Here is a 56,449-nt window from a genome sequence, read left to right as displayed (position 1 = left end):
CGATGTCTGCCATCTGCGCTGTCTCTGTCAGGAAATGCTCATGGACGACGGTGAAGAGGTCCTCGCGCGCGAACCCCTGCTTTATCAGGTCCTGCTCCGGTGCCACGGAAACCGGGTTGGTATTCTGAATCAGCATCGCCTTCACCGGCGGACCACCAAGTAACGCCGCTTCGTCGCCCGTGAGAATACGGCCGACAAGGCTCTGGTCGAGGGCGCGCGCAGCCGGGTCCTTCAGCGAGCCGGCTTCGATCATTTCCTTGTTGAGCTGATAGATTGCACCGTTGTTGTGGAAGGCGCCGCCACCCTCTTCCTTCCAGCAGCCGGTGACAGCGGCAATGGAACTGGCAGCATGCATGCCGACTGCGCCATTGCGCGACCGGGTGAAGCCGTAGCCGAGCCGGAAATAGGTCTTCTTGACCGAACCGATCAGCTGCGCCAGCTCCTCGATTCTTGAGACGTCCAGCCCCGTGATCGAGGCAGCCCACTCCGGTGTCTTCGTTTTCAGATGCGCTTCCAGCTCGGCCGGACAATCCGTGTAGGTTTCCAGGTAATCCCGGTCGGCGTGGCCGTCGCGGAAGAGCACATGCATGACAGCGCAGGCAAGCGCGGCATCCGTGCCGGGTTTCAGGATGATGCCGATGTCCGCCTGCTTCATCGTCTCGGTCTCATAGACGTCAACAACGATAATGCGCGCGCCGCGTTTCTTGCGGGCGGCAATGGCATGGGTCATCACGTTGACCTGGGTCGCAACCGGATTTGTGCCCCAGATGACGATCTGGTCGGAAACTGCCATTTCACGCGGATCAGGCCCTGCCAACTTGCCGGTGCCCGCGACATAGCCTGTCCAGGCCATGTTGGTGCAGAAACTGTCGAACTGACGCGAGTAGCCCTTGGTATGACGCAGCCGATGGATACTGTCCCGCTGCACCATCCCCATCGTACCGGCATAGTGATAGGGCCAGACGCTTTCGGCTCCGAATTCGGCTTCCGCAACCAGGAACTTTTCAGCGATCAGATCCAGCGCTGCATCCCAGGAGATTTCCTCGAAACGGCCTTCACCTTTCTTGCCGGTGCGCCGCAGCGGCTTCAACAGCCGGTCCGGGTGGTAAAGCCGTTCGGGATAGCGCGCGACCTTGGCGCAGATAACGCCTGCGGTATAGGCATTGTCCTTGGCACCATTCAGCCGGCGTACGTCGCCATGCGGATAAAAATGCACCTCCAGCGCGCAGGTCGACGGACAATCGTGCGGACAGGCGGAAAAAGTGCTCTTGGGCGGCTGCTGGGTCATGATGCCTTACTGAATTCCTCGAACATGAGCCCGGCAAGGTTCCCCCAGCGCGGCCACCTGTCAAGTCGGATGGCCGCTTTTACCCATTATCCGGGTGGTTCGTTTCACCCGCGTGGACCGAAATCCGCAACTGTTACGACCCCGTCGCCGTTGCGGTCGATCATTTCGATCCAGGAGGATGCGTTGTCGAGAAACTCGGCTTCAGAAACCTTGCCGTCGCCGTCGATATCATTGACTTCAAGGCGCATGCCGTTTGCCGGGTTTCTTGCACCTTTCCCCATTCCCTTGGGCTCATTCTCTGCCTGATCCTGGGCTCTTGCCTCATCGAAGAGGACATATTCCTCTGCATCCAGAAAACCATCGTCGTTGGCGTCGAAACTGGCAAAGACATTGCCGCGCCGTTCCCGCGCCTCTTCAGCGTTCACTGCACCGTCACCATTCAGATCCCAGTTTTCGATGAAATGCACCCCAGGCCCTTCTGCGGCAAAACATGAGCCCACTGTTGCCAGAATGAGGGCGGCTCCGAGCGTGATCGATTTCATGTGATTTCCTTTCTTTCCAAGTTTCGAATTTTTGAATGTTTCATTTCCAAAAAAAGTGCGTGGATGTCACGCACTTTTTCCGTTCAGCTGCCGCTGCAGGGAGACCTCCCCCCACGCCCGGCTTCCGGCCTTGCGCCGGGTGGAGGACCTCCGTTGCGCGAGCCAAAGCCTGGTCCATGGCCAGATCCAAGGCCCGGGGGCGGTGGGCGACCTCCATGCAGAAAACGTGGCGGGTGGCCGCCCTGCGCCTGAACAAGCACGACGGCAGCCTCGCTATTGTCCGACAGCGCCGCAAAATCGACCGTGGGAAGATCGCTCTCGTTCTGGATCTCGCCTCTCATGCCAGCTCGTTTCAAGCGCATGAAGCTGCTGTCGGGGTTACCCATCCAACAGCGTGGAATGAAAGGAAATGCATCCGTCAGCACATAGTGATACGTGCCCTTCGGATATTCCGGCGTAACCGCAAAACGCCCGTTGCACTGGTCAAGATCGCCGGCGCCGGCAACATAGGCCCAATCCTGTGTGAACTTGCCGTTGTAGCGCCCGCCCGGTCCGCCCGGTCCGCCCGGCCGATTGCCTTTCTTCACCCTGTAGCTGCTGTTCAGCTTCTTGAGACCCGAGTTCCGCTTGGGGTCGGAATAGCCGTAAGGGCCGTAGATGGGAAAGCCGTCCGCGGCAAATCCCAACAAGGCAGGCACTGACTTACCATCCTTGGAAGCCATGACGCCGGTCGGAATGCCATGATAATGGTAGGTGCCATCCGGTTGGACATGGGCGTTGTACCGGTCAAGACCCAGCTTGCAAGCACCGCCCAGCGCCTCGTAGTTCCATCCCGAGCGACGGTCGTTTTGCCAGAACTCCGCCGTGCCAGGGTCCATGACCACACCGTTCACCGCAATGCCAAAAACCGCCTCCTGCGCCCTGGTTGCGCTGGAGTTCTTGTGCGGCACCAGAGGGACCTTCAGATTGTAGTTCTTTTTCGAAATGGAATGCGGGTTCCCGCGGTTGGGAAATTTTCCGGGTGGTTTCACTGGATAGCCGTCGGCATGAATATGGCGATAGTTACTGTCGACTGAAATGTCTGCCGACGCTTCGGCCTTCGGCAGCAAGAGGTTCCAGATTTCCTCCATAACATGCGTCTGCTCGACGGCTTGTTCACCTTCCAGTCGCGCCATGCTGTCATGCGCGGCAGCCGGTACTGCAATCAGCACTCCGGCCAGCGCTATCGATATGCGCATCGCTCTCTCCCGATCTCTTCGCCCACGAATTGAGTATGAGGCCTTTGGAAGCAGAACGCTGTCAGACAATCGCATCAAAGTGTAACGCGATGTAACGGCTGAGAGGTGGCACAAACAGAAAAAGCCGGCCCCGACGGGACCGGCTTTTCAGTCAACTCATTGTCCGCAGGTTAGCCGACGAGTTCAACACCGGAGAACCAGAACGCGATTTCTTCAGCAGCGGTTTCAGCTGCATCGGAACCGTGTACGGAGTTTTCGCCGATGGACAGGGCATAGGACTTGCGGATCGTGCCTTCTGCAGCGTCAGCCGGGTTGGTTGCACCCATGACTTCACGGTTCTTGGCAATGGCATTTTCGCCTTCCAGAACCTGAACGACGGTCGGGCCAGAGGACATGAATTCAGTCAGTTCGCCGAAGAACGGACGTTCCTTGTGAACCGCATAGAAAGCTTCAGCTTCGCGCAGGGACATCCAAACGCGCTTGGAAGCAACGACGCGCAGGCCGGCTTCTTCAAGCTTGGCGGTGATGGCACCGGTCAGGTTGCGCTTGGTGGCGTCCGGCTTGATCATGGAAAACGTGCGTTCAATCGCCATGGTTTCATCTTTCTCGTTTCAGCAGCGGGCCGGCGGAGTGCCGGTTCCGGATTTTTAAAAATTTCGCGGCCTTAATAACGGGGTGCCGTCACGCCCGCAAGGGGGCCGGGTCATGACATTTTGATGTCGGTAACCTGTTTGTGGCTCAATATGGTGCTGGCCAACATACGAACGGCTGCCTAGTCTGCGCGCAAATGCAAAGGTCGAGCGGACGGTTTGCGGCGCTCCTCTTCGGGAATGACACCATGGTCGAACTCTTCGCCATCCTGCCGACGCTGCTTTATGCGGCCGTCGCATCGCTCTGGCTCAGCCTTGCCGCACCCTCGGTGGCGGCCAATACACATGGGACCGAAAGCCCGCAAACTTTCCCCACTTTGGCAGGGCAACTTGCCGCCCTTTCGCCCGAACAGCTGGAAGAGCTCTTCGTTTTCGTTGCGGGCAACACGCTGTTCACGCTCTACCACGAGAGCGGACATATGCTTGTCTCGGAACTGGAACTTCCCGTCCTGGCCCAGGAAGAAGATGCCGTCGACAATCTGGCCACCGTTTCCATGCTCGGCGCGGACACTGACGACATGGATCTTTATCTCACACAGGCGATGATCGGTTGGTTCCTGATTGCCGAGGAAGACTACGACGACCTGGTTTTCTACGATGAGCACGATCTGGACCAGCAACGCGGCTACAAAATGCTGTGCCTGATGGTAGGGGCCGACGAAGACGCCTTTCTGGATCTCGCCAGAGACCTGGAGTTGCCGGAGGAGCGGATTGAAAGTTGCGCCTTCGACTATGAACAGGCCTCGGCTTCGTGGGAAATCGTGACCGATCCTTATCTGAGAGACAGCGATACGCCAGGGGGCAAGATCAAGGTCGTCCACGATCCGGCAACAAGAGACCTGGAAGCCATGGCCGTTTTCCTGAAGGAAAGCGGACTGGTGGAGATGGTCGCCAAGGAATTCGACACTTTCTACGAGCTGCCGAAGACAGTCACCTTCCGCTCAACCGCCTGCGGCGAGGAAAACGCCTTCTGGGATCCGGAGACGCGGGAAGTGATCCTCTGCCATGAACTTCTCGCCGGTCTGGCCGAGATCTATCTGAGTGTTCCGGAAGAAAATGAAAAAGCTCAGAGCGAGGACTGAGCATTCTTGCGATAAGCGCCTGGCGCTTCGCCATATGCCTTCTGGAATTCCCTGTAGAAGTTCGAACGGGTCAAAAATCCGGCCCGCTCCTGTATCCGGCCGACAGGCTCATCCGTCGTAACCAGCAGTCGTTCCGCTTCCGCGAGGCGTACCAGATTGACGAACTGGCTGACATTGACGCCTTCAACTGCGTTGACGGCTCTGGATAGATCCCGATCAGGAACCCCGACCCGCCGGGCCAGCCGCGTAAGTGTGAGCGATGGATCCCGGAAGAACTCCTGGTCGATCAGAACCGTTCTAGCAGCTTCAACCAGTTCTGCCTGTCGCGCTTCGCTTGCAGCAAACTCCTTCCCAGTATTCCGGGATCGCCCGAACCGAGTGCCTAGAAATCCAATGGCGGCTCCAACTGCGATCACCAGGAAAAACAGGCTTGCACCGGAAATTGCCAGAGCTGCGTCCTCCTGTCTTTCTTGCGCAAAAAGATATGCGACGAGAGCATCGATCAGGAGCGTGGCCACCATGACCAATATGGAGAAGAGAAGCAGCTTGTGCAGCAGCCCCCCCATGTTTGTCGGCGCTTCAGCAAAGACGTCCTGCCCGTTGATCCAGATCCGCGCGAGAGCCAGCGAATAGACCGCATAGCTTATCCCGATCACCCCATCGACATATCCGGTCACCGGCACCGGCAAATACAACACTATCGTCACAATGGCCGCCGCCCCAAGGTTCCATACAATCAGTCGCCGGGCTCTTTCGACGGTAACCGTGAGGGAAATGAAGGCGAGATAAATAACCGGCGCTATCCACACGGGCAGAATCCGTTGAACCGCAAGAAACTCGAAATGCCCATAGGCAAAACGCATTCCGACCAAGGACGCCTCGACCGCCATCAGGCAAAACACCCCGGCAAACATTCCGCGTGCCTGTCCAGGCAGAGACCGCCAGGCCAGAGTCGCCAGGGCGAGCCCTCCGAACAGTGCGGCTAGCAGGAAAGACACCGGAATGCTGATCATCTTTGGTCCAACGCGCTCGACTGTGGAGACACAACAACCTGTAGGTTCTGTCCTTTGTCACGATTGAGGACAGGACATCGCCTCCGAGGCAATTGTCAACTGGTCTGGCGCAGCGCATCTCCAGGACTTCCTGCTACCCCCCTGGAGGTTCCATGTATCCGTCATCCAACCGCCTCTTTTGGCCCATCCGGCTGTGCTGGTTTGCTGCGTCACTTGCCGGTGTCTTAGGGCTCGCGTCAAGTGCGCTTGCCGAGGACACACTTCGCTACGGGCCGGGTGTCACCAAGATCACCGTCGAAGATGCGCGCAAAGACCGGCCCCTTGAAGGTGACATCTGGTATCCAACCGCAACACCAGACATTCTGCCCCGGGCAGACACGAGCAAAGTCTGGCAAATGGCGCTGGCCGATCCTGACGGCAAAGCCGCCGAAGGCAGATTTCCGCTTGTGGTCGTATCGCACGGCATGTACGGCAACACGTTGAACCAGGCTTGGCTCGGCTCCGAACTTGCCCGACGTGGCTATTACGTTGCCATGGTCAATCATCCGGGCACCAGCTCGTTCCTGCGCGATCCCGACCAGACCCGCAAGCTCTGGGACAGACCCGTCGACCTGTCTCGCCTTATCAGCTTCCTGCTCGAGGACAGCCCTTACAAGGACAGGATAGACCCGGAACGGATCTATGCGGCCGGCCATTCCCTTGGCGGCTTCACAGTCCTGCTGTTAGCTGGCGCTGAATTCGAACCTGACCGGTATGAGCGTGAGTGTTCGGGTGAGGAACTGCCGGTTGCCTGCCAGGTGCTGACCGGTTGGTCCATCGCGAAAACGGAGGCCGACCGGAGCGAGATGGCAAAATCCCGCAAGGACCCACGGCTGACCAAGGTCATCAGCCTGGATCTTGGCGGAACGCCGGTCCTTTCCCGCGACAGCCTGAGCGCCATAGACATCCCGGTTCTCGTTCTGGGTTCGCAGCGTGCCGACATGCTGAACCAAGAGATTGAGTCGCGCGCGCTGGCCACTGCTCTGCCGGCCGACAAGGTCCACCATGTGGAAATGGCTGATGCCGGACATTTCGACTTCATGGGTGTGTGCAAGCCGAAAGGGTTTGCCATCCTGGAAGAATATGAACCGGGCGACGAAATCGTATGCATCAAAGGCGGCAAGGAACGCGAAGAGCAGCATCAACGTATCCTGACGGAAATTCTTGCCTTCCTGGAACCTTGAGACAGGGCGCGGTGGGCTCAAAAGTGCAGCATTGCCACAGCCCGCCGCCCGAACGAGGTTTTGCTCCGGTTTCCACTTGCATCCTTTGGGGCGCTCCGCCAAACATCCGCCTCATGTTGCAGATTACGGACCTTACATATCGGATCGGAGACCGCCTCCTGATCGACAGAGCCAGCGTTACGCTTCCCGGCAAGGCCAAGACAGGTCTTGTCGGTCGAAACGGTGCGGGCAAATCAACGCTGTTCAAGATCATCACCGGGGATCTTTCCACCGAGACAGGCTCAGTGCAGATCCCGAAGCGCGCGCGCATCGGTCAGGTCGCACAGGAAGCCCCGGGGACGGAAGAAACCCTGATGGAAGTGGTGCTGGCCGCGGACAAGGAACGCAGCCAGCTGCTGGCAGAAGCCGAAACACAGACAGACCCGGCCCGGATTGCCGAAATCCACACCCGGCTCGCCGACATCGGCGCCCACACGGCTGAAGCCAGGGCAGGCTCGATCCTGTCCGGCCTTGGCTTTGATGCCGCCGCGCAGCAAAGGCCGTGTTCGTCGTTTTCGGGCGGATGGCGCATGCGCGTTGCCCTGGCTGCGGTTCTTTTTTCCGAACCCGACCTTCTTCTACTCGACGAGCCGACGAACTATCTCGATCTTGAAGGCACGATGTGGCTGGAAAACTATGTTGCCCGCTACCCGCATCAGGTGCTTCTGATCTCCCACGACAGAGACCTTCTGAACAAGGCTGTCGACAGTATCGTCCATCTCGACCGGGGCAAGATGACCTACTACTCCGGTGGCTATGACAGTTTCGACAGGCAACGTCGCGAAGCGATGATCCTTGCCGAAAAGGCAAAGGAAAAGCAGGACGCCCAGCGCAAGCACATGCAAGCGTTTGTCGACCGGTTCCGCTACAAGGCCAGCAAGGCCCGGCAGGCGCAGTCACGCCTGAAAATGCTTGAAAAGATGCAGCCGATTGCCGCCCTCACGGATGAGAGCAGCAAGCCGATCCATTTCCCCGATCCGGACAGCCAGCTGGCGCCGCCCATCCTGAAACTCGAGGGTGTGACAACGGGCTATGGCGATACCAGGATCCTGTCGCGTCTGACGCTGAATATCGACACCGACGACCGGATTGCGCTGCTGGGCGCCAACGGCAACGGCAAGTCGACATTCGCCAAGCTGATTTCCGGACGCCTTGGCGCCATGGATGGTGAGATCACCAAGGCGTCGAAGCTGAAAATCGCCTTCTTCGCGCAGCACCAGCTTGACGAGCTCAAGCCCGCTGAAAGCGCCGTTGCGCATGTTCGTGCCCTCATGCTGGATGCCCCGGAGGCAAAGGTTCGGGCTCGTGTCGCACGCATGGGGCTTCCGACCGACCGGATGGACACGCCCGCGAAAGACCTGTCTGGTGGTGAAAAAGCCCGCCTTCTCCTGGGGCTGGCGACATTTGACGGTCCGCATCTGCTGATCCTCGATGAACCGACCAACCACCTCGACATCGACAGCCGCGAAGCGCTCGTGATGGCGCTGAACGACTTTCAGGGAGCCGTCGTTCTGATCAGCCACGACAGGCATCTCGTCGAGGCTTGCGCCGACCGGCTTTGGCTGGTGGCAGACGGCAAGGTGGAGCCCTATGACGGCGATATGGAAGACTATCGCCGACTGATCCTGCAAGGTCCCGAGGCGGTTCAGAAAGCCCGTGACAAGGCCGCCGCGGAAGCTGACAAGGCAAATGCGCAAGAAAAACGCCGCGATGCTGCCGTCAAACGCGAACTTCTGAAACCGCTCAGACAGAAGATCGATGCCGCTGAAAAGGAAATGAAGCGCCTGCAGGAAAAGATCATCAAGCTGGACGAAGCCCTTGCCGATCCGGAATTCTTCACGAGGGAACCCGAACGGGCTGCGAAATTCGCCAAGGAACGGGCCTTCTGCGAGAAGAAGCTGATCAAAACCGAAGAGGAATGGCTGGAACTTTCCGCCGAATTCGAGGAGGCTTCCTGATGGCCAAGATCACGACACTCGGCTTCGACGCAGACGATACGCTCTGGCACAACGAACGGGTGTTCAGGCTGACGGAAGAACGGTTCGCTTCATTGCTCGGCGACTACACCGACAAGGATCACCTGGCCGAGCGGCTGCTGGCTGCGGAAAAACGCAATGTCCTGCACTATGGCTACGGCGTTAAGGGCTTTACCCTTTCCATGATCGAGACAGCTATCGAGGTCACCGACAGGCAGGTGCCTGCCGATGTCATCGCCGAAATCCTGGAAGCCGGGCGCGAGATGATGTCCCATCCCGTCGAGCCTCTCCCTTACGTCGAAGAAACGCTGAAAAAGGTGAAGGCGTCTTTCAAGCTGGTCCTGATCACCAAGGGGGACCTGTTCGACCAGGAGCGCAAGGTGACGGCCTCCGGCCTCGATGTCTATTTCGACGCAATCGAGATTGTCTCTGAAAAGACCGACGAGACATACCGCTCACTGTTTTCGCGTCACGGCAGCGGCCCGGGTGAAGCGCTCATGATCGGCAATTCACTGAAATCGGACATCCTGCCGGCACTGGACGCAGGAGCATACGGTGCTCACGTGCCCTATGACCTGACCTGGGCACTGGAAGAGGCGGACGAGCCACGTGGCCATGACCGGTTTTACCGATTGGACCACATTGGCAAGGTTCCGCAGCTGCTCGCTCGCCTGAGTTGAATAGCGGTGTTACGGCCGAAAAATTCCTGTCGGAAGTGAAACCAACTAAAGTCTGACGGGTTGTCGTAAGTGAACATTCAGACACTGCGGGCACGTTTGCGGAGTTACCGCGGGCGTTTTCGCAAAGCTCGATTTTTCGCACGCTTCAGACCAGGATGCGTAATGTCTCTCTCCAGAACCGTCACCTTATTTCTCGGCGCAACCGCGCTCGTCGTTGCCCCTTCCCTGTCGCCGGATGTGCCTTCACTTTCCTTCCAAGTGGACAAGGCGTTCGCCAAGAATGGCAACGGAAACGGCAATGGTGGTGGCGGCGGCGGGAATTCCGGCGGCAATGGTGGCGGCAACAAGGGCAATTCCGGCAACAAGGGCAATAGCGGCAACTCCAACCGCGGCGGGAACTCCGCTTCCGACGGCAATGGCAACAAGGGCCTTGGGATCTTCAACCGCGGCAATGGTTCCAAGCAGGCCAAGTCGAACAACGGCAACGGAAATGGAAAAGGCCTTGGTGGCTTTCTGAATTCCGTATTCGGAACCGAAAATTCAAGGAACTCCGGCAAGCGTCAGACCGCCTCCAGAGGCAACAGCGGCACCGCGAGCCACCGGCTTCCAAAGGCTGAACGCGCGACACTGGCAAGCATTGCCGTGACCCCGCAGGCAAGCCCTGCAGGCAAACCGAAGAACTTCAATGCAAAGCTTGGTCGGTTGAATTCCCTCAATCGCAATTACCACGCCTATATCAATTCCAACGACCCGCATCTGGCGGCCATCCAGGCCTACATAAATGACAGCCTTGCCTTCGAGCGGCTTTCCGCAGATCTGCAAGGCCTCGAACAGGACCTCCTGACCGCGCGCACGACGCTGTTCGACGGGTTGCTTCAGGACGTGGACAGCTATGACGGCTTTGCCTATGAAGGTCTGACCTCGCAACAGCTCGAAGACCGGCTTGCCGAACTTGAAAGCCTTGATACGGCTGAATTGTCAGATGACGAGCTGACCGCCCTTGTAACCGAAAGACTGGCGCTTGAAACTGCTCTTCAGAGCGACGCCTATTCGGATTTCAAAACGGCTGAAACCAACTACGAAACGGAAAAGACCGGCCTGGATGGGCTGGCCGCTGATGTTTCTGACGAAGCGCTGGAAGAAGCACTTCTGGCGATGGCAAACGAGAATCGCGTTCGGGAATATGGCGACGACTACGTCGACGAGGAAATGCTCGACTGGGCCAAGCAGGTTCTGGGGGTTGGCGATTACGACGGCAAGATCGATGAGATCCGCGAAGCAACCGAAACCCCGGACGACGGCACGGACCCGATTGACCCCGAAGAAACCGCTGGCAACGACGATGGAACGGACGGTTCGGACGCCGATCCGGATGAACTGCGCCTGATCTCGACGTCCAACTAGCATCAATCCGGCGGGGCGGTCTGCTTCAGTCCTTTTGCTCGACAGGACCGCCCTTCTCGACCCAGTCTGCGAACCCATCTGTCAGATGGGCAGCTTCAAAGCCCATATCCTGAAGCGTCGCGACAGTGAGTGCAGAGCGCCACCCTGCGGCGCAATGGAAGATGAAGCGTTTTTCCTGCGAGAAGACCTCCTTGTGATAGGGGCTCTCCGGATCCACCCAGAACTCGATCATGCCGCGTGGGCAATGAATGCTGCCCGGAATGAACCCGAGCTTCTGACGTTCACGCACGTCTCGCAGGTCTACGAACACCACATCCGGGTTTCCTACCAAGGCAATGGCAGCGTCGGTGTCGACTTCCTCAATCCGCGCCTTGGCTTTGGCGACCATGTCGGCCGATGACATCTTCAGCTTCTTCATGAGGCTTTCCTCCAATATCGGCATCTCACACCGGTGCGCGTCTCACTTTTTAAAAGATTGTTCGCCCATTTCAGGGTCTGTGCCGGCCTAGGCCTTGCGTTCCCAACCGCCGGCTTCGGTCTGCTGCCAGTAAGCGATTTCAAACCCTTCCGCCTTGGCTTCCTTCCAGCGATTGCGCGCTTCCTGAACAGCCTCGGTATCGTTGCCATCAAACATGTAGATCGCCCGCTTGTAGGCGCTCAGCGGTGGCGGCGCTGCCCTGTCCACCAGGAAGCGCACGTCGGCTTCGTTCGGATTATCCTGTTCGGACGTGAGGTATATCGGCTGATGTTCGGCGTAACCGTCTGCCTTGGTGCCATGTGGCAGAAAACCGTCGTCGGTGAAGGTCCACAAATGGGCATCAAGGGCGCTGCATCGCTCCTCGGTTCCCGTTTGCACGACAACTTTCCAATCCCGCTCCAGGCACTTTTGCAAAAGCTGCGGCAAAGCCATCTCCAGCGGCTTGTGCAAAAGGTGATAGAATACAACTTCAACGCTCATGCCGGACCCTGTCTAGACACATCCTTGTACCTTCGCTTTCCGTTATCCACCGCCATGCCGGAATGTGGTGCAGGCCTGCAACACTTGCCTGTTCAAATTCCCCCGACGGCAAACATGACATGGACAGGCCATAAGACTCGTATCATTAACCCTTCGAAAATGTCGATTGGCTAGGGTTCGTCCCCGGGGACGATCCAATGATCATTTGATTTGGCCATGGATCAAAAAATTTGGCCGGTGAACGGTTTTCCCGAGCCGGCGCAAAAGGGGATTTGGTGAATGCTTGCGCGTGTCGTTGTGTTTTTCGCATTGGTTGCTGTCGTTGCAGGCGCGACACTTGGCATGGGTCTTCTGGTTGAACCGGCAACGGCCTGCCAGACCTACAAGACCTGCTGATCCAAGGTCGACAGTCAGATACGAAAAACCCGCCTTCCCGGCGGGTTTTTCTTTGCCCAGCGGCATTGCAGTCCTGGCGCCCTCCACCAGTAGAAAATGCGAAGGACGCCAAGATGGACCTCAGCCTTCGTAGTGATCCGCGACAAGCTGGTTGAGCAGACGCACGCCATAGCCCGAAGCCCAGCTCTGGCAGATATCGTCCTTCGGAGCGCCGAATGCGGTTCCGGCGATGTCCAGATGCGCCCAGGGCACGTCGTTCGTGAAACGCTGCAGGAACTGGGCTGCGGTGATGGACCCAGCCCAGCGGCCACCGGTGTTCTTGACGTCTGCGTTGGGCGTGTCGATGATCTTGTCGTATTCCTTCGACAGCGGCAGGCGCCAAAGCGGCTCACCGCTCGACTTGGCAGATGACAACAGCTTGTCTGCCAGAGCGTCGTTGTTGGAAAAGAGACCGGCATTCAGATTGCCGAGAGCGACAAGCACGGCACCGGTGAGCGTTGCCAGATCGATCATGATCGCCGGTTTGTACTTTTCCTGCGTGTACCAAAGTGCGTCGGCAAGAACCAAACGGCCTTCCGCATCGGTATTCAGGATCTCGATCGTGGTTCCGGACATGGCCGTGACGATGTCACCTGGTCGTTGCGCGTTACCGTCCGGCATGTTTTCCACGAGGCCGATGACACCGATCACGTTTGCCTTGGCCTTGCGCCCCGCGATCGCATGCATGGCGCCGATGACTGCGGCAGCTCCGCCCATGTCGCCTTTCATATCTTCCATGCCCGCGGCCGGCTTGATGGAGATGCCGCCAGTGTCGAACACAACGCCCTTACCGACGAACGCGACCGGGGCGTCACCCTTCTTGCCTCCGTTCCAGCGCATCACGGCCAGCTGCGGTGGGCGGGTCGAGCCTTGGGACACGCCAAGCAAAGCAGCCATCTTAAGCTTCTTCATTTCCTTTTCGCCGAGAACCTCGACTTCGACACCAAGGGCCGTCAGTTCCTTGGCCTTCTCGGCAAACTCCACCGGACCCAGCACATTCGCCGGTTCGTTCACAAGGTCGCGGGCCAGAATAACGCCGTCGGCAATAGCTTCAGCAGAAGACCAGGCCTTTTTTGATGCCTTGGGATCGGCAACGGCCAAGGTCACCTTCATGTTCTTGGGTTTGTCATCGTCTTTTTTGGCAGTCTTGTAGGTGTCGAAGGCATAGGCCCGCAGCTTCACGCCCATTGCGAACTCTGCTGCCAATACACCGGACGGATCTGCATCGCCCGGGACATCCAGGAGCACCGTTGCTGCGTCTGCCTTCGTCTTCTGCAATTCTGCAAACACCGCGCCGCCAAAAGCCCGCCAATCGTCGCCAGTCAACTCGCCGGCATCGCCAACGCCGAATACGATCAGCCGGTCGAGACCCGATCCGGCAGGAGCGACCAGATCAAGACTTGCCTTCTTCTTCCCGGTGAAACCTGCGATACCGGCCGAACGTTGCAAGCCTCCCTCGAGACCCGAGACAACTTCTGCAGCAACCGACCCAAGGCTAAGGTCGCTACCGGCCAGGATTACGGCCACCCCACCCTTCGGCGTTTCGGCCTTGGAGAAGTTCAGTTTTGCAAGCTTGGTCATGCTTCGGTCCCGTTGGTTTTTCTGGTTGGAGCGGTTGGGCAGTGGAAACAAAAGGCGCCCTATCCCGTAGATTGTGATTTTCCTGTCAAATCATGGGGTTTCAACAGCTTTTCGGCAAGGGCGACAAAAATTAATGTATATTTACCATTCTTATTCATGAGCCATTCACCACATTCCGTGTTATTCGGTCTCAGGCCGATTATCGTCATTTTTGCAGGGACATGTACCGGCACCGTTATGAAAACGCTTGAACGTTACATCATCCGCCGGACTGTTTACGCTTTCACCCTCACGATTGCAGCGATGACGGGTGTGGTTTGGGCAACCCAGGCCTTGCGCCAACTGGACCTGGTGACCTCGAAGGGTCAGACCATCGTCCAGTTCATAGGCATAACCATGCTTGCCCTGCCTTTCCTGATCGTCATCGTGGCTCCGTTCGCCCTGATGATCGCGCTGATACTGGTTCTAAACTCCTTGTCGGGCGACAGTGAGCTGATCGTGATCGATGCCAGTGGCGGCTCCAGGTTCCTTGTCTTGAAACCGGTCATGCTCTTTGCCTTCGTGGTCATGTTGCTGACCGCGAGCATGTCACTTTATGTGGCTCCGACAGGACTCGCTCAGCTGCGCACCGAGATTACCCGCGTGCGCGCAGACCTTGTTGCCAACATCGTCAAGCCGGGTCGCTTCATCACTGTCGAGGACGGATTAACGTTCCATATCCGCAACCGTTCAGGCAAAGGCACTCTTGACGGTCTTTTGATGCACGACACCCGTGACCCGGAGACGGCCTTTACCTATCAGGCAGACACCGGGCTGATCGTCGAAGCTGCCGATCGCACGCTTCTTGTCATGCAGAACGGAACAATTCAGAGACGTCCAAAACAGCAGGGCGATATTTCGATCGTTCGCTTCCAGTCCTATGCATTCGATTTGTCGAACCTTATTCCCGAAGCCGGCGAGCCGGTGTTCAAAGCCAGTGAGCGGACCACCCTTAACCTGATGTCACCAGGCAGGAACGACGAATATGCGCTGAAGAATCCGGACAAGTTGGCGCAGGAGCTCCACGAACGCTTCAGCCAGCCGCTTTACTGCCTTTCCTTCGGCCTGATCGTGTTCGCGTTTCTCGGCAAGGCCAGAACGACACGCCAGGGGCGCGGGTTCGCCGTGCTCGGGGCAATCTGTTCCTGTGTCCTGTTGAGGACCACGGGCTTCGGCGTAACCGCCATTTCCGGTGGTTCCACCGCGCTTCTCAGCCTTCTTTACATTGTACCCGTTGCGGGCGCGGTGTTCGCCCTCGTCTCCATCTTCCGCGAACAAGGCGGGTCGCAGCCACGCTGGCTGGTCGATCTGCAACATTCTGTTCAGGACAGGATTGATGCACTGAGTGATCGCTTGAACGGTCGCAAGCCGGGAGGCGTCGCATGATCCTTGGACGGACCCTGTCTCTGTATTTTTCAGGGCGTTTCCTGAAGGCTATCCTCGGTCTCTTCCTGTTTGCCGCCGTCCTGATCTATCTGTTCGACGTCCTGGAACTGGTTAGACGCGGTGGTGACCGCGAAGGATTTTCCGTCCTGCGCGTTGCCATGATCTCGGCCTTGCGGGTGCCTCTGCTGCTGGAACAGGTTATTCCCTTCACCGTCCTGTTCGGTGCAATTGCTGCCTTCGTGACGCTGAGCCGAGGCCTGGAACTGGTCGTGGCACGGGCTTCCGGCATCTCGGTCTGGCAGTTTTCTCTTCCCGCCATCCTTGTCGGGATCGTTCTCGGTATCCTGTCCATCACTGTCTACAATCCTGCGGCTGTCTGGTTTCAGCAGAAATCGGACGAAGCAGCTGCCGGTTTGTTCGGCTCGGAACAAAGTTTCCTTCTGCAGTCCTCGAACGACGTCTGGGTTCGGCAGGACGGCCTGGACGGAGAATCGGTGTTGCTTGCCAAGCAATTGCTGGAAGGCGGCACGCTGCTGCAAGGCGTCACCATTTTCACGTTCGACAAGGACGGTACCTTCCGGGAGCGGATCGAAGCTGACGAAGCGCGGCTCGGAGACCAGATCTGGTACCTGGACAATGCCATCGTCTACACGACCGAACAGGATCCACAGCCTTACGGGCAATATCAGATCAGCACATTCCTGACTGCGACTGAAGTTCGTGAAAGCATCGGATCCCCCGAATCGATTTCGTTCTGGAATTTGCCTCGTTTCATCGAACTGGCCAGAAACGCTGGGTTACCTGCCTATCGCTACAATTTGCAGTATCAGACTCTCCTCGCCCGCCCGCTTCTTTTGGTCGCTATGATTTTGATCGCAGCGGCGGTTTCCCTTAAAGTTTCGAGGTTTGGCGGTTTGGGAAGTATGATTCTGGGTGGAATCCTTTCCGGGTTCGTGCTTTACGTTCTAACCGAACTTGCCAAGGACTTCGGGGGTGCGGGTATTGTCCCTCCCTTGGTGGCGGCTTGGGCGCCGGGAATATTTGGAGTACTCATGGGTTTGACAATTCTCTTGAATCAGGAAGACGGGTAAAGCGATGACTTTTCCGGTTTTTCTGACAACAGAGACTTGGGCCAAAAAAGGCAGACTGTTGGCTGCGGCGAGCTTGTGCGCCATTGCAGCAACCCTTTGCCATGGGTACGGATCACCAGCCGCGGCACAGGACCTGACAGCAGGTCTGGCCGGTCAAGTCGATCCCGATGCCGAACTCCTGCTTGAATCAAGTGAGATCACCTACGATTTCGACCGCGATCTCATCGTCGCGACCGGAGATGTTCAGGTCTATTACGACGGCAGCACCGTGCAGGCGCATCAGGTTGTCTTCGACCGCAAGAGCCAGCAGCTCAAGGCGTCGGGCAATGTGATCTTCATCGAATCCAACGGCAATGTCGTGCGCACGGAAGAAATGGTCCTGTCCGAGGACTTTTCAGAAGGCTTTGCGCGCGCCCTTCAGATCGACACGACGCGGCGCACACGCTTCCTGGCCGAGCAAGCCCGGCGCGAAGGCAACAACATCACGACCATCGATAACGGCGTCTATACGGTCTACACCAAACCGACCAACCCGCCGGACAAGCCGCCGCTCTGGCGCGTGCGGGCCGAGAAGATCATCCACAATCAGCAGGAAAAGATCATCCGGTTCGAGAACGCAGCCTTCGAGGTCTACGGTCAGCCGATTGCCTACCTGCCCTATCTGTCGATGCCGGATCCGTCCGTCACCCGAAAGTCCGGTTTCCTGATGCCCAGCGGCATTGTGTCCGACAAACTCGGGTATGGCGTAAGCGTTCCCTATTACTGGGCGCTCAGCCCCTATTACGATGTGACGACCATTCTGACGCCACTCACCAAGCAGGGCGTGTTCGGCGATGTCGAATATCGTCATCGGTTTGCCGCTGGCGAAGTGAGTGTTTCTGCGGCTGGCCTGTTTCAGGCACAGCCGAGCAATTTCACGACGGACCGCGCTGACGATCGCTGGCGCGGTGCGGTCAATTCGACCGCCTCCTTCAGCATTGCGCGCGACTGGACCCTCGGCTGGAACCTGACCTACAAGAGTGACCGTCAGTTCTTCAAGGACTACTCGTTCACCAGTTTTGGCGACAACGGCGAGACCTCCACGATCTATCTGGAAGGCAAGACCGACCGGAACGCGCTGTCTGTCAAAGCCTATGCGTATCAGATCTCCCAGGAGGACTATACGGATAGCCAGTTCAACGCCAATGGCTTCTCTCCGGTCGGCAGCTCCCTGCAGGACAAGCAGCCGCTCGTTCTGCCCGTGATCGACTATGACTATGTGTTCGCGGATCCGATCCTCGCCGGTGAGTTGGCACTGACTGCCAACTTCACCTCGCTGACACGCGATGAAACGGATGCTTTCTCCATTGATGGCGGCACAACCGCGAAATTCCGTGGTATCGACGGCACCTTCTCGCGCGTGTCCGTCAAGGGGAACTGGCGCCGCACATTCATCGATCCGCTTGGACAGTCGTTCACGCCGTTTGCCTATATGCGCGGTGACCTGTTCTTTCTGGCCTCACCTGATTCTGATGTGACCGCTCTCACCGGCGAAAGTTTCGTCGGCCGTGCGATGCCCGCAATCGGCCTGGAATACCGGTATCCGTTCATTGCAACCTTCAACGGCGGCAACCAGATCCTGGAGCCTGTCGCCCAGGTTGTGGCCCGTCCGAACGAGCAGCGGATCGGCGAACTGCCGAACGACGACGCGCAAAGCATCGTCTTTGATACGACGACCCTGTTCGACTACGACAAGTTCTCGGGCTTTGACCGCGCCGAAGGCGGCACACGTCTTAACGTCGGCCTGAACTACAAGCTGCAACTGGATAGCGGCTACTATGTCAGCGGCCTGTTCGGTCGGTCCTATCAGCTTGCCGGCGACAACTCCTATGCCATTCCGGACATACTCGGTGCGACGCAGGATTCCGGTCTGGAAACTTCCTTGTCCGATTACGTCGGCAGCCTCTATCTGGACACGCAATACGGTGTGAAGGTCGGCGCCCAGGCCCGGCTCGACAAGGAAGATTTCACCGTAAACCGGATACAGGCACAGGCCAGCGGTATCTACGGCCCGGTCGTGTCTTCCCTTGCCTATGCTTTCCTGAACGCTCAGCCGGATGTCGGGATCGATGATCCGCGAGAGGAACTGCTAGGGTCCGCAAGCCTTCGCCTTGAGGAAAACTGGCGCATTTTCGGCTCCATGCGATACGATCTGCAAAACAGCAACATCGTGCAGGACGGTCTCGGGATCGGTTATGACGACGAAGGTTTTTCGCTGTCCGTCACCTATGCTGAAGACCGCAGCCGCAACGATGGCGATGACGTCAACCGGACGCTTTATTTCCGCATCGGGTTGAGGACCATCGGCACGACACAGGTTTCAAGCGGCGCTCTCAACTAGGCCATCTGACTGACCGTAGGTCATCATGCCGCCATGAAAAAAGGCATGATGCGTGGAACCTTTGAAATTTCGGGCATGATATGCGAAACATCATGTCATAAAACAACGAACTTCGGTTTGGCCTCAAGCCAGCACGGATGGTTATTCAATGCGACTTCGTATCGTTCCGGTATTCTTTGGACTAGCTTTGATCCTGGCAGCGCCGCTGGCAACGCCTTCCCATGCAGCGATCAAGATCATCGTCAACGATGTGCCGATTACCGACTACGACATCAGCCAACGCGCTCGGCTGATTACAATGACCCAGCGCAAGTCCGCATCCATCGCCAAAAAGCAGGCGGAAGAGGAACTGGTCGATGACCAGGTCAAACTTGCCGAAGCCGAACGTGTCGGCGTTGACGTCAGCCAGTCGGAAGTCGACAACGCTTTCAACAACATTGCCCGCAATGTGAAGATGTCTCCGGCCCAGCTTTCCAAGGCGCTTCGCAGTGGCGGTGTTCAGCCGGATACCTTGAAGGAACGCCTCAAGGCGCAGCTTGCCTGGAACCAGGTGTTGCGGTCCCGTTTCAGTGGCCGGATCGAAGTGGATGAATCCGACGTGATCGCGGCCTTGAAGAAGACCGACGAGGAAGACCGTCAGAAGTCCGTGGAATATGACCTCAAAAGGGTCATTGTCGTAGTACCGAAGAATTCCTCCGGTGGCTTCAAGTCCAAGCGCAAGAACGAGAGCAACCAGATCCGGGCTGCTTTCAACGGCTGCGATGAATCCGGCGCCATTCTCGGCAAATACAGCGAAGTGGTTGTGCAGCCTATCGGACGCCGGCTCGAAACCGAGCTGCCGGAAAACATGCGCGCCGAAATCGAAAAAATGACACCGGGCAAGTTGACGAAACCGTCCACCACGCCCGTCGGTTACGAAATGATCGCGGTTTGCGGAAAACGCGAAATCGCTTCGGACATAGCCGTTCGCACGGAACTTGAAAACGAGCTGCGACAGAAGGAAGGCGAAAGCCAGTCCCGTCGGTATCTCCTGGAAATCCGCCGTCGTTCCACCATCATTTATCGCTGATCCTACATGCGCTCCAACCAGAAGCCGATCGCCGTCAGTATGGGAGAACCTGCCGGGATCGGCCCGGACCTGGCTCTGATTGCATGGGCTAATCGCAAAGCTCTCGGATTGCCGCCATTCTACATTCGCGGTGACGAATCCCTGCTACACGAACGTGCACAGAAAATGGGCCTGAACGCGCGGCTCAGGCTGGTGGCGCAGGACGAGGCTGTTGCGACTTTCACCAAAGCTTTGCCCGTTGTACAGACCGGGCCGGCCCTACCCGACCAGCCAGGTGTGGAAGCACCTGAAACGGCAGCTTCCGTTGTTGCTGCTATTGAAGGGTGTGTCGACGATATAAAGTCCGGCCATGCCTGCGCCCTCGTGACCAGTCCGATCAACAAGGCTGCGCTTTACCGAACCGGCTTCGCCTTCCCCGGCCATACGGAATATCTGGGCTCCCTTGCAGAGATGCACTGGCCCGGAGAACCGGCAAAACCCGTGATGATGATTGCCGGACCGGAGTTGATGGTGGTTCCGGTCACCATTCACATTCCAATTCGCGATGTTCCGACATCTCTCACGACTGAACTTATCGTTGAGACTGCGGAAATTACCGCACGCGACCTCAAGACCAGGTTTGGCTACACGTCGCCACGATTGGCGATTTGCGGGCTGAACCCTCATGCGGGTGAAAACGGCTCGATGGGAACAGAAGACCGCGACATTATCGAGCCAGCCATTTCTCGCCTGCGAGCGATGGGTATCGAGGCGACAGGTCCGCATCCAGCCGACACTCTGTTCCACCCGCCCGCACGGCAGCATTATGACTGCGTACTTGGCATGTATCACGACCAGGTGTTGATACCGGCGAAGACCATCGGTTTCGATGAGAGCGTCAATGTCACGCTGGGTCTGCCTTTCGTGCGCACCTCTCCCGACCATGGCACGGCATACAACCTGGCAGGAACCGGCACCGCCCGGGTCGACAGTTTCGCTGCGTCCTTGCGCATGGCGGATGTGCTTGCCAACCCCGAGCGGTTCTAGGGCGACAGCGATCAATGGCTCAGATAGACGACCTGCCCCCGTTGCGCGACGTCATCGCCGCTCATGGTCTCAATGCGAAAAAGTCACTGGGACAGAACTTCCTTCTCGATCTCAATCTCACCTCTCGCATCGCCCGATCTGCCGGCAGTCTTGAAGATTGCACCGTTCTGGAAGTCGGCCCTGGTCCCGGTGGGCTGACACGTGCCCTGCTGGCCGCAGGAGCGAAGCGGGTGATCGCGATTGAAAAGGACAGCCGCTGCCTGCCGGCTCTTGCCGAAATTTCGGCACACTATCCGGGGCGCCTGGAAGTCATCGAAGGCGATGCCCTTGAAATCGATCCGGTGGCCCTGACTGGAGGAGACAGGGTCCGCATTGCCGCGAACCTGCCTTACAACGTCGGCACCCAGCTGCTTATCAATTGGATTACGACACCGCAGTGGCCGCCATTCTGGTCGTCGCTGACGCTGATGTTCCAGAAGGAAGTCGGTGAGCGGATCAGCGCGTCCCCCGCGTCCAAGGCCTATGGCAGGCTTGCAGTTCTGGCAGGCTGGCGCTGCAAGGGCGGGATCCTGTTCGACATCAGCCCAAAGGCGTTCACGCCGCCCCCGAAAGTGACGTCGGCTGTGGTTCATCTGACGCCAAATCCTTCGCCCCTGCCTTGCGACCTGAAAGCCCTTGAAAAGATTACCGCTGCGGCCTTTGGCCAGAGACGCAAGATGCTGCGTGCCAGCCTCAAGTCACTGACACCGGACGCAGAAGACCTCGTCACAAAGGCCGGGTTGAAGCCGACGGCCCGTGCCGAAGAAATCGACATCGCAGGGTTCGTTGAACTTGCCAACACGTTCAGGGCCGCTCAGGCAGTTTGACGACTGGCAGGATGATGGAAAGTTCCGGTTTACGGCACTTGCCCGCCTGAACGGCTTTAAGGTTGTCTGGGTTATCCAACCCGAGATCCCGCATCATCCAATCCGGCATTTGGTTTCTTCGGTCAGCCTTGTCCGGACCGGTGTACCAAACGTTTCGTTTTCTTGAAAACAGGACCCTTAAAAAGCTGACCATTGTCTCATCTCCCGTTGATGACGGGCAGAAGATGTCAGAACCTTTTCTGAATGTAATTGAATGATGTTGCATGATATCATTCAAAAATGAATGAAACCGATTTTGACTGGGATGCCGTACGCGTCTTTCTTGCTGTTGCCGAGAATCGGAGCCTCAGCAAGGCCGCCCAGGTTCTTTGCCTGTCCCAACCAACCGTCGGCCGCCATATTGCGCGGTTAGAAGAACAGTTGGACGTACAATTGTTCGATCGACGCCAGACCGGCTACGAACTGACGGGTGGTGGCCGACGTTTGATCAAGATTGCCAGATCCATGGCGCGCGGAGCGGCGGACTTCAGGCGCGCCGTTGATCTGGAAAAGGTCGGCTCAAGAGAGCAGGTCTGCAGGATCACGCTCGGTGAATGGGGGCAGCATTATCTGACACGGCACGTCGACAAGATAACCGATGGTCTTGACGGTGTCCGGATCGAATTTTTCGCGGACGATGCCTTCTGGGATCTCAGCCGGAACTCCGCCGACATCGCCATCGGGAACAGACAGCCCAAACATCCGCACCTGATTGTCCAGAAACTGGGTGAGATCCAGTTTCACGTCTACGCCTCAAAGGACTACTGCCGAAAGCGACCGGACGCTGTTGACCCTTCGACCTGGCAGGAACAGATCTGGGCGGGATATTGCGGCAGCCGGGCGCGGCTCAAGTCCTCGCAGTTGCTCAACGCCATTCTGCTGGGCAAGACATGCCGCTACGCCGTCAACAATTCCGTATCGCTCTGCAATATTCTGAACGCCGGGCACGCCATGGGCGTTCTACCAGACTGGATCGCGGAAACGGAGGGTCTGACACGCCTGACCGCTTCCCCACTCGATCAGGGAGAGTCATGGATGAGCTTTCACGAAAGACTGCGTTTCCACCCGGTGCTGTCGGAGGTCAAGGATCGCGTCGCCAAGCTCTTTCGGCAGAGGTTTTCAGAAACAGCCTCTCGAGCAGAGCAAAGGGATACAGCTCATGTCGCAGGTGCAGGTTCTTCGTCTTCCTAGCTTCTATTGACGCTGAATGGCCAGTTTAGGCAGCGCTTGAGACGTCAGGATTTTTCGGCCAGCTCGTTTTCCAGATCATCGACCATGCCCTGAATGAGCGGACCGATTTTCGGTGAGCGGAACTGCTTCAGTCTTTCTGCTTTCAGGATTGCACGAACGTTTTCGTAAGCGCGTTCCAGATCGTCATTCACCACAACATAATCGTATTTCGACCAGTGGCGCATTTCACCAACAGCAGTCTTCATCCGCTTGAGGATAACAGTGTCCTCATCTTCAGCACGCCGCTTCAGCCGTGATTTCATTTCCGCGATGGACGGCGGCAGAATGAAGATGGAAACGACATCGTCACGCATCTTTTCATAGAGCTGGAAGGTTCCCTGAATATCGATGTCGAACAGGATGTCCTTGCCATTTTCAATAGCATTTTCGACCGGTCCACGCGGTGTGGCGTAGTAGTTGCCATGCACCTCGGCCCACTCCAGCAGCTCATCGTGCTCGCGCATCTGCTCGAACCTGCCGGCATCAATGAAGTGGTAGTGCACGCCGTCAACTTCGCTGGACCTGCGTGGCCGCGTGGTCACGGAGATCGACAGGGCAAGATTGTCTTCGTTCTGCAGCAGGAGGCGCGCGATCGTCGACTTTCCGGCTCCGGACGGTGACGACAGCACCAGCATCAGGCCACGGCGCTGCTGCTCGGCCTGCTCCGCACTGACAGTGGTTCCCGTTGAGGTACCTGCAGGTGCGTCGGTCATGTGGCTCACTCCAGATTCTGTATCTGCTCACGCATTTGATCGATAACGGACTTCAGGTCCAGCCCAATGGCTGTCAGGTCCACGTCGTTGGACTTTGAACACAAAGTGTTGGCTTCCCGGTTAAATTCCTGAGCCAGGAAATCCAGGCGCCTTCCGATTGCTCCACCGGTGTCCATCAATTCACGCACGGCTGCCACATGGGCATGCAGGCGATCCAGCTCCTCACGGATGTCAGCCTTGGTTGCCAGAAAGACAGCTTCCTGATGCACGCGCTGCGGATCCAGTTGACCGTCCGAAGCATCCATCAGCTCTGCGAGCTGTCGCTTCAGCCGTGCCTTTATGGCGTCCGGTTTGCGCGCAGGCAGATCCTCGGCGGCCTGGGTCAGTTCGGCGATCCTGTCGATCTGATCTCGTACCACCTTGCCAATTGCCTGCCCCTCGCTGTGGCGCATGTCGACAAGGTCAATCAGCGCAGCATCCAGGGTCGTCAGAAGAGTGTTGTGAAGCGCTGCCTGAACCGCTTCGTCTTCTTCGGGCTCCTTGAGCTCAAAGACGCCTTTTTGCGCCAGAATGGCGTCAAGCGACGGCGGAGCAAGATCAGGTACCCGGTTCTTGAGGAGATCGATTGTTGCAAGGACAGCTTCAAGAGCCGATTCATTGACCTGGAGCTGCTGTTCGGACTGGTCTCTCTGCATGGAGAGCCCGACGGAAACATTTCCGCGCCGAAGAAGCTTGCCGCAACGCTCGCGGATCTTCGGTTCAAGCGTCTCCAAACCCGTCGGGATGCGGATACGAAGGTCAAGGGACTTGCCGTTGACAGATCTCAGTTCCCAGGTCCAGCGAACCGGTCCGGATTCTCCAAGGGCCCGTGCAAAGCCCGTCATGCTGGCAAGTGCCATGTGCCCCCCTTTGCGAATGTGCCGCCACCGGCCCGCCGCAAAGGCGGGCTCCGGTCAATTGGATGTGGCTGGCTTCGTTTCCTGGTTCTGCTCCGCCTGACGACGGTCTCTTTCCACCTGACGCCACTTGCGGACGTTTGCCTGGTGCTGCTCGTAGGTCTCGGCAAAGATGTGGCCACCGGTTCCGTCGGCCACGAAATAGAGATCCTGCGTGCGGGAAGGATTGGCGACCGCTTCCATAGCCGCGCGGCCCGGATTACCGATCGGTCCTGGCGGCAAGCCGTCGATCTGGTAGGTGTTGTACTTGTTGTCCGCCTTCAGCTCGGATTGCTTGATTGCCGAGCGGTCCTTGAGCCACGCTTCACCGCCATAAAGACCGTAAAGGATCGTAGGGTCGGATTGCAGGCGCATGTTCTTGTTGAGACGGTTCACGAAAACACCGGCGACACGCGGTCGCTCGTCTGCCAGGGCTGTTTCCTTTTCAACGATCGACGCGAGAATAACCAGGTCTTCCGGCGTTTCGACCGGCAGGCCTTCCGTCCGGCGTCCCCAGATTTCGCTCAGCAGCTTGGATTGCGCCGCTTTCATCTGGTTGAGAACTTCCTGGCGCGAGGCACCGCGTGCAAAGGTATAGGTTTCGGGAAGCAGTGCACCTTCTTCCGGAACTTCGGTAATCTCGCCTACAAGCACTGGGTGCTCGCGCACGCGCTCGATGATCTGGGCGGTGGTCCAGCCTTCCGGGATCGTTACCGAATGGGTGACGGCATTGCCTTCCACCAGATCGGTCATGATCTCCTGCATCGAGACGCCGGGCGCAAAAGCGTATTCACCGGCTTTCAGTTTGGTGGCGTTCTTGTAGAAGCGGATGCCCAGGTTGAAGATCCACTCGTCCAGCAGATTGTCGCTGATGACGCCCTGCCCTGAGAGCCTGTCGGTAATACCGGAAAGCCCGGCACCTGAAGAAATCACCACGGTGGCGTCTTTCTGCAGCGGGCCCTTTTCCTCGAATTTCTGTTTGCCGAAATAAAGCGCGCCCCCGAACGCGGCAAGTCCGAACACGGTCAATGTGATGACCATGTTGATCAGAATGACGAAGGGGTTGCGTACGTGCCTGGAGCGTTGCGGAGGCGCAGGCGCCGGTTCCGGCTGCAAGGCTTCACGCGGGCTTTTGGGCTTAATGCGCATATTGGGTCGCACCTCCAAGATTGAGCCCCCAAATCCCTGACTTAGGCTCAAACGGACCAGTTGTCACAATCAAAGTTTCAGGCCGGCCCGAGAGAATCGGACCGGCCTGAAGAACTTGAATGGGTTATGCGGCAACTTTGCGGAAGACAAGCGAGGCATTTGTGCCGCCGAAGCCGAACGAGTTCGAAAGGGCGACATTGATATCCAGCTTCTTCGGCTTGTGCGGCACCAAGTCGATAACCGTCTCGACAGACGGATTATCGAGGTTGATCGTCGGCGGAGCCATACCGTCACGCATGGCCAGAACCGAGAAAATGGCCTCGACCGCACCAGCAGCACCGAGAAGGTGACCGATGGAGGACTTGGTCGATGACATTGTCAGATCGGCAGCATGTTCTCCCGCAAGCCGGGTGACAGCGCCAAGTTCGATCTCGTCGCCAAGCGGCGTCGAGGTTCCATGAGCATTCACATAGTCGATGTCGGCCGGCGTGACCTGGGCGCGCTTCAGCGCAGCTTCCATGCAACGGTAGGCACCATCGCCATCGGAGGACGGAGCGGTGATGTGATAAGCATCGCCGGACAAGCCGTAACCGATTATCTCACCGTAGATCTTTGCGCCGCGGCGAACTGCATGTTCGTATTCTTCCAGCACGACGACACCGGCACCTTCGCCCATCACAAAGCCGTCGCGGGCGACGTCGTAAGGGCGGGAACCTTTTTCGGGAGTGTCGTTGAAAGCCGTGGAAAGCGCACGGCAGGCAGCAAAGCCCGCGAGTGCAAGACGGCAGACCGGAGATTCCGTACCGCCGGCAACCATGACATCCGCATCACCGAAGGCAATCAACCGCGATGCATCGCCAATGGCGTGCGCGCCGGTCGAACACGCGGTCACGACAGCGTGGTTCGGGCCCTTCAGGCTGTGACGGATCGAGACATACCCGCCGGCAAGGTTGATCAGACGGCCGGGAATGAAAAACGGAGAAATGCGGCGCGGGCCTTTTTCGGCCAGCAGATTGGCGCCCTGCTCGATGCCCTGAAGACCACCGATGCCGGAGCCGATCAAAACGCCAGAGCGCACCTGTTGTTCGTAAGTCTCGGCCTTGTAGCCGGAATCGGCCATCGCCTGATCGGCGGCTGCCATCGCGTAGACGATGAAATCATCGACCTTGCGCTGTTCCTTGACGTCCATCCAGTCATCCGGATTGAACGCGCCTTCAACGGACGAGTCACGCGGGATCTGACATGCGATCTGGCAGGCCAGATCGTCAACTTTGAAATTCGTGACCTTGTTGGCCCCGCTCTGTCCTTCAAGGATCTTTTTCCAAGTGACATCGACACCACAGCCAAGCGGCGTCACCATGCCCAACCCAGTTACGACAACTCGCCTCATACACCCGCACTTACGTTGGAAGGGCCAGGCGGGGTTTCGCCCCGCCGGCCCGATCTTCAAACATTCACAAGAAGGGGGTTACCCTTACTTGTTGGCTTCCAGGAATTTGACAGCATCGCCAACGGTCAGGATGGTTTCTGCTGCGGTGTCCGGGATTTCTACGCCGAATTCTTCTTCGAACGCCATGACCAGCTCGACCGTGTCAAGGCTGTCTGCGCCCAGGTCGTCGATGAAGCTTGCACCTTCAACAACTTTGTCAGCATCTACGCCGAGGTGCTCAACGACGATTTTCTTTACCCGATCCGCGATATCGCTCATCTTTCACTTCCTTAGTTTTCATCTATTCGTCACTCGCGAAACTGCCCCCATCCGGTTTGCAAACAAGCGGTGGCGCGAACTCGCGGTCTTTAAGATGTCGCCGCACACCAAGCCAGTTTATTTGGCCAACTGTGCAATTCGAAACAATCGGCGGGTTGGTAACACACTTTGTTGACCTTTACCAGCCGATCCAGACCGCTTGTGAGCGGCCCGGATTCTTTTTGCCTGCTCGGCAAAAATTCCTTTTAAATCATAGCCATGCCGCCATTAACGTGCAGGGTCTGCCCGGTCACGTAAGCGGCTTCATCGCTGGCCAGGTAGACGGCGGCTGCGGCAATCTCTGCGGAAGTGCCCAAACGCCCTGCAGGCACGCTCGTCAAAATCGATTCTTTTTGCTTGTCGTTCAGCGCATCGGTCATTGCCGTTTCGATGAAACCGGGCGCAATCGTATTGACCGTGATGTTGCGGCTGGCGACTTCCCGGGCAAGCGACTTGTACATGCCGATCATGCCGGCCTTGGCCGCCGCATAGTTGACCTGACCGGGGTTTCCGGTGACGCCGACGACGGACGTGATGCCGACGATGCGGCCGGACCGACGCTTCATCATGCCCTTGATTGCTGCGCGGCACAGACGGAAACCAGACGACAGGTTCACTTCCAGAACCTGATCCCACTCTTCATCCTTCATGCGCATGAAGATGTTGTCGCGCGTGATCCCGGCATTGTTCACCAGGATGTCGACAGAGCCCATTTTCTCTTCAGCCGCCGGCAACAAGGCATCAACAGCCGCGCGGTCGGACAGATTGGCCGGCGTCACATAGGCGCGTTCGCCGAGATCAGCAGCAAGCGCTTCCAGCTTTTCAGCCCGCGTGCCGGACAAGGAGACGGTTGCGCCCTGTGCATGGAGCGACCGGGCGATTGCTTCGCCGATCCCACCGGTGGCACCGGTGACAAGCGCGTTTTTCCCTTCCAAGCTGAACATTCGGGATCCTTCCATTGTTCCTGTTTGGGTCCGCGGCGGACCAAATCGTCGCCTCGGCCGATATAAGCCTTATCCGGAGATCTTTTCCATAAGGGCGTCGATGTCTTCCGGAGAATTGACCGCCATGCCGGTGGCTTCCTTGGCGATCCGCTTGACCATGCCGGTCAGCACCTTGCCTGTCCCAACCTCGACAAAGGTGTCGACACCGTTGTCGGCAAGCCAGCTGATGCTTTCGCGCCAACGCACGGTACCGGTCACCTGCTGAACAAGACGATCGCGAATTTCATTTGCGTCAGTGATCGGGCGCGCCAGCACGTTTGCGACCAGCGGCACGACAGGAGAGCGGATTTCGGCATTCGCCAGAGCTTCGGCCATCTTGTCGGCAGCCGGGCCCATCAGGGAACAATGGAACGGTGCGCTGACCGGCAGCATCACCGCACGGCGCGCGCCCCTGGCCTTGGCAATCTCGACGGCGCGCTCGACGGCGGCCAGATGCCCGGAAACAACCACCTGCCCCGGCGCATTGTCGTTCGCGGCCTGGCAGACTTCGCCCTGTGCGGCAGCCTCGGCCACTTCTGCGGCAACATCAAACTCCAGCCCGAGCAACGCAGCCATTGCGCCCTGACCGGCCGGAACCGCATCCTGCATGGCATCTCCGCGCACGCGCAGGAGCTTTGCAGCGGTCGCAATATCCAGGCTGCCGGCAGCAGCCAGCGCGGAATATTCACCAAGAGAATGTCCTGCGACAAAGGAAACACTGCCGGCAAGGTCGAGGCCGCGGGCTTCCAGAACGCGCATGGTCGCAAGGCTGACCGCCATAAGTGCAGGCTGAGCATTTGCTGTCAGCGTCAGCGTTTCTTCCGGACCAGTCCACATGACATCGGACAGCTTCTGGCCAAGCGCCTCGTCGACTTCGTCGAAAACGGCTTTTGCCTCCGGGAACGCATCGGCAAGGGCTTTGCCCATTCCAACGCCCTGACTGCCCTGGCCGGGAAATGTGAATGCAATGGTCATCTGGAAACGCCTCCGTGACTCGTGAGCGGACCTTGTTGTTCTTATAGCGAAAGGTCGACGGCTTATTAGAAAGCGGAGAAGACAGCCCGTGCAGGCTGAAATCGAACTTGGCGCGAGGCTATGATACGGTCTTGACCAAACTGTCAAGGCCCACAGGGCAATCATTTCCGCTTTTCGGGCGGTTTTGCCGGTTTTCCTTTGTCCTGATTATCCCTGAAATGCCCGGCAAGCCGATGGGCGTTGTCTTGCGCGCGAAACCGGTCCTCCCCTTACCTGCTTCGGGAACCCGATATATATAGACAGTCAGGCGATCTTCCAAATCGGCAGCGTTCGTATCTTCTCCCGATTTTCGATCCTTTCGGGCGTATGCTGCTTGCAATTTCCGCAAAACAGAGTATAGAGCGCGCTTCATCCGGGGTTTGGCCGGGGGCTGAACGGAAGGGCATGACGCCAGGATCCTTGATCGGATCCGACTTCCCGTGTTCCCGCTCTCGTTAGAATTCTCGTGCCTTTCCGGGGCTACGAGGAGGCTCTGCGCCGATCCCGCGTTGTCAACACGAAGAAAGGCTATTTCCATGCCTCTTTACGAGCACGTCTTCCTGGCTCGCCAGGACGTTTCGGCCCAGCAGGTCGAACAACTCGTCGAACAGTACAAGGGCCTCATCGAAGGCGCTGGCGGTACTATCGGCAAGGTGGAAAACTGGGGTCTGCGTTCCCTCGCATACCGCATCAAGAAGAACCGCAAGGCTCACTACACCCTCATGAACATCAACGCTCCGCACGCCGCGGTTGCCGAGATGGAGCGTCAGATGGGTCTGAGCGAAGACGTTCTGCGTTTCATGACCTTCAAGGTCGATGAACTCGACGAAGAGCCGTCTGCAATGATGCAGAAGCGCGACCGTGACGACCGCCGTGGTGGCGATCGTGGTGGCCGCTTTGGTGGTGGCGATCGCGGCGGTGACCGCGGTGGACGCGGTGGCGACCGCGGTGAGCGCGCTCCGCGCCGCGCAGAAGGGGAGTAAGATTGATGGTTGATATTGCACAGCTCCCGAGCCGCCGTCCGTTCTTCCGTCGCCGGAAGACCTGCCCGTTCTCCGGCACCAACGCGCCGAAGATCGACTACAAGGACATCCGTCTGCTGCAGCGCTACATTTCCGAGCGCGGCAAGATTGTTCCGAGCCGCATCACCGCGGTTTCCGCGAAGAAGCAGCGTGAACTGGCCCGTGCGATCAAGCGCGCCCGCCTGCTCGGTCTGCTGCCGTTCGTGATCAGCTAAGCGTTTCTCGAAAATCTTGAGACGTTTCTTTCGGGGCTTCCCGGAAGACCCGAATTGGGGCCGCGGGCAAACGGCCTCTAACCATCCTCAACGGGTGGGACAGTAGGAGAAATGACATGCAAGTTATCCTTCTTGAGCGTATCGCCAAGCTCGGCCAGATGGGCGACACCGTTCGCGTACGCGACGGCTATGCCCGTAACTTCCTGCTGCCGCAGGGCAAGGCACTGCGCGCCAACAAGTCGAACCTCGAGCGTTTTGAGCGCGAGCGCGTTCAGCTCGAAGCTCGTAACCTTGAGCGCAAGAACGAAGCTGAAGGCGTTGCCTCCAAGCTCGACGGCGAATCCCTGGTGATGATCCGTTCCGCTGGTGAAACCGGCCAGCTCTACGGCTCCGTTTCCACGCGCGATATTGCTGACGGCCTGACCAATGCCGGCTTCTCCGTTTCCCGCAGCCAGGTTGAACTGCGCAACCCGATCAAGACGATCGGTCTGCACAGCGTTCTGATCCAGCTGCACCCGGAAGTCGAAGTCGCCATCAGCGTCAACGTTGCCCGTTCTGAAGACGAAGCTGTCCGTCAGGCTGCCGGCGAAGATCTCTCCACGCCGGAAATGGACGTCTTCGAATTCGAAGAAGACGAAGAAGCAGAAGACACCGAAGAAGGTGCAGAAGCTTCCGAAGAAGCAGCGGAAGAAGAAGCCTAAGCACTTCGCTTCCCTTGTGGACTTTAGAAAACGGCGCTGGCTTCAGCGCCGTTTTTTTGTTTGCCGGCAACTTTTTGGAATGATGGCAAGCCACGCCTAATCCTGGCTTTTCAGTTTCCGGTTTAAGGCCTTGAAACTGTTCGAAAAATCATTAACCAGCTATTAATCTTCTCGAAAATATCATAAATTTCAATAACTAAGAGGTAGGCCCTTGAGTCTTCAATCGAGTTCAGAGTCAAGCTGGATTCGATTCTTTCCCCGCTGATTTGTCCAAGCCGGTGGGAATCGAAATCAGCCATTTTTGAACCTTGAGCCCTCCCCCGTCACAGAGTATTCCCAATGAACTTGGGTCAACGGGGGTCGTTATGAAGGGCACGCTACAGAAGGTCGAAACGGAAGAAGACATCCAGCGCTTGGCACCACACAATGCCGAGGCGGAACGTCAGCTTCTGGGAGCGATTCTCGTTAACAACGAGACGTTCTACCGGGTCTCAGACTTTCTGGAACCACATCATTTTTTCGTGCCTGCTCACCAGGATATCTACGAGAAGATCAGCCATCTGATCCGCGCCGGCAAAACCGCGTCGCCGATCACACTGAAGACCTTCTATCCCGCCAACGCGAAGATTGCGGATCTGTCCGCGACCCAGTTTCTTCTGCGCCTGGCCGGTGATGCCGCCTCGATCATCAACGCCGAAGACTACGGCCGGACCATCTACGACCTGGCGATCCGTCGCAATCTGATCCGCATCGGCGAGGACATGGTCAATATCGCCTTCGACGCCCCGATCGATGTGCCCCCCTCCCAGCAGATCGATGATGCCGAGCGCCGCCTGTTCGAACTTGCAGAAACCGGCCGCAGCGAAGGCGGGTTCGTCGCGTTTGGCGACGCCCTGACCGAAACCATCGAGATGGCGCACGCCGCCTATAACCGCGAAGGTGCCCTTTCCGGTATTTCCACAGGCCTGCGCGAACTGGACCGTTTGATGGGTGGTCTGCAGCATTCGGACTTGATCGTGCTTGCCGGTCGTCCCGCGATGGGCAAGACCTCCCTGGCAACCAACATCGCCTACAACATCGCCCAGTCCTACAAGTCCGAAGAACAACCCGACGGCTCGATCAAAACCGTGAACGGCGGCGTTGTCGGCTTCTTCTCTCTGGAAATGTCGGCCGAACAGCTGGCCACCCGTATCATTTCCGAACAGGCGGAAATCTCGTCCTCGAAAATCCGCCGCGGCGATATCACCGAAGCGGAATTCGAGAAGCTGGCCGCCTGTGCCCAGACCATGCAGGCCGTCCCGCTTCATGTGGACCAGACCGGTGGTATTTCCATCGCCTCGCTGGTTGCCAAGGCGCGGCGTCTGAAGCGTCAGCGCGGTCTCGACCTGCTTGTGGTCGACTATATCCAGCTCTTGTCGGGCTCGAACAAGAACTCCGGCAACCGCGTTCAGGAAATCACCGAAATCACCACGGGCCTAAAGGCGCTTGCGAAGGAACTTCACGTCCCGATCATCGCGCTGTCACAGCTCTCCCGTCAGGTGGAATCGCGTGACGACAAACGACCGATGATGTCGGATCTGCGTGAATCAGGCTCCATCGAGCAGGACGCCGACGTGATCCTGTTCGTGTTCCGCGAAGAATATTACCTGTCCAAGACCGAGCCGGAATTCGGAACTGTCGAACACGAAAACTGGCAACGGGACATGGAGCGGCTCAAAGGCAAGGCAGAAGTCATCATCGCCAAGCAGCGTCACGGCCCGACCGGTACGGCGAACCTGCACTTCGAAGGCCAGTACACCCGCTTCTCCGATCTTGCAGAAGAAGATCACCTGCCCGAACGCTACGAATAACAGGCGTCTTCGCGATTTTGGACGGTCCTTGAGACAAGGTGCCGCGATAGCCGCCTGATACCGCATTCAAGCTCTCGTCTGCGGCTCACTTGCGGCATTTGGCAATGGACACGCCGTCGCTCACGATTAAGCCACTGTTAAAACTCCTCACTTACTTTAAGTAGAAAGAATTTCGCCTAAAATCTTTTCCAGGTGACCGCATCTTGTATTCGTCGGCACAAAAACTCCTCGAAGAAGCTCGCATCTTTCCGCGCAAAAGATGCAAGTGGTCCGGCCTTTTGAAGCAGGACGCGACCCATCGCCCCTGCGTGGTCGAAGACATCAGCGTCGGTGGTTGCCGCGTTGCGACCAACACCAAGGGTCTTGAACGACATCAGCGCATCACCATCGAAATCGAAAGCCGGAAATTGCGGTTTTACGGTGAAATTCGGTGGGTGCGCTCCGGCGAAGCCGGCGTCGAATTCCTCTATATGGATTGAGCTTCCGCTCTTCAGCGTACTTCCCGGGGGGAGCGCTGCAGTGCGCTTCACTTGGTCACGCTTTTGGCGGTTTGGCCGTTGGTGCAAATACGCCACGATGCGATAAGCTCACTCTCGAATTTCAGACATTGATTCTGACTGGAGAGATATCCGGACCGTGCCTGCGACGATTGAACAAGCCTTCCCATCTGATCTTTACGGCGGACGACTGACGATCGACCTCGATGCGATCGTGTCGAACTGGTCCTTGCTGAAAGGCAAGGTAAGCGACAGCACCGATTGCGCTGCCGTTCTGAAGGCCGATGCCTATGGAACCGGACAGGACAAAACCGCTGCAGCTCTCTACCAGGCGGGATGCAGGACGTTTTTCGTCGCGGTGCCGACCGAGGCCCTGACGTTGCGCGCAAGTCTTCCAGACGCCGTCATCTACGTGCTCGACGGGCTGTTTCCGGGAACGGCCGACCACTTTCTGACCCATGACATCCGTCCCGTCCTCGGCAGTCTGGAAGAACTCCTGGAATGGGCGGAAGTCTGCAAGGCGTCGGGCAAGAACAATGCCGCCGCTGTCCATGTCGATACCGGCATCCACCGTTTGGGCCTGTCTCCGGCTGAACTCACCCGCGCTCTGGGTGACAACGCCGTTCTGGGGCCGTTCCAGCCATCGCTGGTGATGAGCCATCTTGCCTGTGGCTCGACACCCGACCACGACATGAACCGGCGGCAGCTCAAGCTGTTTACAGAGACAACCGCCCCCTTCCCTCACATTCCGCGGTCATTGGCAAATTCCGCCGGGGTGCTGCTTGGCCCGGACTACCACTTCGACCTTGTCCGTCCTGGAATCGCGCTTTACGGCGGGCTGGCCATCGAAACCGAGCCCAACCCGATGAAACCGGTCGCCAAGGTGGAAGCACGCATCATGATTGTGCGCGACGTTCCACAGGGCGATACGATCGGCTATGGTGCGAAACAAACCGCAAAGCGCCCCTTGCGCAATGCCGTCGTGGCCGCCGGTTATGCCGATGGCATGATCCGCCGTGCCGGCTCCACGGACGACCGCCCGGGTGGCTTCGGGCTGATCGGCGGTTACAAGGCGCCGATCCTCGGCCGGATTTCAATGGACATGATCACGCTTGACGTGACGGATGTGCCTGAACACCTGCTTCAGCGCGGCGCGTTTGTGGAAATGCTGGGGCCAGGTGTTGCAGCTTCCGATCTTGCCGCTTATGCGGAGACCATCGACTACGAATATCTGACAAGCCTCGGACGTCGGTTTGAGCGCGTCTATGCGCCCCTGACCTGACCGGAGCCGAGAGCGAAAGGCAATTTGCATGGCACGGCGCTCCACTTCCTTCGTCTGCCAGTCCTGCGGCGCGGTTACCGCCAAGTGGGTTGGCCGTTGTGAAAGCTGCGGTGAATGGAACACCATCGTGGAGGAGCAGACCGGCGGCGGCGTCGGTGGCGGGCCCGGCAGGGCTTCCCGCAGCAAGGGCCGTGTCATTCCCCTTGTCGGCCTTTCCGGCGATGCCAAGGAAGCCCCGCGCATCCAGACGAAGGTGCCTGAACTTGACCGGGTGACCGGCGGCGGCTTCGTAAGAGGGTCCGCCCTGCTTGTCGGCGGCGACCCCGGTATCGGCAAGTCCACATTGCTGATCCAGGCGGCTGCGCAACTGGCCAACCTCGGGCACAAGACCGTCTATATTTCGGGCGAAGAAGCCATTGGACAGGTTCGGCTCCGGGCCGAAAGGCTGGGGCTCGCCCAGGCCCCCGTGGCACTGGCTGCGGAAACAAGTGTCGAAGACATTCTGGCAACGCTGGAAGCCGACACGGCACCGGCCCTTCTCATCCTCGACTCCATTCAGACGCTCTGGACAGACCAGGTAGAATCTCCTCCCGGCACCGTGACGCAGGTGCGTGCGTCCGCCCAGGCGATGGTGCGCTATGCCAAGAAGAACGGCACCACCCTTGTTCTTGTCGGCCATGTGACCAAGGACGGGCAGATTGCCGGCCCGCGCGTGGTTGAGCACATGGTCGACGCGGTGCTCTATTTCGAGGGCGACGGCGCTCACCAGTATCGTATCCTGCGCTCGGTCAAGAACCGCTTCGGCGCGACGGATGAAATCGGCGTTTTCGAAATGACGGGAAAGGGGCTGCAGGAAGTCCCCAATCCTTCCGCCCTGTTCCTGGGAGACAGAAACACGTCCGCGCCCGGCGCAGCCGTTTTCGCCGGTCTGGAAGGCTCAAGACCTCTCCTGATCGAGATCCAGGCACTGGTGGCGCAGTCTTCTCTGGGAACACCGCGCAGGGCCGTCATTGGCTGGGACAGCGCGCGGCTTTCCATGATCCTGGCCGTGCTTGAGGCACGGTGCGGCGTCCGCTTTTCACAACATGATGTCTATCTGAACGTCGCCGGTGGTCTCAAGATCAACGAGCCTGGAGCCGATCTTGCCGTGGCAGCAGCGTTAATCTCCTCACTCAGCGGACTTGCCCTTCCGGCCAATTGCGTCTATTTCGGCGAAGTCAGCCTGTCGGGGGCCATCAGGCCGGTCGCCCAAGCCCCTTCCAGACTGAAAGAAGCCGAGAAACTCGGCTTCGATCAGGCTTACTGTCCGGAGGGCAATCTCAAGGACGGCACCGTGTCTTCGTTCAGGACGACAGGCGTGCCGGAACTTGGGGACTTTGTTGCCAAACTTTCGGCGGAGGCTAGTGCTACGGGGCAGACCTGACGCAAGATGGTGACGGGTTTGGGCAAAAAGTTTAAGCTCTTGAAAGAGCGCCAGAGAGAGGATTTTTCAGGAACATGCCGATAACGCTGCTGGACGGACTGCTCTTGGTCATCATGTTCATCTCGGCGGTCCTTGCGATGATCCGCGGATTTGTCAGGGAAGTTCTTTCCATCGTTTCCTGGGTGGCTGCGGCAGCTGCGGCATTCCTGCTGTACGAACGGGTTCTTCCTTACACCAAGCAGTATATCAACCATGACCTGGTTGCCATGGGCGTATCTGCCGCGGCAGTCTTTCTGGTCACGCTGCTTGTTGTCAGCTATATCACCATGCGGATTTCCGATTTCGTGCTCGACAGCCGGATCGGCGCCCTCGACCGGACCCTCGGGTTCGTGTTCGGAGCTGTGCGCGGTCTGCTGCTGGTCGTCGTCGCGATGATGTTCTTCAACTGGTTCGTCCAGCCGGAACAGCAGCCGAACTGGGTCAAGACAGCCAAGTCGCGGCCGATCCTGCTGTCTATCGGTGAACGGCTGGTGGCTGTGCTGCCAGAAGACCCGGAAAAGGCGATCCTGGACAAGATCCGGCAGAACAACCAGGCCGGAGGGGGAGCAACCCCGACTGATGAACCGGCCTACAGCGATTCAGAACGTCAGGGACTTGAACAGCTGACGACGGATAGTAACTAACAGGCCTTGGGCATAAACCAGGGACACTAACCGAGACTGGGGCAGTAACGGGCACCGCTTGAGGTGCAGCGTTGAATGAGGCATCCCGCGCCCAAATATGTGCGGGACGATGTACCATTTGCAAAGCGGCCAATGTTTCGTCCACCTGAGTGACGATGACAGACATTTGACCGCAAGACCCGGCCGGTCCTCCCACCGGCCAGAACGAAGGAGTGTTCGCCATGGCTGGCGGAACCGACGTGCACGAACCGTTCGACATCAATGCAGATACCTTGCGCGAAGAATGCGGTGTTTTCGGCATTCTGGGTCATGAGGATGCCAGCGCGCTGACCGCGCTCGGGCTTCATGCGCTCCAGCACCGCGGGCAGGAAGCAGCGGGGATCGTCACCGTTGACAACGAGCAGTTCCGTGCGGAACGCCATCTCGGGCTGGTGGGCGATCACTTCTCCGACGCCGACACCATCGAGCGGCTGAGCGGAAAGGCCGCTGTCGGCCACGTTCGGTACTCGACGACCGGTGAAACCATCCTGCGGAACGTGCAGCCGCTCTTTGCCGAGCTGGACGGTGGCGGCATTGCCGTTTGCCACAACGGCAACTTCACCAACGCCCTCACCCTGCGCCGCCAGTTGATCCGAGACGGAGCAATCTGCCAGTCGACCTCCGATTCAGAGGTGGTCCTGCAGCTCGTTGCCCGCTCGCGCAAGGGCAAGATCGTCGAACGTTTCATCGACGCGATCACCCAGATGGAAGGTGCCTATTCTCTGGTGGCGCTGACGTCGAAGAAACTGATCGGCGCGCGTGACCCGCTCGGCATTCGCCCGCTGGTGCTGGGCGATCTGAATGGTGCTCCGATCCTGGCCTCGGAGACCTGCGCACTCGATATCATCGGGGCAAAGTTCATCCGCGAAGTGGAAAACGGCGAAGTTATCGTCTGCACGTCAACAGGGATTGAATCCTTCTTCCCGTTCGGCAAACGCCCGGCTCGTCCGTGTATCTTCGAATACATCTACTTCTCCCGCCCCGACAGCGTTGTCGGCGGTCGCAGCGTCTACGACGTTCGCCGCGAAATGGGGCGCCAGCTGGCCCGGGAATCCAACGTCGAAGCCGACGTGATCGTTCCGGTGCCGGACAGCGGTGTGCCCGCGGCCATCGGGTTCAGCCAGGAAAGCGGTGTGCCGTTCGAACTCGGCATCATCCGCAACCACTATGTCGGCCGCACATTCATCGAACCGACCCAGCAGATCCGTGCACTTGGCGTGAAGATGAAACACTCCGCCAACCGGGCTCAGATCGAAGGCAAGCGCGTCGTGCTTGTGGACGACAGCCTTGTGCGCGGAACAACATCGGTCAAGATCGTGCAGATGATCCGCGAAGCGGGTGCGAAGGAAGTTCACTTCCGGCTCGCCAGCCCGCCGATCAAGTATTCCGACTACTACGGCATCGACACACCGGTGCGTGAAAAACTGCTGGCTGCAAAATACGGTCTTGAGGAAATGCGCGCCTATATCGGTGCCGACAGCCTGGCCTTCCTGTCCGTCGATGGCATCTACAAGGCCATGGGCTACGATGGCCGCGACGATGCCAACCCGCAGTTCACGGATCATTGTTTCACCGGCGATTACCCGACACCACTGACCGATCTTTCCGAGGATCAGGACTTCGTCAGCGCCCCTCGCCTGGTCGAGGTCGGCTAAAGCGCTCAAAACTCTTTGGACCGCTTCAATTTATGCCTTTCGGCGGTACCGCCGGAAGGCAAATTGATCTAAGAGATCACGCATGATCAAAGACTTTGAAGGCCGGGTCGCTCTCGTCACCGGCGCCTCCCGCGGAATTGGCTATCAGATCGCAAAGCAGCTCGGCGAACGTGGTGCGCATGTCATTGCGCTTGCGCGGACTGTCGGCGGCCTGGAAGACCTCGATGACGAGATCCGCTCCGCAGGCGGGGAAACAACGCTCGTCCCGCTTGACCTGACCGACTTCGACGCGCTCGACCGGCTTGGCGCCGCGATCTACGAACGCTGGAAGAAGCTCGATATCTTCGTTGCCAATGCCGGCATGCTGGGTGTTCTGTCGCCGATCGGCCACATCAGCCCGAAGGACTTCGAGAAAGTGACGGCGGTGAATGTCGTTGCCAACTGGCGGCTGATCCGTTCTCTGGACCCGCTCCTGCGCCAGTCGGACGCGGGCCGTGCACTGTTCCTGTCTTCCGTTCATGCAAGCACCTGCACACCTTTCTGGGGTCTTCAGTCCATCAGCAAGGCTTCCGTGGAAGCCATGGCGCGGACCTGGGCGAATGAAAGCCTGAAGACGAACATGAAGATCAACCTGACTGACCCTGGCCCTACCCGCACAGGGCTGCGTGCCAAGGCAATGCCAGGCGAGCTTGCCACCAATCTTCCGACGCCGGATGATGTTGCGGCAGATCTTCTGCCCTTGCTGATGCCGGACGTTCTGGAAACCGGCCGCCTGTACGACCGCGTCAGCGGAGAATGGATTCAGCCCTAAGGCGGATCCTGCTGGGCAGATCCAATCAAGGGTTGCATAGCCCGTTCATTCGCTTTACGCCTTCCGGTCGATGATCGGAAGGGAAGCATGCCATGCGGTCAGATATCAGTGTCATCGCCTGGGATTTCGACGGCGTTCTAAACCGCAATGTCGTCGACGGCAGGTTCATCTGGGCTGACACGCTGGAGAGCGACCTCGGAATTGCACTCGATGCATTCGAACGCGGCGTGTTCGATGCCTCCTTCCTGCAAGTCATCTCCGGGAAACGGGACATAAAAATTCACCTGCAAGACTGGCTTGACCGGAGCGGCTACCTTCTGGATGCGGGAGAACTTCTCGACTACTGGTTTGCCAAAGATGATCTGCGGGATCCCTTCACCTGCAGCCTGCTTGAACATCTGACAAGTCACGACGTCGTTCAGGTAATTGCGACGAACAATGAAGATCGCCGCTCCAGCTACATTGAGCACCAGTCCGGCTTCGGCTCGCTGGTCAGCCGAATTTTCTCTTCCGGCCGCATCAAGTCAGCCAAGCCGGACACCGCGTTCTTCGCCCATGTCAGCGACACTCTCAAGGTTGCCCCGTCCGAGATCTTGCTGATCGACGACAGCGCCACAAACGTTCGCGTAGCGAAGGCGCTTGGCTGGAAGGGCTTTCATTTTACCGAGAAGACCCGCCTGGAACTTGCTTCCTTTCTGGAACTTTGAAAGCATGCTGGGTATCCAGCGGCGATCGCTGCAGAGGAGCCAGGAAGATGAAACTCGGCGCGTTCTCGGTCAGTCTGGCCGTCAAGGATCTCGAAAAATCGAAGGCGTTCTACGAAGGACTTGGCTTCGTGGATATCGGCATCTCGGACGCGGACAACTGGGCGGTCCTGAAGAACGGCGATACCATCATCGGGCTGTTTCAGGGCATGTTCGACAAGAACATACTCACCTTCAATCCCGGCTGGGACCAGGATGCCAGGACACTCGAAGATTTTCAGGATGTACGGGACATCCAAAAGGCGCTGAAGGCGAAGGGATACGCTTTTGTATCCGAAGCTGACGAGACCGGCAGTGGTCGGGCCAGCTTCATGCTGGTCGACCCGGATGGAAACCCGGTTCTTGTCGACCAGCATGTGTGAGGCTGATTAAGCAGCTTCGAAGGGCGCAAAGGAACTTTCGGCGATTTCCTTCAGGTCGGCAAAAACACCGGGAGCGCCAACAACGACGCGTGCGCCGTTGTAAAGGGACTGGTTGATGTCCTGTTCCAGAACCTCACCACCGGCTTCCTTGGTGATCAGCATGCCTGCAAGGCAGTCCCAGGCGTTCATGTGGGATTCTACATAGCCGATAAGGCGCCCGGAAGCCGCGTAGGCAAGCATCAGACCGCCTGAAGCGTTGCGGAAGAACACACCGCCCTTGGAGACCAGGGCACCAACGACGTTGACCGCATCCGTGACGGCAGTGCGGCCGTTGAAACCAACACCGACTGAGCCGTGAGAGAGGCTTTCGCTGTCGGAGGCACGGATCGGTTTGCCATTGAGGAACGCACCGTGACCGGCGGCAGCCTTGAAGGTTTCCTTGGACACCGGATCATGGATCACACCGACAATCACCTGGCCCTGATGAACGCAGGAGATGATGACGCACCACTGCGGAATCCCGGCAACGAAATTTGCCGTACCGTCGATCGGGTCGGTGACCCAGGTATAGCCCGAAGACCCTTCTTCCATGCCATGCTCTTCGCCCAGGATACCGTCGTCCGGATAGCTCTTTGCGAGTTCCGCGCGGATGAGCGTTTCCACATTGCGGTCTGCTTCCGAGACGAGGTCCTGATGACCCTTCTGCGTAATCGTCAGCGTGTCCAGCTTGTGAAAATAGTCGAGACCGAGCTCGCCAGCCTTTTCGGCAAGGGCGACGGCGAATTCCAGCCGGTCGATGGACATGGTTCAAACTCCCTTAAGTGTCGATAGCGCGGCGGGAAGCTGCTTTCCCGCCAGAAAAGAAGAATACTGGCTGGCAGCCTGGCAAAACGGCAGGCTGCCCTCCCCACTCAGCCCCGTTTTCTCTTCGGGGCGTAAGGGTTTTCGCCTTTGCGATAGGACAGGCGAATGGGAGTTCCGTGTATGTTGAAGGTCTGGCGCAGCGAGTTGACCAGATAGCGCGTGTAGCTTTCCGGCAATTGTTCGGGACGCGAACAAAAAACCACGAAATGTGGCGGCCGTGTCTTGGGCTGGGTCATGTAACGCAGGCGCACCCGGCGTCCGGCAACTGCGGGGGGCGGATGGTTCGCGGTGACCTTGTCCAGCCAACGGTTCAGCTTGGCGGTCGAGACACGCGAGTTCCAGGCCTCGTAGGCGGTAAAGACGCTTTCGATCAGGCGATCGACGCCCTGCCCTTGCTGGCCGGACAAAGTCGCGATCTGAACACCGCGGATCTGGTTGAAATACCGCTCGTTGGCGTCCTTGATTTTCTTCCAGGCTTCTTCCCGGTCTTCGATCAAGTCCCACTTGTTGATCGCGATCACCAGCGCGCGGCCTTCGCGCGCAACCAGATCGATGATCTGCAGGTCCTGCTTCTCGAAGGACATGGTGGCGTCCAGCGTGACAACAACCACTTCGGCGAACTTGATCGCACGCAGAGCGTCGGCCACGGAAAGCTTTTCGAGCTTTTCCTGTACGCGCGCCTTTTTCCGGATACCGGCCGTATCGAACAGCTTGATATGCCTGTCGCGCCAGACCCAGTCTACCGAGATGGAATCGCGCGTGATGCCTGCTTCCGGTCCGGTCAGCATGCGGTCTTCGCCCAGCATACGGTTGATCAGCGTCGACTTGCCCGCATTCGGGCGGCCGACGATGGCAACACGCAGCGGTCTTTCAATGGTGCCGACCGGCTCTTCGTCTTCGACGAATTCACCGTCCTCGTCGACATCCACATTGGTGATCGCCTCTTCGCGCTTCGCCTCTTCTTCTTCCGTGACCCGGTCGACATGAGGTTTCAGAGCGTCATAGAGATCAGCAAGCCCTTCGCCGTGTTCAGCGGAGATTGCAATCGGATCACCGAGCCCAAGCGAATAGGATTCGTAAAGTCCGCTCTCTCCGGCCCGACCTTCCGCCTTGTTGGCCAGCAGGATCACCGGACGGGTGGTCTTGCGTGCAACTTCGGCAAAATGGGCATCAAGCGGCGTTACACCGGCACGAGCGTCAATCACGAACAGAACCGCGTCGGCGGTTTCGATCGCCTCCTCGGTCTGCCGGCGCATGCGGCCTTCGAGGGATTCCTTGTCCGCATCTTCGAGACCGGCGGTGTCGATGATCGTGAAGCGCAAGTCGCCCAAACGGGCATCGCCCGGCCGCCGGTCACGCGTCACACCAGGTGTGTCGTCTACCAGCGCCAGGCGCTTGCCCACAAGGCGATTGAACAGGGTGGACTTGCCGACATTCGGCCGTCCGATAATGGCGACAGTAGCGCCCACAGCAGTTTCTCCTGATAGGCGGGCCTCTTCGGGCCCTGCCTCAAATGCTAGTTGAAGGCAGCGACGCCGTCATTGCCTGTCAGCACGATAATCCGGCCTCCGGCGACGATCGGTGTCACATAGACATCCGTATTGGTCCGCTGCGTCAACATGGTTTTTCCGGAAGCGGCATCCACGATTGCGATCTGACCGTCGCTGGAAAAGGCAACCAGTGCCCCATTCGCCAGGATCGGGCCAGCCCAGTTGCGGCGCTTCTTCTTCTTTTCCGGACGCGGCAAGGCCGTTGCCCAGAGGGTTTCCCCGTTTTTCAGATTGAGGGCGACCATACGGTCGTCGAGATCAACCATGAACAACGCGCTGCCGGAGACAACCGGCGTATGTACGCTGCCGAGATCCTGTTCCCAGCGGCGCTGGCCGGTGCGGGCATCCACCGCAACCGTTCGGCCGGCAACACCAGTGGCATAAACCGTGTTGCCGGAGACAACCGGGCTTGCCGAAACGTCCGCGAGACCTGACAGGGCAAGAGTCCTGAAGCCGCGAGACACGCCGTCGATCCAGGCCGGTTCGCCCGACTTGATGTCGATGGCCATGATTTCACCGGAGGAGAACGGCACAATGACACGGTTGCCGGAAATGGCCGGATTGGCCGCAGACAACAGACCAGCGGTTTCCTCGATACCTGCATAGGTCCAGGCAACGCTGCCGTCAGACTGCTTCAGGGCATAGACTTCGTTGGACTGGGATACAACGATGACATGACCGGCACCGGCAACAGGCGCACCACGAGCCGGCGTGTCGATGTCGACTTTCCAGATTTCCCGGCCGGAGCCGGCTTCAAGAGCCGCCACCTGACGATAGCTGGTGGCTGCGTAGACAACGCCGCCTTCAACGGCAACACCACCACCAGGACCCACATCCCTTTCGCCTTCCGGACGCAGATTCTGGGTCCACTGGCGTCCACCGCCCGTCGACAACGCTACGACTTCGCCATTCGGCTTGTAGACATAAATACGGCTGCCATCGCTGACCGGACGGGAAGACACCCGAAGTGCGGATGTTGTCAGCCCGCCGCCGGACGAGCCGACCTGAGCGCGCCAGGCACGATTGCCGGAGACGGATATGGCGACGTTGCCCGGATCGTTGGTCAGGCCACCACCGGCTGTTGACCAAGACTGCCCGCCAGTCGCAGAACCGACCTTTGCTGCCTGGCCGAGCGCTTCGGCTGCCGGATCGGCGCCGTCGAACACGGGCTGGCGCTCACCCTTGAGGATTTTCTCGCGAGCAAACGGGTTTATGTTCTCGGTAAATTCGCTGACCGACCCGCAACCGGTGAGGACGAGCGAAAGCGCAATGGCACCAAAAACACCGCGTCTGCGGAAAGAAACGGTTACAAAACTCACTGGTTGTTTCCTTCACTGTCCGCCTTGGCTTCGCCGTTGCTGGACCGGATCACGTCACTCAGGATCGACACGCGTCGGCTCACGTCTGCCGGTGTTTCCGCGTCGTCTTCAAAAGCGGAAATCCACTGACGGGCTGTTTCAATATCGCCGGCTTTCCATGCACTTAGAGCAAGAAGTTCGCGTGCAGCTGCACGGAACGGACCAGTGTCGCCGGTCAGCTTCTCGACTCGGTCGGCAATATCGCCGTAGCCTTGGGTGTCGACGGCAAGATAAGCGGCACGCAGCGCTGCAACATCACGCAGAGCATCCATGATGCTGGTATCGCGCGACAGGGCATCGAATTCGGCCAGGGCTTCTTCAGTCTTGCCGGAATTGGAAAGATCGGTTGCCTGGCGCAGTTTCGCCAAGGCCGGGTATCCACCAAGGGCGTTATCCAGTTCACCGTAAAGAGCTGCTGCTTCTTCGTAGTTCTGGGCTTCGGAAAGCCTCACGGCTTCAAAAAACGTGTCGCCAGCGCTCTGGGACTGCTGTTCCTGCCAGTAGAGCCAGCCGCGATAGCCGCCGGTGCCAACAATGATCAAGACCGCAACGCCAAGCACCCACGGACCGAAGCGGTCCCAAAGCCGACGGTATTTTTCCTGGCGGATATCTTCATCGACTTCACGAAAAATGTCAGACATGCGTGTCTATTTCCTGCATTCACTTCTTCGGCCCGGCACGTCTGCCCGGGCACGGCCCCTTCATGAGTGGCGCACATTATCCACTTGATCCGGCTCGGGCAATTCCCTGAAGGGGCTTAAATCGGTCCTTCATGGCGCAAGTGGGGCAATCCGGCACGGAATGCCGGATTTCTAACGTAATTTCAAGCTCCGCGACCGCTATCAGGCCACCGGGACGCCGATCAACAAGGCGTGCAGCTTCCACGCGAACAGTCCGTAGAGGACCAAGCCCAACAGAATCACGACAAAATCGGAGTATTTTCCGGGCTTGGCCGTTGCCAGTGCACCTATCTGCCCTGCGCCGGGCCCGCGGCGCTTGACCGAAATCCGGTCTGCCACTGCCCAGGCGAGAAAACCGCCAAACAAAAGCACCGAAGCCAGATCGCCATTTGCCAGAAGGTGAGCCAATGCCCACAGTTTTACGGCTACCAGCATCGGATGTTTCAGGACTGTCTTGATCCGCGACGGCACATAGGCAGCGACAAGGAAAATGAAAACAGGAACCATGAACAGCATGGTGACGTGGTGCAGCCAGAACGGCGGATCGTACAGCACCGGCGGGCCTTCAAAACGGGCCACGCCATAACCGTAAACAATCAGCCCCAGACCGACGAACGACAAGAGCGTATACAGCCCCTTGTACGGTGTTTCGCCGAGCCTTGAGACCAGCCCATTGCGCGTTGCCGGAAACATCGGCAACGTGTGAATTCCCAAAAACAGCACAAGGCCGGCGATCAACAAGGCCATTCCCGCTCTCCCTCTTTTGCCCGCAAGCGGCCGGGTGCCCTCAGACCCGGACATCCCTTGCGGCGAAGATAGGTGGCTGGCGGTGCACCTGCAACCAGCTTCAGACGAGCAATTTGACTGCCTCAGCGGCAGCAAGCGCCTGTGGACGGCTGGCCTGGTGTTCGATTTCGATGAACGTTCCCGTTTCGGCAGATTTCAAAATCGACACCATGACGTCGACCGCATGCAGTGCCCGTTCGAGCGAACAGCGGAACTCGGTGTCGTCTCCACTCAGGATCGACTGGACCATGTCTGCCAGACCGGCAGCGCGGTAGTTCGCACGCGGCAGGCCGTTGTCATCGACATTCGCCAAACCGAACGGGTGCATCGCATCGTCCAGTGCTTTTGTCGTTCCATCTTCGGTGACCAGGCTTACGTCTCCGCCGAAATAGTTCGGGTCGGCCAGAAAAAGTGTTCCCCGGGTACCGTAAAGCTCCATAGGCTGGTGCCTATGTGCCCAGACGTCCCAGCTCGCCGTCAGCGTTACTTTTGCACCGGACCGGAACTCGAGAATCGCATGGATTGTGGTTGGGGTGGAGACATCGATCTTTTCACCATTTCGAGTGCCACTCCCGATCGTCCGGGTCTTGAACGGCATGGCTGACATGGCGCACACACGCTTTACCGGGCCGATCAGATTGAGCAGAGCGGCAATATAATAAGGTCCGAGGTCGAGAACCGGCCCCCCTCCCGGCTTGAAGAAGAAGTCCGGGTTGGGATGCCAATGCTCCATACCGTGGCTCATGACATGGCACGTGCCACCAACGATTTCTCCGATCAGTCCTTCGTCAACTGCCTTGCGGGCAATCTGATGTGCCCCGCCCAGAAACGTATCCGGTGCACACCCGACCCTCAGATGTTTTTTGCGTGCAAAATCGGCAAGCGCCTGCCCGTCCCGGATCGACAGTGCCAGAGGTTTTTCCGAATAGACATGCTTCCCGTGTGCCAGGATTTCATGGGAAACGAGATAATGGGCATCGGGAACAGTCAGATTGACGATCAGATCGACATCATCCGCCAGAAGCAGGTCGTGCACGGTGAGTGCACGCACGCCGTATTCGGCTGCGCGCTCTTCCGCAGCATGACGGTTCAGATCCGCACAGGCCCTGATTTCAAGGCCATTGAACTTTGGCGCCAGATCAAAATAGGTCTTTGAGATGGTGCCGCATCCGATGATGCCGATGCCCAGTTTGTCTGCCATGAACCTCTCCGCGGATTCGATGCAGACATCCTAGAACAAAGACAGTGTCTCGGAAATCAAATGGATGCCGGGAAACACCGCCAGGGTTACATCGGCATGGTGCACTGCCTGCAGGTGCCGCGCAGTTCGATGGTCGTCCGGGACAACTGGAAGCCTTCGCTCTGCGTCCATTCCCTCAGGAGAGAAATGGCCTTGTCCGGCGTAAACTCGCTGACGACACCACATTTTTCACAGATGGCGAAGGCAGCCGTGCCATGACCGGAGCAGCCCTTGTGGGAACAGGCCACAAAGGCATTGAGGCTTTCCAGCCGGTGCACCATTCCGTATTCCACCAGCTTGTCGAGAGCCCGGTAGACCTGCAGCGGTGCACGGAAACCGCTGTCGCGCAACAGATCGAGAATCGCATAGGCCGTCAAAGGTCCACCAGCGTCCGACAACGAGCCGAACACCAGGGCCTGGTTCTTGGTCAGTTCGGGATGTGTCTCAACGCTCACGGACGATCTCCTTTCGTGCTCGATCTCACCCTTCTCACGATTTGCACACCCGGGACAAGACTGACGACAAACAGCGCCATCGCCGCAACGACGATGGAGGGGCCGGACGGGGTATCATAGGCCAGCGAACTATAGAGCCCGCCGACGACGGCGGCGGCTCCGGTCAGGGCTGCAATCACCGCCATCTGTTCCGGCGATGCCGACAGGCGCCGGGCGGCGGCGGCGGGAATGATCAACAGCGCGGTGATCAGCAGCGCGCCGATGATCTTCAGTGAAATGGCAATGACGATTGCCGTCAGCAGCATGAAGATCAGCTCGGTCCGCTCAGGCTTCAGCCCCTCGCCCGCGGCAAGGTCCGGACTGACCGTTGCTGCGAACAGGCGGCGCCAGATGACCACGAGGACACCGAGCACGATCGCACCGCCAGCGTAGATCATGGCGATGTCCATGGGTGTGACGGCCAGGATATCGCCGAAGAGCAGCCCCAGCAGATCGACCCGGACCCATGTCATGAAGGCCAGACAGACCAACCCCAGGGCGAGCGCGGAATGGGACAGCAAGCCAAGCAACGCATCGGAAGACAGCGTGTCGCTGCGCCTCAGTGCCATCAGCACGATCGCCAGAAGGATGGAAACGACCCCGACGGCCAACGTGGTGTTGACGTTGAGGAGCAGCGACAGGGCAACGCCCAGCAAGGCTGCGTGCGACAGCGTATCGCCGAAATAGGCCATGCGACGCCAGACGATGAAACAGCCAAGCGGTCCTGCAACAAGTGCCACACCTATGCCGGCAATGAGTGCACGGGTGAAGAAATCATCCAGCATTTCGAATGCCGCCTTCTTTCTCCGCAGCCGCGTCGGCAGGTGCGTGATGATGCTCGCCGGAACAGGAGGAACACAGCGAACCGTCCGCATGGCGCACCTTTCCATCCGGCAGATGCACGTGGTCATGGTGATGTTCATAGACGGCAATCGCCGCATTGCGCCGGTTGCCAAACAGCGCATGATACCGGTCGTCACGGCTGACGTCAGAAGGGGTTCCGCGGCAGCAAACGTGACCATTGAGGCAAATCACCTGATCTGCTGCAGCCATCACGACATGAAGATCGTGAGAGATCATCAGGATGCCGCAGCCAAGCGTGTTGCGGATTTCGGAAATGAGGTCGTAGATCGCGATCTCACCGGCATAATCCACGCCTTGCACTGGTTCATCCAACACCAGCAGCCCGGGATTGCGGGCAATCGCGCGCGCCAGCATGACACGCTGCATTTCCCCTCCGGAGAGCGTGCGCATCTGCGAGGTCATCAGCCTTTCAGCACCTGTGCGCGCCAGCGCCGCGCGGCATTCGGCATCGGACAGGGGGTTCGTCAGCCGCATGAACCTGGCGACCGTCAGCGGCAACGTCCAGTCGATGGCGAGCTTCTGCGGCACATAGCCAATCTTCAGGCCGGGCTTGCGTTCGGCACGGCCTTCGCTCGGGCTCAGGATACCAAGCGCCATCTTGGCCGTTGTCGACTTGCCGGAACCGTTGGGCCCGATAAGCGTCACGATTTCACCCGGAGAAACCGATAGATCTACGCCGCGCACCAGCCATTCACCGCCCTTGCGGATGCCCGCGCGGTCAAGCTGAACAAGCCTGGTATCCGAATTTGTCATAGTCCTGAAAGCCTGCTGCGCTCTTTGGGAACCAACGCCCTGGCGTTACGTTATTACGTATGTAGCGTTCAAGCCACTTGCTTGCAACTTGTCCCGGTGCTGATTAACACTCAAAGCAACACCGGTGCGCCCGCAAGCGCCCGAATGTGCCAGCAGAACAGGAAGCAAAGCATGATTTTCCCTTGTATTTTGTCCGGTGGTGTCGGTTCGCGGCTGTGGCCGCTGTCACGCACCGACCGGCCAAAACAGTTTTTGCCACTGTTTGGCGGGGAAAGTCTGTTCCAGAAGACTTGCAAGCGCGTCAATCGGCCGGACTTTGCCGCTCCGATCGTGATCGGCAGCAATGCTCACCGGTTTCTGATCGGCGAGCAGCTCAACGAACTGGGGCTCGAAGCCCAGTCGATCCTGCTTGAGCCTGTCGGCCGGAATACAGCGCCCCCTGCCCTGATGGCAGCGTTGATTGCAGCAGAAACCGACCCGAACGCCCTGATCCTGCTGTTGCCCTCCGACCACCTGATCCGGAAGGAAGATCTTTTCCTGACCGCCGTCCATCAGGCGGAGACGGCTGCTCGCGCAGGAAAGATCGTGACCTTCGGCATCGAACCCAGCGAAGCCAATACCGGATACGGATACATCAAGGTTGCAAGTGGCAGCGAGCCTGTGCGGCCTGTGGAAGCCTTTGTCGAGAAGCCTGACCAGGACCGTGCCGATGCCTTCCTGAAAGACGGCAGTTATGTCTGGAATGCCGGCATCTTTCTTTATGCCGCCAATACGATGATTGATGCTTTCAAGACGCACCAGCCGGAGCTTTACGAGAACATCGTCGCCGTCATGAAGACACGGCATGGGGATCTGGATTTTACGCGACTGAACCAGGAAGCCTTCGAAGCACTGGACAACATTTCCATCGACTACGCCATCATGGAAAAGGCGGACAACGTCGTCTGCGCCCCCGTTGCACCGGAATGGGACGACCTGGGCTCCTGGTCGGCAATCTGGACGGTCCTGGAGAAGGATGCCCAGGGCAATTCCGGATTGGGCGATGCCCGCTTTCTCGATAGCAACAACTGCCTGGCCTATGCTGAACGCGGGCTCGTATCCGTTATCGGCCTTGAGGATGTCATGGTGATCGCCACGACCGACAGCGTTCTTGTTGCCCACAAGGACAAGGCGCAGGACGTCAAGACCGTTGTGGAGCAACTGAAGGCGGAAGGCAGGCATGAGGTGGACCGGCACCCGAGGTCCTACCGTCCTTGGGGCTACACCGAACGGATCAACGCCGGCGAACGTTTCTCCGTTCAGTCGATGATGATCAAGCCGGGCAAGAGGCTCAGCCTGCAAAGCCACCTTCACCGGACGGAGCACTGGGTGGTGGTGTCCGGTACGCTCGAGATCACGATCAACGGCGAAACGCGCCTGCTCAGCGAAAACCAGTCCGCTTATGTGCCGCTTGGAGCGCAACACACGTTGCATAACCCGGGCAAGATTCCGGTGCGGATGATTGAGGTGCAGTCCGGAACCTACTTGCAGGAAGACGATATCCGGCGCCATCCGGAAACATCACAAAATCTCTGACGAGATTGATTTTACTGTGATGTGTCCTTGCCCTGCCAGATGATTTCCGGCAAGACTTCACCTCAGTTCGCGACCATGCCCCAGAGGCCAACGCCACGCGACGGAGAGGAAAACGCTCATGCATCATGTCTTCATTTGCGATTATGTCCGCACGCCCATCGGACGCTATGGCGGCATGCTGTCCTCTGTCCGCGCTGACGATCTTGGTGCGATCCCCATCAGCGCCCTCATGGAGCGCAATCCGGACACGGACTGGGCCGAGGTAGATGACGTCTTTTATGGCTGTGCCAACCAGGCCGGTGAAGACAACCGAAACGTCGCGCGCATGTCGGCACTGCTGGCGGGCCTGCCGGAGACAGTTCCCGGTCTGACGCTCAACCGGCTTTGTGGCTCGGGAATGGATGCCGTCATGACTGCGGCCAGGGCGATCAAGGCCGGCGAAATCGATCTGGCCATCGCTGGCGGCGTTGAAAGCATGTCCCGCGCACCTTTTGTCATGCCAAAGGCAGACACCGCCTTTTCCCGCTCGGCCGAGATCTTCGACACGACAATCGGCTGGCGCTTCGTCAATCCGCTTCTCAAACGCCAGTATGGTATCGATTCCATGCCGGAAACGGCGGAAAACGTTGCCGAACAATTCCAGATCTCGCGACAGGACCAGGATGCCTTCGCGCTGCGCAGCCAGCAGCGAGCCTCCGCCGCTCAGCAATCCGGTCGTTTCGCCGAAGAAATCGTTCCCGTGATGATCCCGCAGCGCAAGGGCGACCCTATACTGGTGGACAAGGACGAACACCCAAGGAACACAACGCTGGAGGCCCTTTCCGCGCTCAAGACGCCGTTCCGTGAAAATGGTTCGGTGACCGCCGGCAACGCGTCCGGTGTCAACGACGGTGCTGCGGCTTTGCTGATCGCGTCGGAAGCTGCGGTGGCCAAGCACAATCTCACGCCGATCGCCCGCGTCGTCGGCGGAGCCACCGCCGGCGTTCCGCCGCGGATCATGGGCATTGGTCCCGCACCGGCGACGCGCAAGCTTTGCGCGCGCCTCGGAATCGCGCTGCCGGAGTTCGACGTGATCGAACTCAACGAAGCTTTCGCCGCCCAGGGCATTGCGGTCATGCGAGACCTTGGCCTGCCCGAAGACAGCGAAATCCTCAATCCGAACGGCGGTGCGATTGCACTCGGTCATCCGTTGGGGATGTCTGGCGCCAGAATCACGGGAACAGCAGCGCTGGAACTGAAAAAACGGGATGGAAACCTGGCGCTTGCCACCATGTGCATCGGTGTCGGCCAGGGTATAGCGCTGGCTCTGGCTGCAGCGTGAGGCGATTCTGATCAGATCGACAGTTTGGCGTGCCGGTCTTCACCAGTGCGCCAATACCGGCTCGGACCAGTCCCCACCGGCACCGGCCGGTCTTTTGCCGCGGGTGTTGCTATCTGAGGAAAAGGCCCTGACTGCACCCTCTTTTCCATCCTGTCGCTGACTTCGCCCAGTTCATCCGACAGCCTTTCGAAGAGCAGGCTGGGCATGCGCAGCGTCGCGACATAGTAGGAAATCGCCTCATCTGCCGCTTTTTCCAGGTCCAGTTGACCGATCTCGCGCAGGGTATTTTCCGCCATCACATGAAGTTCGACCGCGTCTTCGACCAGTGGCTGCGCAACCTCTACCGCCTGGTCGGAATGGCTAGCAACCCAAAAGGCGGCTGACGCTGAAAGGCTAACAAAAACAAAAACGTGCAAGTTTCTCAAAAGAAATCGCATTGCAACCCCAATGAATAATTAACAAAACGTTAAACTACCATTGGTCGTACAGGGCGCGTGGAAGATCTGCAACCTGCCCTTGCAGTTCTCCCTTTTTTTCGAACGCCATGGTTAACAGCGGTCTGCGTTGTTCGGAGACGTACCCATCTTCGCTTCCCGATCCTGGAACGGACCACTGCGGACGTACTGACAGTCCTTCAGCTACATGACCTGGCCGCCCCTTCCCGGCACCGGAAATGGGGCACTGTCAGATTTGCCTGTAGGTATTTGCAGGTACGTAAAATTTTACATGCGGTATTACCGGGACTTTAGATCCTGGGACTGTATAAGCGCGGCATCAAAACGGAGGACGTCATGATCGAAAGGACCGGTGAGATGAGGCTCTCATCCCTGGGATTGCTGCTACTTTTAGCAGCTGCGGCCATGACCTTGTTTGCTGATTTGGGGCCACAGCCCTCGACTTCCGCCAAGGCCAAGTCAGTATACCAGCAACTCGCTCATTGACCGTTTACGCAAGGTGCCGCACTGACCGATAAGGTTCACCGGCGCAGATCGTGCCCGCGATTTGCTCTGGCTGGAACCGGCACCGGTTTCATTTGCCCGGTGAAAGATATCGGCAGTCTGCGCCTTGCGGCCCCACCTCCGCCTTTTCCGCTTCGGCCGGTTTCACCCAGCAGCATGATGGCTGAGCCCATGACCACGGACCCGAGCGTGATGAACAGGCCGAATGCCAGCATGATGACCGGCAGCACGGGGTCCTCTGCCGACATGACAAGCACTCTCAGATTACCGATATTGCCGAGGAAAATGCCGCCGAGCACGAGGCCGGCAATTGCCGTTCCCGCCAGGCCGTTGACTGCAAGCAGACGAAACAAGGGATCTCTCGGAAGCTTCAAGCGAACCGGCCCCTTCATCGACAATGCCATGGCGCGCACTCCTCGCTCTGCGATTGCTGTTGCGATGCGTGATCAGCCTAGCGCCGATCGATACCTGCCAACAACCTGTCAAATAGACCGATTAAGATCATTTTGAAGATCAGCTCATAGTTTATTCATCTTCGACGCAAGATTTGTGCAGTGCACTCTTGATTACAAATGCGTGAGCATATATTTGTTCGATATATCGAACCAACATATGACACTTCTTACGATACCTATAGCGTCATCCGGATCGCAACCGGGCTCGTATGAAGGCCGTCATGCCGGGAGGACGCTCCCAGGCACGGAGTTGTCAATGAGTGTACGCAGTCTCTGCCTCGCAATCCTTTCTTTCGGGGATGCCACCGGATACGAAATCCGGAAGGAGTCGACCGAAGGCCGGTTCAGCTACTTCGATGATGCGAGCTTCGGCTCGATCTATCCGGCGCTGGCGCGTCTGGAATCGGAAGGGCTTGTAACCGTGCGCGAAGAGCCGCAGGCAGGCAAACCTGCCCGCAAGGTCTATTCCATCACCGATGCCGGCCGTGAAGACTTCATCCAGTCCCTGTGCGATCCACAGGCGCCGGACACTTTCAAATCACCCTTTCTGCTGATCGCCCTCAACGCCGCGCAACTGCCTCCCGAGGTCATCCGCCGCGCGGTCGAACGGCGCAAGGCACAGGTACACGCTGAGTTGCGCCTGCTGACAGACAACGAAAAAGACCAGGAATGTTCGCACCCCGGGTCCAACTGGACCCGTGAATACGGCATTGCCTGCATGAATTTCACCCTCGCCTATCTGGAAGAACACGGCGAGGCACTGATCAGGATTGCTGAAGAAGCGGCGCAGCCGGTTGCGGCAGCCGCAGAGTAAGCGCAAGACGTTTCGGAGCTTTAGACAATGCGAGTGAAGTTTTCCTACCTCCTGGCGACCGGCATCGCGGCCGGCATCGGTTTCTGGATGTATAGCGGCACGATGGTGATCGGTGGTGTCGGCGACAGCGAACATGCCACCCCGCCCCCGGCGCTCAGGGTCAGCCAGGCGTCCACAGAGACCTTCCGCGTTCAGGTGGAACGTCTGGTGGCGCAAGACCGTCGAGCCGTTCTGGAAGTGCGCGGGCGCACCGAAGCCGAAGCCACGGTGGCTGTCAGATCCAAGACAACCGATGACGTGGTGGAGCGCCCGGCGCAGGAAGGCGCGCATGTCGCCGCCGGCGACGTGCTTTGTGTTCTCGACAAGGGATCGCGGCAGTCACGCATTCTGGAAGCCAAGGCTGCCCTGGCTCAGGCGCAACTGGACCATGAGGCAGCAACTCAGTTGAACAGCAAGGGCTTTACCGCTCAAACCCGTGTGGCTGCCCTGCAGGCCCAGCTCGATGCTGCAAAGGCACGCCTGATTGAGGCCGAGCAGGAGCTGGAACACACAGTTATCCGCTCGCCGATTGCTGGTGTCATCCAGAGCCCCATGGCTGAAATCGGCGCACAGCTTGAACAAGGCGGCATCTGCGCGACGGTGGTTGATGCGGATCCGATGATTGCCATCGGCGAAGTGTCGGAACTGAATATCTCCGAAATCTCGCTGGACATGCCGGCAACGGTCACGCTCGTGACGGGTGAATCGCTCAACGGCAAGGTGCGTTACATCTCGCCGACGGCAAATCCAGACACGAAAACCTTCCGTATCGAGATCGAGCTTCCCAATCCCGACGGCAAGGCCAGGGACGGCGTGACGGCAGTCACCAAGCTGGAGCTGGCTGCGGAGAAGGCACATAAGATTTCGCCAGCAATTCTGACGTTGAACGACGCCGGCCAGGTCGGCATTCGTGCAGTCGATGAAAACAACAAGACTCTCTTCTACCCCGTCAAGGTGCTGGGTGGAGAACAGGACGGAATGTGGATCGGCGGTCTTCCCGACGAAGTCGTCGCCATCACCGTGGGGCAGGAATACGTCTCGGATGGAGAACTCGTGCAACCGGTCTTTGAGACGGCAGAGGTGAGTCAATGATAGACATGCTTGAAGGCGTCCTTCGGCGCCCCAAGACGGTATTCGTGATGATGCTGGCGCTGATCGTTGCCGGTGTCGCCACCTATATCTCGATCCCGAAAGAAGCCAGCCCGGACATTGATCTGCCGATCTTCTACATTTCGATCACCCAGCAGGGCATTTCTCCGGAAGACTCCGAGCGCCTGCTCGTGCGGCCGATGGAAACGGAGTTGCGCGGCCTTGACGGGTTGAAGGAAATCACCGCGATCGCGTCGGAAAGTCATGCCGGCATCGTGCTGGAGTTCGACATCTCGTTCAACAAGGACGAGGCGCTGGCGGACGTGCGCGACAAGGTCGACCAGGCCAAGAGCAAGCTGCCGGACGAGGCTGAAGAGCCGACGATCACGGAAATGAACTTCGCACTTGCGCCGACCATGATCATCGCCTTGTCGGGCAACGTGCCGGAGCGCACGCTCTACAAGCACGCCCGGCGTCTCAAGGACGAGATCGAGGCCATCGACACCGTCCGGTCGGCGGATCTGACCG

Annotated in this window: 56 protein-coding genes (2 of these 56 cut by a window edge); 29 read left to right on the top strand and 27 right to left on the bottom strand. The window is 58.5% G+C overall.

All coding sequences use genetic code 11. The annotated features are described in order from the left end of the window. From ACYQ6M_RS11500 to ndk, 4 genes are all read right to left on the bottom strand, one after another. Window positions 1–1,288, bottom strand: partial view of a molybdopterin-containing oxidoreductase family protein gene (locus tag ACYQ6M_RS11500; protein WP_460073866.1) — the 5' portion only. The gene continues 812 nt to the left of window position 1, outside the view; only the first 1,288 of its 2,100 coding nucleotides appear in the window; it begins with the start codon at window positions 1,286–1,288; the stop codon falls past the left edge of the window. Between the two features lie 104 nt (window positions 1,289–1,392). Next, window positions 1,393–1,830 carry an EF-hand domain-containing protein gene (locus ACYQ6M_RS11495; RefSeq protein WP_460073864.1) on the bottom strand — a complete coding sequence of 146 codons (438 nt, stop codon included), beginning with the start codon at window positions 1,828–1,830 and terminating at the stop codon, window positions 1,393–1,395. Between the two features lie 83 nt (window positions 1,831–1,913). After that, entirely contained in the window at window positions 1,914–3,068 is a 1,155-nt protein-coding gene (locus ACYQ6M_RS11490) for a YHYH protein (protein ID WP_460073863.1), read from the bottom strand. A 170-nt stretch (window positions 3,069–3,238) separates the two neighbouring features. Next, entirely contained in the window at window positions 3,239–3,661 is a 423-nt protein-coding gene (gene ndk / locus ACYQ6M_RS11485; RefSeq protein ID WP_031270733.1) for a nucleoside-diphosphate kinase, read from the bottom strand. A 245-nt stretch (window positions 3,662–3,906) separates the two neighbouring features. On the opposite strand from ndk, the gene ACYQ6M_RS11480 reads away from it, so the two are divergent. Continuing rightward, window positions 3,907–4,800 carry a DUF4344 domain-containing metallopeptidase gene (locus ACYQ6M_RS11480; RefSeq protein ID WP_460073861.1) on the top strand — a complete coding sequence of 298 codons (894 nt, stop codon included), beginning with the start codon at window positions 3,907–3,909 and terminating at the stop codon, window positions 4,798–4,800. Here ACYQ6M_RS11480 and ACYQ6M_RS11475 read toward each other — a convergent pair. Continuing rightward, window positions 4,785–5,813: a helix-turn-helix transcriptional regulator gene (locus tag ACYQ6M_RS11475; RefSeq protein ID WP_460073859.1), complete on the bottom strand. Its 1,029-nt coding sequence runs from the start codon at window positions 5,811–5,813 to the stop codon at window positions 4,785–4,787. The two genes, ACYQ6M_RS11480 and ACYQ6M_RS11475, sit on opposite strands and share 16 nt — an antisense overlap. 152 nt (window positions 5,814–5,965) lie before the next feature. On the opposite strand from ACYQ6M_RS11475, the gene ACYQ6M_RS11470 reads away from it, so the two are divergent. From ACYQ6M_RS11470 to ACYQ6M_RS11455, 4 genes are all read left to right on the top strand, one after another. Next, the gene (locus tag ACYQ6M_RS11470) at window positions 5,966–7,036 is read left to right on the top strand and encodes an alpha/beta hydrolase family protein (RefSeq protein WP_055653653.1); all 1,071 of its coding nucleotides are present in this window, start codon (window positions 5,966–5,968) and stop codon (window positions 7,034–7,036) included. Between the two features lie 113 nt (window positions 7,037–7,149). Continuing rightward, window positions 7,150–9,033, top strand: coding sequence for an ABC-F family ATP-binding cassette domain-containing protein (locus ACYQ6M_RS11465; RefSeq protein ID WP_055653651.1), 1,884 nt, complete (start codon window positions 7,150–7,152; stop codon window positions 9,031–9,033). After that, window positions 9,033–9,731, top strand: coding sequence for an HAD family hydrolase (locus tag ACYQ6M_RS11460; RefSeq protein ID WP_023003983.1), 699 nt, complete (start codon window positions 9,033–9,035; stop codon window positions 9,729–9,731). Before ACYQ6M_RS11465 ends, ACYQ6M_RS11460 begins: the two co-directional genes overlap by 1 nt. A gap of 162 nt (window positions 9,732–9,893) precedes the next feature. Then, window positions 9,894–11,135 (top strand): hypothetical protein, encoded by a 1,242-nt coding sequence (locus ACYQ6M_RS11455; RefSeq protein ID WP_460073856.1) that lies wholly within the window; start codon window positions 9,894–9,896, stop codon window positions 11,133–11,135. Window positions 11,136–11,160: 25 nt separating this feature from the next. Here ACYQ6M_RS11455 and ACYQ6M_RS11450 read toward each other — a convergent pair whose 3' ends face one another. The 3 genes from ACYQ6M_RS11450 to ACYQ6M_RS11440 form a co-directional block, all read right to left on the bottom strand. Continuing rightward, the gene (locus tag ACYQ6M_RS11450) at window positions 11,161–11,553 is read right to left on the bottom strand and encodes a rhodanese-like domain-containing protein (RefSeq protein WP_168687076.1); all 393 of its coding nucleotides are present in this window, start codon (window positions 11,551–11,553) and stop codon (window positions 11,161–11,163) included. Window positions 11,554–11,640: 87 nt separating this feature from the next. Then, window positions 11,641–12,093 (bottom strand): DNA polymerase III subunit chi, encoded by a 453-nt coding sequence (locus ACYQ6M_RS11445; protein WP_023003980.1) that lies wholly within the window; start codon window positions 12,091–12,093, stop codon window positions 11,641–11,643. A 516-nt stretch (window positions 12,094–12,609) separates the two neighbouring features. Then, complete coding sequence (locus tag ACYQ6M_RS11440; protein WP_460073853.1) at window positions 12,610–14,109, bottom strand: leucyl aminopeptidase; 1,500 nt, start codon at window positions 14,107–14,109, stop codon at window positions 12,610–12,612. Between the two features lie 237 nt (window positions 14,110–14,346). On the opposite strand from ACYQ6M_RS11440, the gene lptF reads away from it, so the two are divergent. The 6 genes from lptF (at window position 14,347) to rsmA (ending at window position 21,966) form a co-directional block, all read left to right on the top strand. After that, window positions 14,347–15,534 (top strand): LPS export ABC transporter permease LptF, encoded by a 1,188-nt coding sequence (gene lptF / locus ACYQ6M_RS11435; RefSeq protein ID WP_023003978.1) that lies wholly within the window; start codon window positions 14,347–14,349, stop codon window positions 15,532–15,534. After that, window positions 15,531–16,625 (top strand): LPS export ABC transporter permease LptG, encoded by a 1,095-nt coding sequence (lptG, locus tag ACYQ6M_RS11430; protein WP_023003977.1) that lies wholly within the window; start codon window positions 15,531–15,533, stop codon window positions 16,623–16,625. Before lptF ends, lptG begins: the two co-directional genes overlap by 4 nt. A gap of 58 nt (window positions 16,626–16,683) precedes the next feature. Next, the gene (locus ACYQ6M_RS11425) at window positions 16,684–19,005 is read left to right on the top strand and encodes an LPS-assembly protein LptD (RefSeq protein ID WP_035907990.1); all 2,322 of its coding nucleotides are present in this window, start codon (window positions 16,684–16,686) and stop codon (window positions 19,003–19,005) included. Between the two features lie 148 nt (window positions 19,006–19,153). After that, window positions 19,154–20,074 carry a peptidylprolyl isomerase gene (locus ACYQ6M_RS11420; protein ID WP_075281556.1) on the top strand — a complete coding sequence of 307 codons (921 nt, stop codon included), beginning with the start codon at window positions 19,154–19,156 and terminating at the stop codon, window positions 20,072–20,074. Between the two features lie 6 nt (window positions 20,075–20,080). Then, window positions 20,081–21,100, top strand: coding sequence for a 4-hydroxythreonine-4-phosphate dehydrogenase PdxA (pdxA, locus tag ACYQ6M_RS11415; protein ID WP_023003974.1), 1,020 nt, complete (start codon window positions 20,081–20,083; stop codon window positions 21,098–21,100). A gap of 14 nt (window positions 21,101–21,114) precedes the next feature. Next, on the top strand, window positions 21,115–21,966 hold the full coding sequence (gene rsmA, locus ACYQ6M_RS11410; protein ID WP_460073850.1) for a 16S rRNA (adenine(1518)-N(6)/adenine(1519)-N(6))-dimethyltransferase RsmA: 852 nt from the start codon (window positions 21,115–21,117) through the stop codon (window positions 21,964–21,966). On the opposite strand, the gene ACYQ6M_RS11405 is transcribed toward rsmA, so the two are convergent. Further along, a complete protein-coding gene (locus ACYQ6M_RS11405; RefSeq protein WP_460073848.1) occupies window positions 21,944–22,231 on the bottom strand; it encodes a hypothetical protein in 288 nt (95 codons plus the stop codon). The genes rsmA and ACYQ6M_RS11405 overlap by 23 nt on opposite strands. A gap of 14 nt (window positions 22,232–22,245) precedes the next feature. Here ACYQ6M_RS11405 and ACYQ6M_RS11400 point away from each other — a divergent pair, with 14 nt between their 5' ends. After that, a complete protein-coding gene (locus ACYQ6M_RS11400; RefSeq protein ID WP_460073846.1) occupies window positions 22,246–23,196 on the top strand; it encodes a LysR family transcriptional regulator in 951 nt (316 codons plus the stop codon). Between the two features lie 44 nt (window positions 23,197–23,240). Here the strand turns inward: ACYQ6M_RS11400 and gmk are convergent, their stop codons facing one another. The 7 genes from gmk to fabD form a co-directional block, all read right to left on the bottom strand. After that, window positions 23,241–23,948: a guanylate kinase gene (gmk, locus tag ACYQ6M_RS11395; protein ID WP_023003971.1), complete on the bottom strand. Its 708-nt coding sequence runs from the start codon at window positions 23,946–23,948 to the stop codon at window positions 23,241–23,243. 5 nt (window positions 23,949–23,953) lie between these two features. Beyond that, window positions 23,954–24,847: a YicC/YloC family endoribonuclease gene (locus tag ACYQ6M_RS11390; RefSeq protein WP_152506945.1), complete on the bottom strand. Its 894-nt coding sequence runs from the start codon at window positions 24,845–24,847 to the stop codon at window positions 23,954–23,956. Between the two features lie 54 nt (window positions 24,848–24,901). Next, window positions 24,902–26,032 carry an endolytic transglycosylase MltG gene (mltG, locus tag ACYQ6M_RS11385; protein WP_460073843.1) on the bottom strand — a complete coding sequence of 377 codons (1,131 nt, stop codon included), beginning with the start codon at window positions 26,030–26,032 and terminating at the stop codon, window positions 24,902–24,904. A gap of 124 nt (window positions 26,033–26,156) precedes the next feature. Next, window positions 26,157–27,422: a beta-ketoacyl-ACP synthase II gene (gene fabF / locus ACYQ6M_RS11380; RefSeq protein WP_031270725.1), complete on the bottom strand. Its 1,266-nt coding sequence runs from the start codon at window positions 27,420–27,422 to the stop codon at window positions 26,157–26,159. Window positions 27,423–27,506: 84 nt separating this feature from the next. Further along, window positions 27,507–27,740: an acyl carrier protein gene (locus tag ACYQ6M_RS11375; protein ID WP_006931822.1), complete on the bottom strand. Its 234-nt coding sequence runs from the start codon at window positions 27,738–27,740 to the stop codon at window positions 27,507–27,509. Between the two features lie 245 nt (window positions 27,741–27,985). Continuing rightward, window positions 27,986–28,723 carry a 3-oxoacyl-[acyl-carrier-protein] reductase gene (gene fabG, locus ACYQ6M_RS11370; protein WP_031270724.1) on the bottom strand — a complete coding sequence of 246 codons (738 nt, stop codon included), beginning with the start codon at window positions 28,721–28,723 and terminating at the stop codon, window positions 27,986–27,988. 69 nt (window positions 28,724–28,792) lie between these two features. Next, the gene (fabD, locus tag ACYQ6M_RS11365; RefSeq protein WP_460073840.1) at window positions 28,793–29,737 is read right to left on the bottom strand and encodes an ACP S-malonyltransferase; all 945 of its coding nucleotides are present in this window, start codon (window positions 29,735–29,737) and stop codon (window positions 28,793–28,795) included. A 575-nt stretch (window positions 29,738–30,312) separates the two neighbouring features. Between fabD and rpsF the strand changes: the two genes are divergently transcribed. The 12 genes from rpsF (at window position 30,313) to ACYQ6M_RS11305 (ending at window position 41,080) form a co-directional block, all read left to right on the top strand. Next, window positions 30,313–30,759, top strand: coding sequence for a 30S ribosomal protein S6 (gene rpsF / locus ACYQ6M_RS11360; protein WP_023003965.1), 447 nt, complete (start codon window positions 30,313–30,315; stop codon window positions 30,757–30,759). Window positions 30,760–30,764: 5 nt separating this feature from the next. After that, window positions 30,765–31,013, top strand: coding sequence for a 30S ribosomal protein S18 (rpsR, locus tag ACYQ6M_RS11355; RefSeq protein WP_023003964.1), 249 nt, complete (start codon window positions 30,765–30,767; stop codon window positions 31,011–31,013). Window positions 31,014–31,129: 116 nt separating this feature from the next. Continuing rightward, window positions 31,130–31,714, top strand: a complete 585-nt coding sequence (gene rplI / locus ACYQ6M_RS11350; protein ID WP_023003963.1) for a 50S ribosomal protein L9 — start codon at window positions 31,130–31,132, stop codon at window positions 31,712–31,714. Between the two features lie 365 nt (window positions 31,715–32,079). After that, window positions 32,080–33,564, top strand: a complete 1,485-nt coding sequence (locus ACYQ6M_RS11345; RefSeq protein WP_023003962.1) for a replicative DNA helicase — start codon at window positions 32,080–32,082, stop codon at window positions 33,562–33,564. A 203-nt stretch (window positions 33,565–33,767) separates the two neighbouring features. Beyond that, window positions 33,768–34,043, top strand: a complete 276-nt coding sequence (locus ACYQ6M_RS11340) for a PilZ domain-containing protein (protein WP_023003961.1) — start codon at window positions 33,768–33,770, stop codon at window positions 34,041–34,043. Between the two features lie 157 nt (window positions 34,044–34,200). After that, entirely contained in the window at window positions 34,201–35,343 is a 1,143-nt protein-coding gene (gene alr, locus ACYQ6M_RS11335) for an alanine racemase (protein ID WP_075281551.1), read from the top strand. A 28-nt stretch (window positions 35,344–35,371) separates the two neighbouring features. Beyond that, on the top strand, window positions 35,372–36,766 hold the full coding sequence (gene radA / locus ACYQ6M_RS11330) for a DNA repair protein RadA (protein WP_023003959.1): 1,395 nt from the start codon (window positions 35,372–35,374) through the stop codon (window positions 36,764–36,766). 74 nt (window positions 36,767–36,840) lie between these two features. Further along, window positions 36,841–37,449 (top strand): CvpA family protein, encoded by a 609-nt coding sequence (locus tag ACYQ6M_RS11325; RefSeq protein ID WP_023003958.1) that lies wholly within the window; start codon window positions 36,841–36,843, stop codon window positions 37,447–37,449. 221 nt (window positions 37,450–37,670) lie between these two features. Next, complete coding sequence (gene purF, locus ACYQ6M_RS11320; RefSeq protein ID WP_023003957.1) at window positions 37,671–39,143, top strand: amidophosphoribosyltransferase; 1,473 nt, start codon at window positions 37,671–37,673, stop codon at window positions 39,141–39,143. Between the two features lie 82 nt (window positions 39,144–39,225). Next, window positions 39,226–39,954 carry an SDR family NAD(P)-dependent oxidoreductase gene (locus tag ACYQ6M_RS11315; RefSeq protein ID WP_460073835.1) on the top strand — a complete coding sequence of 243 codons (729 nt, stop codon included), beginning with the start codon at window positions 39,226–39,228 and terminating at the stop codon, window positions 39,952–39,954. A gap of 92 nt (window positions 39,955–40,046) precedes the next feature. Then, window positions 40,047–40,661: an HAD family hydrolase gene (locus ACYQ6M_RS11310; protein ID WP_460073833.1), complete on the top strand. Its 615-nt coding sequence runs from the start codon at window positions 40,047–40,049 to the stop codon at window positions 40,659–40,661. 47 nt (window positions 40,662–40,708) lie between these two features. After that, complete coding sequence (locus ACYQ6M_RS11305; RefSeq protein ID WP_460073831.1) at window positions 40,709–41,080, top strand: VOC family protein; 372 nt, start codon at window positions 40,709–40,711, stop codon at window positions 41,078–41,080. Between the two features lie 6 nt (window positions 41,081–41,086). Here ACYQ6M_RS11305 and ACYQ6M_RS11300 read toward each other — a convergent pair whose 3' ends face one another. The 9 genes from ACYQ6M_RS11300 to ACYQ6M_RS11260 form a co-directional block, all read right to left on the bottom strand. Beyond that, a complete protein-coding gene (locus ACYQ6M_RS11300) occupies window positions 41,087–41,884 on the bottom strand; it encodes an inositol monophosphatase family protein (protein ID WP_077290117.1) in 798 nt (265 codons plus the stop codon). Between the two features lie 107 nt (window positions 41,885–41,991). After that, window positions 41,992–43,413 (bottom strand): ribosome biogenesis GTPase Der, encoded by a 1,422-nt coding sequence (gene der, locus ACYQ6M_RS11295; protein ID WP_023003952.1) that lies wholly within the window; start codon window positions 43,411–43,413, stop codon window positions 41,992–41,994. 47 nt (window positions 43,414–43,460) lie between these two features. After that, window positions 43,461–44,813: an outer membrane protein assembly factor BamB family protein gene (locus ACYQ6M_RS11290; RefSeq protein WP_460073829.1), complete on the bottom strand. Its 1,353-nt coding sequence runs from the start codon at window positions 44,811–44,813 to the stop codon at window positions 43,461–43,463. Further along, window positions 44,810–45,493 carry a tetratricopeptide repeat protein gene (locus tag ACYQ6M_RS11285; protein ID WP_460073827.1) on the bottom strand — a complete coding sequence of 228 codons (684 nt, stop codon included), beginning with the start codon at window positions 45,491–45,493 and terminating at the stop codon, window positions 44,810–44,812. Before ACYQ6M_RS11285 ends, ACYQ6M_RS11290 begins: the two co-directional genes overlap by 4 nt. Window positions 45,494–45,694: 201 nt before the next feature. Then, window positions 45,695–46,279: an NnrU family protein gene (locus ACYQ6M_RS11280; protein WP_460073825.1), complete on the bottom strand. Its 585-nt coding sequence runs from the start codon at window positions 46,277–46,279 to the stop codon at window positions 45,695–45,697. 100 nt (window positions 46,280–46,379) lie between these two features. Continuing rightward, on the bottom strand, window positions 46,380–47,519 hold the full coding sequence (locus ACYQ6M_RS11275) for a Gfo/Idh/MocA family protein (protein WP_460073823.1): 1,140 nt from the start codon (window positions 47,517–47,519) through the stop codon (window positions 46,380–46,382). 86 nt (window positions 47,520–47,605) lie between these two features. Then, a complete protein-coding gene (locus ACYQ6M_RS11270) occupies window positions 47,606–48,013 on the bottom strand; it encodes a Fur family transcriptional regulator (protein WP_023003947.1) in 408 nt (135 codons plus the stop codon). Then, complete coding sequence (gene znuB / locus ACYQ6M_RS11265; RefSeq protein WP_023003946.1) at window positions 48,010–48,837, bottom strand: zinc ABC transporter permease subunit ZnuB; 828 nt, start codon at window positions 48,835–48,837, stop codon at window positions 48,010–48,012. Before znuB ends, ACYQ6M_RS11270 begins: the two co-directional genes overlap by 4 nt. Next, a complete protein-coding gene (locus ACYQ6M_RS11260) occupies window positions 48,827–49,669 on the bottom strand; it encodes an ATP-binding cassette domain-containing protein (protein WP_055653619.1) in 843 nt (280 codons plus the stop codon). Before ACYQ6M_RS11260 ends, znuB begins: the two co-directional genes overlap by 11 nt. A gap of 171 nt (window positions 49,670–49,840) precedes the next feature. Here ACYQ6M_RS11260 and ACYQ6M_RS11255 point away from each other — a divergent pair, with 171 nt between their 5' ends. After that, window positions 49,841–51,244, top strand: coding sequence for a mannose-1-phosphate guanylyltransferase/mannose-6-phosphate isomerase (locus ACYQ6M_RS11255; protein ID WP_460073820.1), 1,404 nt, complete (start codon window positions 49,841–49,843; stop codon window positions 51,242–51,244). A gap of 118 nt (window positions 51,245–51,362) precedes the next feature. Further along, a complete protein-coding gene (gene pcaF, locus ACYQ6M_RS11250) occupies window positions 51,363–52,565 on the top strand; it encodes a 3-oxoadipyl-CoA thiolase (protein ID WP_460073818.1) in 1,203 nt (400 codons plus the stop codon). 11 nt (window positions 52,566–52,576) lie between these two features. Here the strand turns inward: pcaF and ACYQ6M_RS11245 are convergent, their stop codons facing one another. Then, on the bottom strand, window positions 52,577–52,861 hold the full coding sequence (locus tag ACYQ6M_RS11245) for a hypothetical protein (RefSeq protein ID WP_460073817.1): 285 nt from the start codon (window positions 52,859–52,861) through the stop codon (window positions 52,577–52,579). A 680-nt stretch (window positions 52,862–53,541) separates the two neighbouring features. Continuing rightward, window positions 53,542–53,928, bottom strand: coding sequence for a hypothetical protein (locus ACYQ6M_RS11240; protein WP_075281543.1), 387 nt, complete (start codon window positions 53,926–53,928; stop codon window positions 53,542–53,544). 307 nt (window positions 53,929–54,235) lie between these two features. Here ACYQ6M_RS11240 and ACYQ6M_RS11235 point away from each other — a divergent pair, with 307 nt between their 5' ends. The 3 genes in view from ACYQ6M_RS11235 to ACYQ6M_RS11225 are tightly spaced (at most 27 nt apart) and all read left to right on the top strand, a layout consistent with a single transcriptional unit that may run on beyond the window. Next, window positions 54,236–54,793: a helix-turn-helix transcriptional regulator gene (locus ACYQ6M_RS11235; protein WP_023003940.1), complete on the top strand. Its 558-nt coding sequence runs from the start codon at window positions 54,236–54,238 to the stop codon at window positions 54,791–54,793. Between the two features lie 27 nt (window positions 54,794–54,820). Next, entirely contained in the window at window positions 54,821–55,924 is a 1,104-nt protein-coding gene (locus tag ACYQ6M_RS11230) for an efflux RND transporter periplasmic adaptor subunit (protein WP_460073816.1), read from the top strand. Then, on the top strand, window positions 55,921–56,449 hold the 5' portion of the coding sequence (locus ACYQ6M_RS11225) for an efflux RND transporter permease subunit (protein WP_460073815.1). 3,035 nt of this gene lie beyond the right edge of the window; only the first 529 of its 3,564 coding nucleotides appear in the window; it begins with the start codon at window positions 55,921–55,923; the stop codon falls past the right edge of the window. The genes ACYQ6M_RS11230 and ACYQ6M_RS11225 overlap by 4 nt, the downstream gene beginning before the upstream one ends.

The sequence above is a fragment of the Roseibium sp. ROS1 genome (genome assembly GCF_054658215.1).
The sequence above is the reverse complement of the archived record's forward strand: the minus strand, read 5'-3'. Positions and strand labels throughout refer to the sequence as shown.

Excerpts from the sequence above, each read along its gene's own strand:
- ACYQ6M_RS11495 (WP_460073864.1), bottom strand. The coding sequence starts at position 1,830 with ATGAAATCGATCACGCTCGGAGCCGCCCTCATTCTGGCAACAGTGGGC.
- ACYQ6M_RS11490 (WP_460073863.1), bottom strand. The coding sequence starts at position 3,068 with ATGCGCATATCGATAGCGCTGGCCGGAGTGCTGATTGCAGTACCGGCT.
- ndk (WP_031270733.1), bottom strand. The coding sequence starts at position 3,661 with ATGGCGATTGAACGCACGTTTTCCATGATCAAGCCGGACGCCACCAAG.
- ACYQ6M_RS11480 (WP_460073861.1), top strand. The coding sequence starts at position 3,907 with ATGGTCGAACTCTTCGCCATCCTGCCGACGCTGCTTTATGCGGCCGTC.
- ACYQ6M_RS11475 (WP_460073859.1), bottom strand. The coding sequence starts at position 5,813 with ATGATCAGCATTCCGGTGTCTTTCCTGCTAGCCGCACTGTTCGGAGGG.
- ACYQ6M_RS11470 (WP_055653653.1), top strand. The coding sequence starts at position 5,966 with ATGTATCCGTCATCCAACCGCCTCTTTTGGCCCATCCGGCTGTGCTGG.
- ACYQ6M_RS11465 (WP_055653651.1), top strand. The coding sequence starts at position 7,150 with ATGTTGCAGATTACGGACCTTACATATCGGATCGGAGACCGCCTCCTG.
- ACYQ6M_RS11460 (WP_023003983.1), top strand. The coding sequence starts at position 9,033 with ATGGCCAAGATCACGACACTCGGCTTCGACGCAGACGATACGCTCTGG.
- ACYQ6M_RS11455 (WP_460073856.1), top strand. The coding sequence starts at position 9,894 with ATGTCTCTCTCCAGAACCGTCACCTTATTTCTCGGCGCAACCGCGCTC.
- ACYQ6M_RS11450 (WP_168687076.1), bottom strand. The coding sequence starts at position 11,553 with ATGAAGAAGCTGAAGATGTCATCGGCCGACATGGTCGCCAAAGCCAAG.
- ACYQ6M_RS11445 (WP_023003980.1), bottom strand. The coding sequence starts at position 12,093 with ATGAGCGTTGAAGTTGTATTCTATCACCTTTTGCACAAGCCGCTGGAG.
- ACYQ6M_RS11440 (WP_460073853.1), bottom strand. The coding sequence starts at position 14,109 with ATGACCAAGCTTGCAAAACTGAACTTCTCCAAGGCCGAAACGCCGAAG.
- lptF (WP_023003978.1), top strand. The coding sequence starts at position 14,347 with ATGAAAACGCTTGAACGTTACATCATCCGCCGGACTGTTTACGCTTTC.
- lptG (WP_023003977.1), top strand. The coding sequence starts at position 15,531 with ATGATCCTTGGACGGACCCTGTCTCTGTATTTTTCAGGGCGTTTCCTG.
- ACYQ6M_RS11420 (WP_075281556.1), top strand. The coding sequence starts at position 19,154 with ATGCGACTTCGTATCGTTCCGGTATTCTTTGGACTAGCTTTGATCCTG.
- pdxA (WP_023003974.1), top strand. The coding sequence starts at position 20,081 with ATGCGCTCCAACCAGAAGCCGATCGCCGTCAGTATGGGAGAACCTGCC.
- rsmA (WP_460073850.1), top strand. The coding sequence starts at position 21,115 with ATGGCTCAGATAGACGACCTGCCCCCGTTGCGCGACGTCATCGCCGCT.
- ACYQ6M_RS11405 (WP_460073848.1), bottom strand. The coding sequence starts at position 22,231 with ATGCAACATCATTCAATTACATTCAGAAAAGGTTCTGACATCTTCTGC.
- ACYQ6M_RS11400 (WP_460073846.1), top strand. The coding sequence starts at position 22,246 with ATGAATGAAACCGATTTTGACTGGGATGCCGTACGCGTCTTTCTTGCT.
- gmk (WP_023003971.1), bottom strand. The coding sequence starts at position 23,948 with ATGACCGACGCACCTGCAGGTACCTCAACGGGAACCACTGTCAGTGCG.
- ACYQ6M_RS11390 (WP_152506945.1), bottom strand. The coding sequence starts at position 24,847 with ATGGCACTTGCCAGCATGACGGGCTTTGCACGGGCCCTTGGAGAATCC.
- mltG (WP_460073843.1), bottom strand. The coding sequence starts at position 26,032 with ATGCGCATTAAGCCCAAAAGCCCGCGTGAAGCCTTGCAGCCGGAACCG.
- fabF (WP_031270725.1), bottom strand. The coding sequence starts at position 27,422 with ATGAGGCGAGTTGTCGTAACTGGGTTGGGCATGGTGACGCCGCTTGGC.
- ACYQ6M_RS11375 (WP_006931822.1), bottom strand. The coding sequence starts at position 27,740 with ATGAGCGATATCGCGGATCGGGTAAAGAAAATCGTCGTTGAGCACCTC.
- fabG (WP_031270724.1), bottom strand. The coding sequence starts at position 28,723 with ATGTTCAGCTTGGAAGGGAAAAACGCGCTTGTCACCGGTGCCACCGGT.
- fabD (WP_460073840.1), bottom strand. The coding sequence starts at position 29,737 with ATGACCATTGCATTCACATTTCCCGGCCAGGGCAGTCAGGGCGTTGGA.
- rpsF (WP_023003965.1), top strand. The coding sequence starts at position 30,313 with ATGCCTCTTTACGAGCACGTCTTCCTGGCTCGCCAGGACGTTTCGGCC.
- rpsR (WP_023003964.1), top strand. The coding sequence starts at position 30,765 with ATGGTTGATATTGCACAGCTCCCGAGCCGCCGTCCGTTCTTCCGTCGC.
- rplI (WP_023003963.1), top strand. The coding sequence starts at position 31,130 with ATGCAAGTTATCCTTCTTGAGCGTATCGCCAAGCTCGGCCAGATGGGC.
- ACYQ6M_RS11345 (WP_023003962.1), top strand. The coding sequence starts at position 32,080 with ATGAAGGGCACGCTACAGAAGGTCGAAACGGAAGAAGACATCCAGCGC.
- radA (WP_023003959.1), top strand. The coding sequence starts at position 35,372 with ATGGCACGGCGCTCCACTTCCTTCGTCTGCCAGTCCTGCGGCGCGGTT.
- ACYQ6M_RS11325 (WP_023003958.1), top strand. The coding sequence starts at position 36,841 with ATGCCGATAACGCTGCTGGACGGACTGCTCTTGGTCATCATGTTCATC.
- purF (WP_023003957.1), top strand. The coding sequence starts at position 37,671 with ATGGCTGGCGGAACCGACGTGCACGAACCGTTCGACATCAATGCAGAT.
- ACYQ6M_RS11315 (WP_460073835.1), top strand. The coding sequence starts at position 39,226 with ATGATCAAAGACTTTGAAGGCCGGGTCGCTCTCGTCACCGGCGCCTCC.
- ACYQ6M_RS11310 (WP_460073833.1), top strand. The coding sequence starts at position 40,047 with ATGCGGTCAGATATCAGTGTCATCGCCTGGGATTTCGACGGCGTTCTA.
- ACYQ6M_RS11305 (WP_460073831.1), top strand. The coding sequence starts at position 40,709 with ATGAAACTCGGCGCGTTCTCGGTCAGTCTGGCCGTCAAGGATCTCGAA.
- ACYQ6M_RS11300 (WP_077290117.1), bottom strand. The coding sequence starts at position 41,884 with ATGTCCATCGACCGGCTGGAATTCGCCGTCGCCCTTGCCGAAAAGGCT.
- ACYQ6M_RS11285 (WP_460073827.1), bottom strand. The coding sequence starts at position 45,493 with ATGTCTGACATTTTTCGTGAAGTCGATGAAGATATCCGCCAGGAAAAA.
- ACYQ6M_RS11280 (WP_460073825.1), bottom strand. The coding sequence starts at position 46,279 with ATGGCCTTGTTGATCGCCGGCCTTGTGCTGTTTTTGGGAATTCACACG.
- ACYQ6M_RS11275 (WP_460073823.1), bottom strand. The coding sequence starts at position 47,519 with ATGGCAGACAAACTGGGCATCGGCATCATCGGATGCGGCACCATCTCA.
- znuB (WP_023003946.1), bottom strand. The coding sequence starts at position 48,837 with ATGCTGGATGATTTCTTCACCCGTGCACTCATTGCCGGCATAGGTGTG.
- ACYQ6M_RS11260 (WP_055653619.1), bottom strand. The coding sequence starts at position 49,669 with ATGACAAATTCGGATACCAGGCTTGTTCAGCTTGACCGCGCGGGCATC.
- ACYQ6M_RS11255 (WP_460073820.1), top strand. The coding sequence starts at position 49,841 with ATGATTTTCCCTTGTATTTTGTCCGGTGGTGTCGGTTCGCGGCTGTGG.
- pcaF (WP_460073818.1), top strand. The coding sequence starts at position 51,363 with ATGCATCATGTCTTCATTTGCGATTATGTCCGCACGCCCATCGGACGC.
- ACYQ6M_RS11245 (WP_460073817.1), bottom strand. The coding sequence starts at position 52,861 with ATGGCGGAAAATACCCTGCGCGAGATCGGTCAACTGGACCTGGAAAAA.
- ACYQ6M_RS11240 (WP_075281543.1), bottom strand. The coding sequence starts at position 53,928 with ATGGCATTGTCGATGAAGGGGCCGGTTCGCTTGAAGCTTCCGAGAGAT.
- ACYQ6M_RS11235 (WP_023003940.1), top strand. The coding sequence starts at position 54,236 with ATGAGTGTACGCAGTCTCTGCCTCGCAATCCTTTCTTTCGGGGATGCC.
- ACYQ6M_RS11230 (WP_460073816.1), top strand. The coding sequence starts at position 54,821 with ATGCGAGTGAAGTTTTCCTACCTCCTGGCGACCGGCATCGCGGCCGGC.